This is a genomic window from Pseudoclavibacter chungangensis (assembly GCF_013410545.1).
Classification (GTDB): domain Bacteria; phylum Actinomycetota; class Actinomycetes; order Actinomycetales; family Microbacteriaceae; genus Pseudoclavibacter; species Pseudoclavibacter chungangensis.
In genome coordinates, this window is the sequence record NZ_JACCFV010000001.1 from 1546051 (window position 1) to 1602993 (window position 56943).

The 56943-nt window shown below is 69.9% G+C and carries 52 protein-coding genes and 1 pseudogene (2 of these 53 cut by a window edge); 30 read left to right on the plus strand and 23 right to left on the minus strand.

Translation table 11 applies throughout. The annotated features are described in order from the left end of the window. The 4 genes from HNR16_RS06980 to tkt form a co-directional block, all read right to left on the minus strand. Window positions 1-122 carry the 5' portion of a glucose-6-phosphate dehydrogenase assembly protein OpcA gene (locus HNR16_RS06980; RefSeq protein ID WP_158040266.1) on the minus strand. Its footprint begins 826 nt before the window's first position, so 122 of the gene's 948 nt are visible here — the first part of the coding sequence; the start codon lies at window positions 120-122; the stop codon falls past the left edge of the window. After that, a complete protein-coding gene (gene zwf / locus HNR16_RS06985) occupies window positions 119-1660 on the minus strand; it encodes a glucose-6-phosphate dehydrogenase (RefSeq protein ID WP_158040265.1) in 1542 nt (513 codons plus the stop codon). Before zwf ends, HNR16_RS06980 begins: the two co-directional genes overlap by 4 nt. A gap of 119 nt (window positions 1661-1779) precedes the next feature. Then, entirely contained in the window at window positions 1780-2898 is a 1119-nt protein-coding gene (gene tal / locus HNR16_RS06990) for a transaldolase (protein ID WP_158040264.1), read from the minus strand. A gap of 25 nt (window positions 2899-2923) precedes the next feature. Beyond that, window positions 2924-5017 carry a transketolase gene (gene tkt, locus HNR16_RS06995; RefSeq protein WP_158040263.1) on the minus strand — a complete coding sequence of 698 codons (2094 nt, stop codon included), beginning with the start codon at window positions 5015-5017 and terminating at the stop codon, window positions 2924-2926. 407 nt (window positions 5018-5424) lie between these two features. Here tkt and HNR16_RS07000 point away from each other — a divergent pair, with 407 nt between their 5' ends. Further along, the gene (locus tag HNR16_RS07000) at window positions 5425-6348 is read left to right on the plus strand and encodes a heme o synthase (RefSeq protein WP_225737832.1); all 924 of its coding nucleotides are present in this window, start codon (window positions 5425-5427) and stop codon (window positions 6346-6348) included. 405 nt (window positions 6349-6753) lie between these two features. On the opposite strand, the gene HNR16_RS07005 is transcribed toward HNR16_RS07000, so the two are convergent. Then, the gene (locus tag HNR16_RS07005; protein WP_225737826.1) at window positions 6754-7782 is read right to left on the minus strand and encodes a COX15/CtaA family protein; all 1029 of its coding nucleotides are present in this window, start codon (window positions 7780-7782) and stop codon (window positions 6754-6756) included. A gap of 238 nt (window positions 7783-8020) precedes the next feature. On the opposite strand from HNR16_RS07005, the gene sufB reads away from it, so the two are divergent. From sufB to HNR16_RS07040, 7 genes are all read left to right on the plus strand, one after another. Beyond that, complete coding sequence (gene sufB, locus HNR16_RS07010) at window positions 8021-9439, plus strand: Fe-S cluster assembly protein SufB (RefSeq protein WP_158040261.1); 1419 nt, start codon at window positions 8021-8023, stop codon at window positions 9437-9439. Between the two features lies 1 nt (window position 9440). Next, window positions 9441-10646 carry a Fe-S cluster assembly protein SufD gene (gene sufD, locus HNR16_RS07015; RefSeq protein ID WP_158040260.1) on the plus strand — a complete coding sequence of 402 codons (1206 nt, stop codon included), beginning with the start codon at window positions 9441-9443 and terminating at the stop codon, window positions 10644-10646. Beyond that, on the plus strand, window positions 10643-10975 hold the full coding sequence (locus HNR16_RS07020; protein WP_158040259.1) for a non-heme iron oxygenase ferredoxin subunit: 333 nt from the start codon (window positions 10643-10645) through the stop codon (window positions 10973-10975). The genes sufD and HNR16_RS07020 overlap by 4 nt, the downstream gene beginning before the upstream one ends. Before the next feature lie 3 nt (window positions 10976-10978). After that, window positions 10979-11746 (plus strand): Fe-S cluster assembly ATPase SufC, encoded by a 768-nt coding sequence (sufC, locus tag HNR16_RS07025; protein WP_158040258.1) that lies wholly within the window; start codon window positions 10979-10981, stop codon window positions 11744-11746. 9 nt (window positions 11747-11755) lie between these two features. Continuing rightward, window positions 11756-12088: a metal-sulfur cluster assembly factor gene (locus tag HNR16_RS07030; protein ID WP_158040257.1), complete on the plus strand. Its 333-nt coding sequence runs from the start codon at window positions 11756-11758 to the stop codon at window positions 12086-12088. 234 nt (window positions 12089-12322) lie between these two features. Next, entirely contained in the window at window positions 12323-13621 is a 1299-nt protein-coding gene (locus tag HNR16_RS07035; RefSeq protein WP_158040256.1) for a dicarboxylate/amino acid:cation symporter, read from the plus strand. Window positions 13622-13692: 71 nt separating this feature from the next. Then, complete coding sequence (locus tag HNR16_RS07040; RefSeq protein ID WP_158040255.1) at window positions 13693-14772, plus strand: NADH:flavin oxidoreductase/NADH oxidase; 1080 nt, start codon at window positions 13693-13695, stop codon at window positions 14770-14772. 7 nt (window positions 14773-14779) lie between these two features. On the opposite strand, the gene HNR16_RS18175 is transcribed toward HNR16_RS07040, so the two are convergent. From HNR16_RS18175 to HNR16_RS07050, 3 genes and pseudogenes are all read right to left on the minus strand, one after another. Further along, the gene (locus HNR16_RS18175; RefSeq protein WP_244960704.1) at window positions 14780-15223 is read right to left on the minus strand and encodes a TipAS antibiotic-recognition domain-containing protein; all 444 of its coding nucleotides are present in this window, start codon (window positions 15221-15223) and stop codon (window positions 14780-14782) included. A gap of 139 nt (window positions 15224-15362) precedes the next feature. Beyond that, a pseudogene (locus HNR16_RS18995) lies at window positions 15363-15572 on the minus strand (MerR family transcriptional regulator); the annotation flags it as partial. A gap of 23 nt (window positions 15573-15595) precedes the next feature. Next, entirely contained in the window at window positions 15596-16567 is a 972-nt protein-coding gene (locus HNR16_RS07050; protein WP_158040254.1) for a LysR family transcriptional regulator, read from the minus strand. Window positions 16568-16661: 94 nt separating this feature from the next. Here HNR16_RS07050 and HNR16_RS07055 point away from each other — a divergent pair, with 94 nt between their 5' ends. Next, complete coding sequence (locus tag HNR16_RS07055) at window positions 16662-18410, plus strand: L-aspartate oxidase (RefSeq protein ID WP_158040253.1); 1749 nt, start codon at window positions 16662-16664, stop codon at window positions 18408-18410. 115 nt (window positions 18411-18525) lie between these two features. Here HNR16_RS07055 and HNR16_RS07060 read toward each other — a convergent pair whose 3' ends face one another. The 3 genes from HNR16_RS07060 to HNR16_RS07070 are packed head-to-tail and all read right to left on the minus strand — an operon-like array spanning window position 18526 to window position 20482. Then, a complete protein-coding gene (locus tag HNR16_RS07060; RefSeq protein ID WP_158040252.1) occupies window positions 18526-19149 on the minus strand; it encodes a CbiQ family ECF transporter T component in 624 nt (207 codons plus the stop codon). Further along, a complete protein-coding gene (locus HNR16_RS07065) occupies window positions 19146-19871 on the minus strand; it encodes an energy-coupling factor ABC transporter ATP-binding protein (protein WP_225737825.1) in 726 nt (241 codons plus the stop codon). Before HNR16_RS07065 ends, HNR16_RS07060 begins: the two co-directional genes overlap by 4 nt. Then, window positions 19868-20482, minus strand: a complete 615-nt coding sequence (locus tag HNR16_RS07070; protein WP_158040251.1) for a biotin transporter BioY — start codon at window positions 20480-20482, stop codon at window positions 19868-19870. Before HNR16_RS07070 ends, HNR16_RS07065 begins: the two co-directional genes overlap by 4 nt. Window positions 20483-20583: 101 nt before the next feature. On the opposite strand from HNR16_RS07070, the gene HNR16_RS07075 reads away from it, so the two are divergent. Then, on the plus strand, window positions 20584-21201 hold the full coding sequence (locus HNR16_RS07075) for a TetR/AcrR family transcriptional regulator (protein ID WP_225737824.1): 618 nt from the start codon (window positions 20584-20586) through the stop codon (window positions 21199-21201). 128 nt (window positions 21202-21329) lie between these two features. Here HNR16_RS07075 and HNR16_RS07080 read toward each other — a convergent pair whose 3' ends face one another. The 3 genes from HNR16_RS07080 to HNR16_RS07090 form a co-directional block, all read right to left on the minus strand. After that, window positions 21330-22526, minus strand: a complete 1197-nt coding sequence (locus HNR16_RS07080) for an aminotransferase class I/II-fold pyridoxal phosphate-dependent enzyme (protein WP_158040250.1) — start codon at window positions 22524-22526, stop codon at window positions 21330-21332. 542 nt (window positions 22527-23068) lie between these two features. Further along, entirely contained in the window at window positions 23069-23347 is a 279-nt protein-coding gene (locus HNR16_RS07085) for a cupin domain-containing protein (protein ID WP_179558146.1), read from the minus strand. After that, the gene (locus HNR16_RS07090; RefSeq protein WP_158040249.1) at window positions 23344-24600 is read right to left on the minus strand and encodes a PucR family transcriptional regulator; all 1257 of its coding nucleotides are present in this window, start codon (window positions 24598-24600) and stop codon (window positions 23344-23346) included. Before HNR16_RS07090 ends, HNR16_RS07085 begins: the two co-directional genes overlap by 4 nt. Window positions 24601-24853: 253 nt before the next feature. On the opposite strand from HNR16_RS07090, the gene HNR16_RS07095 reads away from it, so the two are divergent. From HNR16_RS07095 to HNR16_RS07105, 3 genes are all read left to right on the plus strand, one after another. Continuing rightward, window positions 24854-26896 carry a hydantoinase/oxoprolinase family protein gene (locus HNR16_RS07095; RefSeq protein ID WP_158040248.1) on the plus strand — a complete coding sequence of 681 codons (2043 nt, stop codon included), beginning with the start codon at window positions 24854-24856 and terminating at the stop codon, window positions 26894-26896. Next, window positions 26893-28872 (plus strand): hydantoinase B/oxoprolinase family protein, encoded by a 1980-nt coding sequence (locus HNR16_RS07100; protein ID WP_158040247.1) that lies wholly within the window; start codon window positions 26893-26895, stop codon window positions 28870-28872. The genes HNR16_RS07095 and HNR16_RS07100 overlap by 4 nt, the downstream gene beginning before the upstream one ends. Window positions 28873-29314: 442 nt before the next feature. After that, window positions 29315-30703: a purine-cytosine permease family protein gene (locus tag HNR16_RS07105; protein ID WP_158040246.1), complete on the plus strand. Its 1389-nt coding sequence runs from the start codon at window positions 29315-29317 to the stop codon at window positions 30701-30703. A gap of 74 nt (window positions 30704-30777) precedes the next feature. Here the strand turns inward: HNR16_RS07105 and HNR16_RS07110 are convergent, their stop codons facing one another. After that, a complete protein-coding gene (locus HNR16_RS07110) occupies window positions 30778-32244 on the minus strand; it encodes a PucR family transcriptional regulator (protein WP_179558147.1) in 1467 nt (488 codons plus the stop codon). Window positions 32245-32337: 93 nt separating this feature from the next. On the opposite strand from HNR16_RS07110, the gene pxpA reads away from it, so the two are divergent. The 6 genes from pxpA (at window position 32338) to HNR16_RS07140 (ending at window position 38361) form a co-directional block, all read left to right on the plus strand. Continuing rightward, the gene (gene pxpA / locus HNR16_RS07115) at window positions 32338-33084 is read left to right on the plus strand and encodes a 5-oxoprolinase subunit PxpA (RefSeq protein WP_158040244.1); all 747 of its coding nucleotides are present in this window, start codon (window positions 32338-32340) and stop codon (window positions 33082-33084) included. Window positions 33085-33126: 42 nt separating this feature from the next. Next, window positions 33127-33369: an acetyl-CoA carboxylase gene (locus HNR16_RS07120; protein WP_158040243.1), complete on the plus strand. Its 243-nt coding sequence runs from the start codon at window positions 33127-33129 to the stop codon at window positions 33367-33369. Window positions 33370-33396: 27 nt separating this feature from the next. After that, the gene (locus tag HNR16_RS07125) at window positions 33397-34752 is read left to right on the plus strand and encodes an acetyl-CoA carboxylase biotin carboxylase subunit (protein WP_158040242.1); all 1356 of its coding nucleotides are present in this window, start codon (window positions 33397-33399) and stop codon (window positions 34750-34752) included. Beyond that, window positions 34749-35642, plus strand: a complete 894-nt coding sequence (locus tag HNR16_RS07130) for a 5-oxoprolinase subunit B family protein (protein ID WP_158040241.1) — start codon at window positions 34749-34751, stop codon at window positions 35640-35642. The genes HNR16_RS07125 and HNR16_RS07130 overlap by 4 nt, the downstream gene beginning before the upstream one ends. Next, on the plus strand, window positions 35632-36597 hold the full coding sequence (locus HNR16_RS07135) for a 5-oxoprolinase subunit C family protein (RefSeq protein WP_158040240.1): 966 nt from the start codon (window positions 35632-35634) through the stop codon (window positions 36595-36597). Before HNR16_RS07130 ends, HNR16_RS07135 begins: the two co-directional genes overlap by 11 nt. Window positions 36598-36759: 162 nt before the next feature. Beyond that, window positions 36760-38361, plus strand: a complete 1602-nt coding sequence (locus HNR16_RS07140; protein ID WP_158040239.1) for an ABC-F family ATP-binding cassette domain-containing protein — start codon at window positions 36760-36762, stop codon at window positions 38359-38361. Window positions 38362-38432: 71 nt separating this feature from the next. Here HNR16_RS07140 and HNR16_RS07145 read toward each other — a convergent pair whose 3' ends face one another. Genes HNR16_RS07145 through HNR16_RS07155 form a run of 3 tightly spaced genes read right to left on the minus strand, consistent with a single transcriptional unit; the run spans window position 38433 to window position 39843 of the window. Continuing rightward, a complete protein-coding gene (locus tag HNR16_RS07145; protein ID WP_225737823.1) occupies window positions 38433-39290 on the minus strand; it encodes an SURF1 family cytochrome oxidase biogenesis protein in 858 nt (285 codons plus the stop codon). Further along, on the minus strand, window positions 39287-39550 hold the full coding sequence (locus HNR16_RS07150; protein ID WP_218868760.1) for a hypothetical protein: 264 nt from the start codon (window positions 39548-39550) through the stop codon (window positions 39287-39289). Before HNR16_RS07150 ends, HNR16_RS07145 begins: the two co-directional genes overlap by 4 nt. Then, on the minus strand, window positions 39547-39843 hold the full coding sequence (locus HNR16_RS07155; RefSeq protein WP_179558148.1) for a DUF3099 domain-containing protein: 297 nt from the start codon (window positions 39841-39843) through the stop codon (window positions 39547-39549). Before HNR16_RS07155 ends, HNR16_RS07150 begins: the two co-directional genes overlap by 4 nt. 115 nt (window positions 39844-39958) lie before the next feature. Between HNR16_RS07155 and HNR16_RS07160 the strand changes: the two genes are divergently transcribed. Both HNR16_RS07160 and HNR16_RS07165 read left to right on the plus strand, forming a co-directional pair. Beyond that, window positions 39959-40669 carry a beta-ketoacyl-ACP reductase gene (locus HNR16_RS07160; RefSeq protein WP_158040237.1) on the plus strand — a complete coding sequence of 237 codons (711 nt, stop codon included), beginning with the start codon at window positions 39959-39961 and terminating at the stop codon, window positions 40667-40669. Window positions 40670-40741: 72 nt separating this feature from the next. Further along, window positions 40742-41578 (plus strand): polysaccharide deacetylase family protein, encoded by an 837-nt coding sequence (locus HNR16_RS07165; RefSeq protein ID WP_179558149.1) that lies wholly within the window; start codon window positions 40742-40744, stop codon window positions 41576-41578. Window positions 41579-41601: 23 nt separating this feature from the next. Here the strand turns inward: HNR16_RS07165 and serB are convergent, their stop codons facing one another. Both serB and HNR16_RS07175 read right to left on the minus strand, forming a co-directional pair. Further along, a complete protein-coding gene (gene serB / locus HNR16_RS07170; protein WP_158040236.1) occupies window positions 41602-42267 on the minus strand; it encodes a phosphoserine phosphatase SerB in 666 nt (221 codons plus the stop codon). Then, window positions 42264-43505, minus strand: coding sequence for a glucose-1-phosphate adenylyltransferase (locus HNR16_RS07175; protein ID WP_158040235.1), 1242 nt, complete (start codon window positions 43503-43505; stop codon window positions 42264-42266). Before HNR16_RS07175 ends, serB begins: the two co-directional genes overlap by 4 nt. A gap of 47 nt (window positions 43506-43552) precedes the next feature. On the opposite strand from HNR16_RS07175, the gene glgA reads away from it, so the two are divergent. Further along, entirely contained in the window at window positions 43553-44737 is a 1185-nt protein-coding gene (gene glgA, locus HNR16_RS07180) for a glycogen synthase (RefSeq protein WP_158040234.1), read from the plus strand. Between the two features lie 44 nt (window positions 44738-44781). Then, window positions 44782-45567, plus strand: a complete 786-nt coding sequence (locus tag HNR16_RS07185; RefSeq protein ID WP_158040233.1) for an ABC transporter ATP-binding protein — start codon at window positions 44782-44784, stop codon at window positions 45565-45567. Between the two features lie 47 nt (window positions 45568-45614). Here the strand turns inward: HNR16_RS07185 and HNR16_RS07190 are convergent, their stop codons facing one another. Then, window positions 45615-48020, minus strand: coding sequence for a hypothetical protein (locus HNR16_RS07190; RefSeq protein WP_179558150.1), 2406 nt, complete (start codon window positions 48018-48020; stop codon window positions 45615-45617). 271 nt (window positions 48021-48291) lie between these two features. On the opposite strand from HNR16_RS07190, the gene HNR16_RS07195 reads away from it, so the two are divergent. Continuing rightward, window positions 48292-48549, plus strand: a complete 258-nt coding sequence (locus tag HNR16_RS07195) for a type B 50S ribosomal protein L31 (RefSeq protein ID WP_158040231.1) — start codon at window positions 48292-48294, stop codon at window positions 48547-48549. Between the two features lie 113 nt (window positions 48550-48662). Next, entirely contained in the window at window positions 48663-50147 is a 1485-nt protein-coding gene (locus HNR16_RS07200) for an MFS transporter (RefSeq protein ID WP_158040230.1), read from the plus strand. Window positions 50148-50211: 64 nt separating this feature from the next. On the opposite strand, the gene HNR16_RS07205 is transcribed toward HNR16_RS07200, so the two are convergent. Next, complete coding sequence (locus HNR16_RS07205) at window positions 50212-50901, minus strand: exonuclease domain-containing protein (protein ID WP_158040229.1); 690 nt, start codon at window positions 50899-50901, stop codon at window positions 50212-50214. Between the two features lie 113 nt (window positions 50902-51014). On the opposite strand from HNR16_RS07205, the gene HNR16_RS07210 reads away from it, so the two are divergent. Then, the gene (locus HNR16_RS07210; protein WP_158040228.1) at window positions 51015-51920 is read left to right on the plus strand and encodes an alpha/beta fold hydrolase; all 906 of its coding nucleotides are present in this window, start codon (window positions 51015-51017) and stop codon (window positions 51918-51920) included. 5 nt (window positions 51921-51925) lie between these two features. After that, window positions 51926-52996: a glycosyltransferase family 4 protein gene (locus HNR16_RS07215; protein WP_218868602.1), complete on the plus strand. Its 1071-nt coding sequence runs from the start codon at window positions 51926-51928 to the stop codon at window positions 52994-52996. A 37-nt stretch (window positions 52997-53033) separates the two neighbouring features. Here HNR16_RS07215 and HNR16_RS07220 read toward each other — a convergent pair whose 3' ends face one another. Then, complete coding sequence (locus HNR16_RS07220) at window positions 53034-53882, minus strand: Sir2 family NAD-dependent protein deacetylase (protein WP_158040226.1); 849 nt, start codon at window positions 53880-53882, stop codon at window positions 53034-53036. Between the two features lie 169 nt (window positions 53883-54051). On the opposite strand from HNR16_RS07220, the gene HNR16_RS07225 reads away from it, so the two are divergent. The 3 genes from HNR16_RS07225 to HNR16_RS07235 form a co-directional block, all read left to right on the plus strand. Then, window positions 54052-54948 (plus strand): TrmH family RNA methyltransferase, encoded by an 897-nt coding sequence (locus HNR16_RS07225; RefSeq protein WP_158040225.1) that lies wholly within the window; start codon window positions 54052-54054, stop codon window positions 54946-54948. A gap of 94 nt (window positions 54949-55042) precedes the next feature. Beyond that, window positions 55043-56614, plus strand: a complete 1572-nt coding sequence (locus HNR16_RS07230; protein ID WP_158040224.1) for a type I restriction-modification system subunit M — start codon at window positions 55043-55045, stop codon at window positions 56612-56614. Next, window positions 56611-56943 carry the 5' portion of a restriction endonuclease gene (locus HNR16_RS07235; protein WP_158040223.1) on the plus strand. 594 nt of this gene lie beyond the right edge of the window, so 333 of the gene's 927 nt are visible here — the first part of the coding sequence; the start codon lies at window positions 56611-56613; its stop codon lies off the right edge, out of view. Before HNR16_RS07230 ends, HNR16_RS07235 begins: the two co-directional genes overlap by 4 nt.

The window sequence follows — 56943 nt, forward strand, 5'->3', positions numbered from 1 at the left end:
TTCGTCGTCATGATGACGAGCGTCAGCACGCGGCCGAGTGCGACGACGCCCCCCTCCTCGCGCACCGAGAGGAGTCGCTTCGCGACCGCGCTCGTCGTGGTGTCCTGCATCTCGATGATCACGGGCGCCTCCAGACGCGTCCATCACGGGCCATGAGGGCCGTCGCCGATTCGGGGCCCCACGTTCCGGGTGCGTAGGTCTCGGGTCGTCCGCCGGACGCCCAGAACTCCTCGACCGGGTCGAGGATCTTCCACGACAGCTCGACCTCTTCGTGGCGCGGGAAGAGCGGCGGGTCGCCGAGCAGCACGTCGAGGATGAGCCGTTCGTACGCCTCGGGGCTGGACTCCGTGAACGCGTGGCCGTAGCCGAAGTCCATCGTCACGTCGCGGACCTGCATGCCGGCGCCCGGAACCTTCGAGCCGAAGCGGATCGTGATGCCCTCGTCCGGCTGCACGCGGATGACGAGTGCGTTCGGGCCGAGCGACGCGCGCTGTGACGGGTCGAAGAGGTACTCGGGGCCGTTCTTGAACGTGACCGCGATCTCGGTCACGCGGCGACCGAGCCGTTTGCCGGTTCGGACGTAGAACGGCACGCCGCGCCAGCGGCGCGAATCGAGCTCGAGGCGGAGCGCCGCGTACGTCTCGGTCGTCGAGTGGGGGTTCATGCCCTCCTCCTCGAGGAAGCCGCGCACGTACTCGCCGCCCTGCCATCCGGAACCGTACTGGCCGCGGGCGGTACCGAGCGAGAGATCGGCGGGCAGGCGGACCGCGGCGAGCGCCTTCTCCTTCTCGGCGCGCAGGTCCTTCGCGTTGAACGACAGCGGCTCCTCCATCGCGGTGAGCGCGAGCAGCTGCAGGAGGTGGTTCTGGATGACGTCACGGGCCGCACCGACGCCGTCGTAGTACCCGGCCCGGCCGGACACGCCGATGTCCTCGGCCATCGTGATCTGCACGTGGTCGACGCTGTTCGCGTTCCAGAGCGGCTCGAACATCTGGTTCGCGAAGCGCACCGCGAGGATGTTCTGCACCGTCTCCTTCCCGAGGTAGTGGTCGATGCGGAAGATCGCGTCGCTCGGGAAGACGGATTCGACGATCGCGTTGAGTTCACGCGCCGACTCGAGGTCGTGCCCGAAGGGCTTCTCGATGATGACGCGACGCCAGGCGTCGTCCCGTTGCTCGGCGAGCCCGGCGCGCCGGAGCTGCGTCGTGACCTCGGAGAACGAGCGCGGGGGGATCGACAGGTAGAACGCGTGGTTGCCCCGCGTCCCGCGTTCGCGGTCGAGCTCCTCGAGGGTGCCCGAGAGTCGGTCGAACGCGTCGGCGTCGTCGAACTCACCGCGCACGAATCGGATGCCGCGCGCGAGTTCGCGCCACGCCTCCTCCGAGAACTCGGTGCGCGCGTGCTGGCGCACGTTCTCGAGGACGAACTGTCGGAACTCGTCGTCGCTCCAGTCACGTCGCGCGAAGCCGACGAGACCGAACGAGGGGGAGAGCAGACCGCGATTGGCGAGGTCGTAGATCGCCGGGAGCAGCTTCTTCCGGGAGAGGTCACCCGTGACACCGAAGATGACGATGCTCGAGGGGCCTGCGATCCGCGGGAGGCGACGGTCGTCGCTCGAACGGAGGGGGTTGTGGTCAGGGGAGATGTCGACCGGGGTCACGTATTGCCTCTTGCCTCTCGTCGATGGCCTGGCTGCGCCGCTCGGGCGCTCGCTGTGCGCGCGGCCGTGCCGCGCGTGGCCCGCCGGGACCGATCGGTCCCGGCGGGCTCGCTGGGCCCCTAGGCCGTCGCGCGCGCCTCGTCGAGGCCGGTGCGAACCGTGTCGCGGAGTTCCTCCCACGAGACGATGAACTTGTCGACACCCTCCGTCTCGAGCACGCCCACGACGTCGTCGTAGTCGATGCCGAGCTCGGCGAGGTCGTCGAGCAGCTGGTTCGCGTCGTGCGCGGTGCCCTCGATCGTGTTCCCGGTCACGACGCCGTGGTCGGCGAGCGCGTCGAGCGTCTTCTCCGGCATCGTGTTGACGGTCTCCGGCGCGACGAGCTCGGTCACGTAGAGCGTGTCGGGAAGCGCCGGGTCCTTGACACCGGTCGACGCCCACAGGGGACGCTGACGGTTCGCACCCTCGGCGACGAGGAGCGTCGCACGCTCGCTGCCGAACGCCTCCTCGAACACCTGGTAGGCGAGGCGGGCGTTCGCGAGCGCGGCCTTCGAGCGCAGCTCGGCCGCACGGGGCGTGTCGAGCGCGTCGAGACGCTTGTCGACCTCGACGTCCACGCGCGACACGAAGAACGACGCGACCGAGTGGATGTTCGCGAGCGCGTTCCCGCGCTCGCGCGCGAGCTCGAGCCCGGTCAGGTAGGCGTTGATGACCTCGCGGTAGCGGTCGAGCGAGAAGATGAGCGTCACGTTCACGCTGATGCCCGAGGCGATGACCTCGGTGATCGCCGGGAGCCCCTCGGCCGTGGCGGGGATCTTGATGAGCGCGTTCGGCCGGTCGACCGTCGCCCACAGACGCTTCGCCTCGTCGATCGTGGCCTGCGTGTCACGCGCGAGCGTGGGCGAGACCTCGATCGAGACGCGACCGTCGACGCCGTTCGTCCGCTCGAACACGGGCGCGAACACGTCGCACGCGTCACGCACGTCGTCCGTCGTGATCGTGAAGATCGCCTCGTCCACGTCCGTGCCCGCGGCGGCGAGCTCGGCGAGCTGCGCCCCGTAGGTCGTGCCCTTGGCGAGCGCGCCAGCGAAGATCGTGGGGTTGGTGGTCACGCCGACGACGTCCTTCGAGTCGATGAGCGCGGCGAGCGTGCCGGACTGGAGCCGGTCGCGGGAGAGGTCGTCCAGCCAGATGCTGACGCCCTGCTCGGAGAGTGCCTTCGTGGGTGTCTCGGTCATGCGTTCCTCACGTTGATGGGGTGGGTCATTCGGCGGCGAGCGAGGCGTGTGCCGCCTCGACCACGGCGTCGGCCGTGATGCCGTAGTGCTCGTACAGCACGTCGCCGTCGGCGGAGGCGCCGAAGGTCTCGACGCTCACGCTGCGACCGCGGAGACCGAGGAACGGTGCCCACGTGAGCGCGAGGCCCGCCTCGACGCTCACGCGCGCCGTGACGGCGGCGGGGAGCACGTGCTCGCGGTACGCGTCGTCCTGCTCGGCGAACCACTCGAAGCTCGGCACCGAGACGACGCGCGTCGGCGTGCCCTCGGCCTGCAGGCGCTCGCGCGCCTCGAGCGCGTACTGCACCTCGGAGCCGGTCGCGAGGAGCAGGAGCTCGGGTGCGCCGCCCTCGGCGTCGGCCAGGATGTAGGCGCCACGCGCGGTCAGCTCGGCGGAGCCGAGGGTCGTCGCCGTGCCCTCGCCCTCGCCGCGCTCGAGCACGGGCAGGTCCTGGCGCGAGAGTACGAGCCCGACGGGCCCGCCGTGGCGGCGGAGCGTCTCGAGCCAGGCGGCCGCGGTCTCCGGACCGTCGGCCGGACGCACGATCGCGAGGTTCGGGATCGCGCGGAGCGCCGTGAGCGTCTCGACCGGCTGGTGGGTCGGCCCGTCGCCGCCCAGCGCGATGGAGTCGTGCGTCCAGACGAAGATCGACGGGATGTTCATGAGTGCCGCGAGACGCACGGGCGGACGCATGTAGTCGCTGAAGATGAGGAACGTGCCACCGAACGCGCGCGTCGGGCCGTGCAGCGTGATGCCGTTGAGGATGGCGCCCATCGCGTGCTCGCGGATGCCGAAGTGCAGCACGCGGCCGTAGGGGTCGCCCTTCCACTTCGACGTGGAGTGCTCGGCCGGGATGAACGACGGCGCACCGGGGATCGTCGTGTTGTTCGACCCCGCGAGGTCGGCCGAGCCGCCCCACAGCTCGGGGAGCTGCTCGGCGAGGGCGGCGATCGCCTGCCCGGACGCCTTGCGGGTCGAGACCTTCGCGAGGCCGTCGAAGTCGGGGAGCACGTCGGCGAGCCCCTCCGGGAGCGCCCGTGCCTCGAGGCGGTCGAGCAGTGCCTTGCGCTCGGGGTTGGCCTCGGCCCACGCGTCGAACCCACGCTGCCATTCGGCGTGCGCCTCGGCGGCGCGGGCACCGAGCGAGCGCGTGTACTCGAGCACCTCGGGGGCGACCTGGAAGGTGGCCTCCGGGTCGGCGCCCAGGAGCTCCTTGACGGCGCGCAGTTCGTCGGCGCCGAGCGCCGAGCCGTGGATGTCGCCCGTGTTCTGCTTCGTCGGGCTCGGCCAGCCGATGATGGTCTTGAGGATGATGAGGGTCGGGCGCGAACGCTCCGCCTTGCCCTCCTCGATCGCCGCGGCGAGCGCGGGGACGTCCTCGTGGTACTCGCCACCGCCGAGCCAGTCGACCTCGAGCACCTGCCAGCCGTAGGCCCGGTACCGCTCGGCGACGTCCTCCGTGAACGCGACGTCGGTGTCGTCCTCGATCGAGATGCGGTTCGAGTCGTAGATCGCGATGAGCGAACCGAGCTCCTGGTGCCCGGCGAGCGAGGACGCCTCGCTCGTCACGCCCTCCTGCAGGTCGCCGTCGCCGGCGATGACGTACGTGTAGTGGTCGAAGGGGCTCTCGCCCGCGGGCGCCTCGGGGTCGAACAGACCGCGCTCGTAGCGCTGCGCGTACGCGAAGCCGACGGCCGACGCGAGGCCCTGACCGAGCGGGCCGGTCGTCATCTCGACGTGGTCCGTGTGGCCGTACTCGGGGTGCCCGGGCGTCTTCGAGCCCCACTGGCGGAGCTGCTCGAGGTCCTCGAGCTCGAGGCCGAAGCCGCCGAGGAACAGCTGCGTGTACTGCGTGAGCGACGAGTGGCCCGCCGACAGGATGAACCGGTCGCGACCGATCCAGTGCGGGTCCGAGGGATCGACGCGCAAGACGTGCTGATACAGGAGCGTCGCGACGGGCGCCAGGCTCATCGCCGTGCCCGGGTGGCCGCCCTTCGCCTTCTCGACGGCATCCGCCGCCAACAGGCGCGCCGTGTCCGCGGCCCGTGCATCCGACTCCGACCAGTGAATTCCAGTCACGCTGCATCCTTCGAGGTTCGACCGACATGGATCGAGGCCAAGCGTAGTGCCAGTCCCTCCACGCGCACGCAGTGGATGCGCGCGTGGGACTTCACCGACGAAACGCTTGAGTAGTCCCTCCACGCGCACGCAGTGGATGCGAAAGGGCCCGGCAGGAATGTCCTGCCGGGCCCAGTCCCTCCACGCGCACGCAGTGGATGCACCCTCGGGTCCTCCGGTGACGAGGCGCACGACGACCGTGTGCACTGTGCCGAACACGACACGGCTCACCGGAGGACCCACTCGAGCGCAGCGACGACGTCGAGCCGATCGACGGGCGGGCGAGCCCGATGCGCGGAGCGGATGGAGTAGGATCGGGGGAGCCTACGAGTACAGGACGGGACGGTTTTCGGTTGTCGGTAGATGAAGTGCTCGGGACTCACCGCGCCGTCGAACGTCCGCGTGCAGCACGCCGTCTTCGCGCGTACATCGCGCTCACGAAGCCACGCATCATCGAGCTGCTGCTCGTCACGACGGCGCCCACCATGATCCTCGCCCAGCGCGGCATCCCCGACCTGTGGCTGCTGGCCGGCGTCGTCTTCGGCGGAGCACTCGCGGCCGGCAGCGCGAACGCGTTCAACTGCTACATCGACCGCGACATCGACCGCCTCATGAAGCGCACGGAGAACCGTCCGCTCGTGACGGGCGAGCTCTCGGACCGCGAGGCGCTCGTGTTCGCCTACGTCCTCGGCGTCATCGCGACCGCGGTGCTCTGGCTCGTCGCCAATCCGCTCACGGCGGCACTCGCCGTCGGCGCGATCCTGCTCTACGTCGTGCTCTACACGCTCATCCTGAAGCGCCGGACGGAGCAGAACATCGTCTGGGGCGGCGTCGCCGGCTGCATGCCCGTGCTCATCGGCTGGGCCGGCGTGACGAACTCGCTCTCGTGGGAGCCGTTCATCCTCTTCATGGTCATCTTCCTGTGGACGCCCGCGCACTACTGGCCGCTCTCGGTCAAGTACCGCGAGGACTACGACGCCGCCGGCGTGCCGATGCTCTCGGTGACCGAGGGCGAGACGAGCGTGAGCCTCCAGACGGTGCTCTACGCGTGGGCGACGGTCATGTGCTCGCTGCTGCTCGTCCCCGTCGCGCCGATGGGCTGGGTGTACACGACCGTGGCCGTGCTCGCGGGCGGCTGGTTCGTGTGGGAGTCGCACGTGCTCTACGCACGCACGATCTCCGGCCGCGACCCCAAGCCGATGCGCGTCTTCCACCTCTCGATCACGTACCTCACGCTGCTGTTCCTCGCCGTCGGCATCGACCCGCTCGTTCCGCTCCCGATCATCGGCTGAGCACCGCGCGCCGAGCGGCTGCACTGCGGGACCTCACTCGCGCCTGCGGTACGGGCCCGCCGTGCCGGACCGGACTGCACCGCACCGTCGTCGGCGCCCACGTCGACACACGGACACGGTGGGTGCCGCGGTCCCGACCGACGGTCGGCACGGTGCGGACATCCGACGATGATCGCCGGTGTCGGCCCGTCCGCCCGAACGGTCCCTCGACATCTCGAGGCGCATCGGCGCCGGGGGACCCCGGGCCCACGCGGGGCCACGCCGTCCACGCTCGAACGTCGGCCGCGTCGAACGCGAGCGGCTCGCGGACGACCATTCCACCGACCGTCGAACGGTCACGGGCGAACCGTTCGTGACCGCCGGGAGCGGTCGTCACGCTGCGCGAGGTGCGCCGCCGCGGAGCTCCTACCCCTCGACCCGCTCGGGGTCCGACACCTCGGCCTGTCGCAGCGACGCCGTGCGCCGAACGAGGACGAGCGCGACCGTCACGGTCGCGATCGACACCATGCTGAGCGTCATGTGCACCGACACGAGCACGATCGGCAGACCAGTGCGGGACTGCCAGATGCCGACGACCGCCTGGAGGACGACGAGCGCGAGGAACCCGATCGCCGCTCGCCGCGCACTCGGCATGGCGCGCACCCCCGTCACGATCACGAGCAGGATCGCGAGGCCGAGCAGCACGTATGCCGGGATCGAGTGCGCGTGCTGCATGAACTGCGGGTCGAGGCCGTTCCGCTCGGCGGCGGCATCACCCGCGTGGGGCCCCGAACCCGTCGTGAGTGAACCGACGTAGACCGTGACCCACGTCATGGCGACCGTCGCGACGGCGATCGCGAACGCGAGCCGGTCACCGCGCGTGCCGGGCAGGAGACGGACCGGCGGGACGGGCTCGGCGCGGTACACGCGCACGAGCAACAGTGCGGCGATCGACACGATGAGCGCCGAGATGAGGAAGTGGACGCCGACCGCGTTCGGGTGGAGCTGGAGGAGCACGGTGAGACCGCCGACGATCGCCTGCAGGATCGTCAGGAGACCGACCGCGAGGGCGGGGCGAGCGAGGCGCATCGAGGGCGCGGTGCGCAGGACCGCGAGGAAGGTGAGCAGCGCGACGATGCAGACGACGCCCGTGAGTGTCCGATTGCCCCACTCGATGATGCCGTGGATCCCCATCTCGGGCGTCGGCACGAACGAGTCGGCCGTGCACATCGGCCACGTCGGGCAACCGAGCCCCGAGCCCGTGAGGCGCACGAGCCCGCCCGTCGTCACGATGCCCGATTGGGCGACGACCGAGATCCACGCCATGACCCGCGCGTAGCGTCCGACCGTCGTCGGCATGAGCAGCGCCCGGATCGCGCGGAGGCGGTCCCGGAACGTGCCGCCCCCCGAACCGGTTCGGGACGGTGTCTTGGACGGTGCCGTTGCGAGGTTCACGATCGCCTTTCGTCGGTGCCCGGCTCGCCCCGGCGCGATTCACCGGGGCGGGGGATGTGGCGTAAGCTGGAGACGTCTCCCGCTGCCCTGTGTGGGTCCGCCGATCGGGCGGTGCGCGGGAACACGAGGCCCCCATCCGTCGTTCAAGTCTACGAGACGGATCGACGCCGACGATCGCGAGAGCACGAACAGGCTCGTCGCTTCGCTGGGTGCCGAGTCGAACAGAAATGAGGTTGACATGTCAGATGTCCTGATCGATCGACCCGAGCTCGAAGGCCTCGGCCGCTACGAGTTCGGCTGGAGCGATTCCGACACCGCGGGCGCATCGGCGCGCAGAGGTATCGACGAGGCCGTGGTCACCGACATCTCCCAGCTGAAGTCCGAGCCCGAATGGATGCTCAAGACGCGGCTCAAGGGCTACAAGATGTTCGACCGCAAGCCGATGCCCTCGTGGGGTGCCGACCTGTCGGGAATCGACTTCGACAACATCAAGTACTTCGTGCGCTCCACCGAGCAGCAGGCGCAGACGTGGGACGACCTGCCGGACGACATCAAGGCGACGTACGAGAAGCTCGGCATCCCGGAGGCGGAGCGCCAGCGCCTCGTCGCGGGCGTCGCCGCGCAGTACGAGTCCGAGGTGGTCTACCACCAGATCAACGAGGAGCTCGAGCGCCAGGGTGTCATCTTCATGGACACCGACACGGCGCTCAAGGAGCACCCGGAGTTCTTCGAGGAGTACTTCGGCACGGTCATCCCCGCCGGTGACAACAAGTTCGCGGCGCTCAACACCGCCGTGTGGTCGGGCGGCTCGTTCGTGTACGTGCCGAAGGGTGTGCACGTCGAGATCCCGCTGCAGGCCTACTTCCGCATCAACACCGAGAACATGGGCCAGTTCGAGCGGACGCTCATCATCGCCGACGAGGACAGCTACGTCCACTACATCGAGGGCTGCACGGCCCCGATCTACAAGTCGGACTCGCTGCACTCGGCGGTCGTCGAGATCATCGTGAAGAAGAACGCGCGCGTTCGCTACACGACGATCCAGAACTGGTCGAACAACGTGTACAACCTCGTCACGAAGCGGGCGATCGCCGAGGCCGGCGCCACCATGGAGTGGGTCGACGGCAACATCGGCTCGAAGGTGACGATGAAGTACCCGTCGATCTACCTCATGGGCGAGCACGCGAAGGGCGAGACCATGTCGGTCGCGTTCGCGGGCCCCGGCCAGCACCAGGACGCCGGCGCGAAGATGATCCACTCGGCGCCCTACACCCAGTCCGCGATCACCTCGAAGTCGATCGCCCGCGGCGGCGGCCGTGCGGGGTACCGCGGTGAGGTCCGGGTCGACGCGAACGCGCACCACTCGTCGAACAGCGTCGTGTGCGACGCGCTCCTCGTCGACACGATCTCGCGGTCCGACACGTACCCGGCGATCGACATCCGCGTCGACGACGTGCAGCTCGGCCACGAGGCGACCGTCACGAAGGTCTCGGAGGAGCAGCTGTTCTACCTCATGAGCCGCGGTCTGCCCGAGACCGAGGCGATGGCGATGATCGTGCGCGGCTTCATCGAGCCGATCGCGCGCGAGCTGCCGATGGAGTACGCCCTGGAACTCAACAAGCTCATCGAGATGAGCATGGAAGGATCGGTCGGTTAGATTGACCACGCCCGCACCCACGGACCAGCAGGCACCCGCTCGCATCCAGCCGACCTCGGACCAGGCCGGGTTCGTGCCCGTCCAGGCACGCTCCGAGCGGTTCCGCTCGACCGATCCCGACGCCTTCGCACCCGTCACCGGTCGCGAGGTCGAGTGGCGGTACACGCCGGTCTCGAAGTTCACCGACCTCATCGACGGCGAGCTCGACGGCAGCCGCATCGACCCGTCGGCCCCCGGCGTCGACGGGGTCTCGATCTCCTGGGTCGAGCGGAGCGACGCGCGCTTCGGCTCGACGGGGGAGCCCGAGGACAAGGCGGCCGCTCGCGCGTTCTCGACCGCGTCCGGCGCGACGCTCATCGAGGTGAGCGGCGAGGACGAGAAGGTCGCCGTCGTCGACCGCACGGGCTTCGGGGCGACGCCGCGCGCCGCCCACACGATCATCGACGTGGCCCCGGGGACGCGCGCGCTCCTCATCCTCCGTCACACCGGCGCAGCCCGCCTGTCGGAGAACGTCGAACTCCTCGTCGGCGACGGCGCGAACGTGACCGTCGTCACGCTGCAGGAGTGGGACGACGACGCGGTCCACCTCGCGAACCACATCGCGAACGTCGGCCGCGACGCGTACCTCAAGCACATCGTCGTCTCCTTCGGCGGCGCGATCGTGCGCCTCAACCCGACCGCGCACCTCCGGGGCCGCGGTGCGGACGGCGAACTGTTCGGGCTCTACTTCGCGGACGCGGGGCAGCACCTCGAGCAGCAGGTCTTCATCGACCACGTCGCCCCCAACACCCGCAGCCGCGTCAACTACAAGGGCGCGCTGCAGGGCACGGGTGCACACGGCGTGTGGATCGGCGACGTCCTCATCCAGCAGACCGCCGACGGCACCGACAGCTACGAGCAGAACCGCAACCTCATCCTCTCGGACGGCGCACGCGCCGACTCGGTGCCCAATCTCGAGATCGAGACCGGCAACATCGAGGGGGCCGGGCACGCCTCGGCGACGGGGCGGTTCGACGACGAGCAACTGTTCTACCTCATGGCCCGCGGCATCTCCGAGGCCACGGCACGGCGCATGGTCGTCTTCGGCTTCCTCAACGAGATCGTCCGCGAGATCGGTCACGAGGAGCTCGAGGACCGTCTGCGCGACGTGCTCGAGGAAGAACTCAACCGCTCCACCAACGAGCTCCTGCTCGGGAGCCGTGGATGACCTTCGTCCGTGTGTGTCCCGCCGAGGACGTGCAGGTCGACACCCCGCATCGCGTCGAGATCGACGGACGGCCCATCGCCGTCGTGCGGGACTCGGCCGGGCAGGTCTTCGCGATCGGTGACACGTGCACCCACGGCGACATCTCGCTGAGCGAGGGCTTCGTCGAGGACGACACACTGGAATGCTGGGCCCACGGTTCGAAGTTCTCGCTCCGCACGGGCTGGCCCCTCACCCTGCCGGCGTACGAGCCGGTTCCCGTCTACGGCATCAAGGTCGAGGACGGCGACATCTACATCGACCCCACTCCGACGTTCGAGGAGAAGAACTAGAACATGTCCACGCTGCAGATCACCGACCTCCATGTGAACGTGGAGACCGACCAGGGCACGCGAGAGATCCTCCGCGGCGTCGATCTCACCATCAACCAGGGCGAGGTCCACGCCGTCATGGGCCCGAACGGCTCGGGCAAGTCGACGCTCGCCTACACGATCGCCGGCCACCCGAAGTACGACGTCGTCGGCGGTTCGATCACGCTCGACGGCGAGGACGTCCTCGAGATGTCGGTCGACGAGCGCGCGAAGGCCGGGCTCTTCCTCGCGATGCAGTACCCCGTCGAGATCCCGGGCGTCACGGTCTCGAACTTCCTGCGCACCTCGAAGACCGCCATCGACGGCGAGGCCCCGGCCCTCCGTCCGTGGCTGAAGGAGATGCGTGCGGCGATGGAGAAGCTCCGCATGGACCCGTCCTTCTCGGAGCGCAACGTCAACGAGGGATTCTCGGGCGGCGAGAAGAAGCGCAACGAGATCCTCCAGCTCGAGCTGCTGCGCCCGAAGTTCGCGATCCTCGACGAGACCGACTCGGGCCTCGACGTCGACGCGCTGCGCATCGTCTCGGAGGGCGTGAACCGTGTGAAGGACGAGACGGGCCTCGGCGTCCTGCTCATCACGCACTACACACGCATCCTCCGCTACATCCGCCCCGACTTCGTGCACGTGTTCGTGAACGGCAAGGTGCGCGACCAGGGTGGCCCCGAGCTCGCCGACCGGCTCGAGGACGAGGGCTACGACCGCTACCTGGCCGCCACGCAGGCGGACGCGTAGGCTGCCCCCATGGCGCTCACCTCACTCGACCCGACTCGCTACGACGAGCTCGAAGAGGCACTCAAGGACGTCGTCGACCCCGAGCTGGGGGTCAACATCGTCGACCTCGGCCTGATCTACGACCTCAACTGGGAGGACGAGCTCGACGCACTCGTCATCTCGATGACGCTCACCTCGGCCGGCTGTCCCCTCACGGACGTCATCGAGGAGGAGACGGCGAGGGCCCTCGAGGGACACGTCGACCAGTTCCAGATCAACTGGGTCTGGATGCCGCCGTGGGGCCCCGAGAAGATCACCGACGACGGTCGGGAGATGATGCGGGCCCTCGGGTTCAACATCTGACGCCGACGTGACGGGCCCGGCCGCGGGGAAGCGGCCGGGCCCGTCGTCGTCCGCGGACGCGCCCGGTACGGGCGTCGCCGCCCGCTCGTGTGACCGTCCTGTTTCGCACTCGCTGCCCGCGTAAACCCTGCGTTACGGTCACGCCGTTCCCCCTCGTCCCGAGCTCCCCACGCCCCTATGTTCGGGCAAGCCCGCTCGCGCACGTGACGCGGGAATCGCGAGCGGGGAGCCCACATGAAACTCCTGAAGAACCCGGCGGTCCAGATCGGCACCGCCGCCGTCCTCGGTATCGTCGTCGGCCTGATCGTGGGGGAGTGGGCCGGCAACCTGAAGTTCGTCGGCGATCTGTTCATCCGACTCATCCAGATGGCCATCGTGCCGCTCGTCATGAGCTCGGTCATCGTCGCGACGGGCGCGATGAGTGGCACGGGGATGGGCCGCATGGCGGGCCGCACGTTCGCGTGGATGATCGGCTTCTCGATCGTCGCGGCGCTCCTCGCGTGGGTGATCAGCGTCGTCGTCCGGCCCGGTGCCGGCATCGACTTCTCCGGCGCGACGGATCCCGCACTCGAGGAGTCGGTCGCGGAGCCGACGGGCTGGCAGGACACGATCCTCGGATTCGTCACGACGAACATCTTCGATGCGATGTCGACCGCGACGATGGTGCCGATCATCGTCTTCTCGCTGCTGTTCGGCGGCGCACTCCACGCGTACATCGCGAAGACCGGCAATCGGCTCGTGCTCGACTTCTGCGAGCAGCTCCAACAGATCGTGCTCACGATGATCCGCTTCATCATGGTCGTCGCGCCCGTCGGCGTGTTCTGTCTGCTCGCGAACCTCGCCGGCACGGTCGGATTCTCCGTCGTGACGAGCGCCCTGAAGTACCTCGGCGCGACGCTCCTCGGTGTCGTCGTCCTCTTCGCCCTGTTCGTGCTCGTGGTGTGGCTCCGGACGGGCCTCAACCCGGCCAAGCTGCCGGCGAAGCTCTGGGACCAGACGATGATCGCGATCACGACGACGAGTTCGGCGGTCACGTTCCCGACCGTGCTACGAACGGCGATCGAGCGCATCGGCGTCGGCCGCCCCGTCGCGAACTTCACACTGTCGATCGGCCTCACGATGGGCTCGTACGGGGCCGTGCTGAACTACATGATCGTCGTCATGTTCCTCGCGCAGTCCGGCGACATCGTCCTCGACCCCCGGAGCATCGTGCTCGGGATGGCGCTCGCGATCCTGCTGAACATGGGCACGATCACGGTGCCCGGCGGCTTCCCCGTCGTCGCGATGTTCCTCGCGACCTCGCTCGGTCTGCCGTTCGAGGCCGTCGGGCTCCTCATCGCGGTCGACTGGTTCGCCGGCATCTTCCGCACGTTCCTCAACGTGAACGGTGACACGTTCGTGGCGATGCTCGTCGCGACGGGCTGCGGTGACCTCGACCGCGAGGTCTACGACGGCACGAAGCGGGTCACGGTCGACACGAGCGAGGTCGAGGCCCTCGCGGAACGGATCGAGCGCGCGGACGCCACCGAGTGACGCGTCCAGATTCGCCGTCACACGGTGACGCGCGGCCGACGAGCCGGCGCGCACCGCGGCAGAATCGGTGCATGACCGCGACGCACCTGTTCACCCCGTTCGATCTTCGCGGCACGACGTTCCGTCACCGGCTCTGGGTCTCGCCGATGTGCCAGTACTCGGCCGTCGACGGGGTCCCCGGCGCCTGGCATCTCGTGCACTACGGATCGTTCGCGACCGGCGGGGCCGCGCTCGTCGTGACCGAGAAGACGGCCGTCGTCCCGGAGGGACGCATCTCGCCCGCGTGCACGGGCATCTGGTCGGACGCGCAGCGCGAGGCCTGGCGTCCGATCGTCGCGTTCGCCCACGAGCAGGGTGCACGCATCGGCATCCAACTCGGCCACGCCGGCCGGAAGGCGTCGACCGAGGTGCCGTGGCGGGGCCGCGGCAGCGTGCCGATCGACGACGGCGGCTGGCCCACGGTCGCCCCCTCGCCGCTCGCGTTCGACGGGCTCGCGGCCCCCCGCGCCCTCGGTGAGGACGAACTCCCGGCGCTCGTCGCGGCGTGGCGTGCCGCCGCCGGGCGGGCGGTCGACGCGGGGTTCGACGTCGTCGAGCTCCACTTCGCGCACGGCTACCTCGTGCACCAGTTCCTCTCACCGCTCTCGAACGTCCGCGAGGACGGCTACGGGGGCGATGCCGCGGGGCGGGCCCGGCTCGCGATCGAGATCGCCCGGGCCGTGCGCGACGAGATCGGCCCGAGCGTCCCGCTGTTCGCCAGGGTCTCGGCGACCGATTGGGTGCCGGGTGGTCTCGATGTGGACGACACCGTCAGGATCGCCTCGTGGCTGCGCGAGGCGGGCGTCGACCTCGTCGACGTCTCGGGCGGGGGACTCGACCCGCGTCAACGGATCCCCGAGCTCGCGCCCGGCTACCAGGTGCCGCTCGCGCGCGCCGTCCGGGATGGTGCCGACGTGCCCGTCACCGCCGTCGGCCTGCTCACCACGGGTGCGCAGATGGAGGAGGTGCTCGCGTCGGGCGCCGCGGACGCCGTGTTCGTCGGCCGGGAGCACCTCCGCGACCCGCATCTGCCGCAGCGTGTCGCCCACGAGCTCGGCGACAGCGTCCCGTGGGTGCCGCAGTACGAGCGAGCCGCGTACCGGCAGGGCTGAGCGAGACTCAGGCCGTGGCGGAATCGCTCGCGGACCGGTCGGCGTTCGCGTGGATCGCGTCACGCACGTACGCCGCGAGCCCGCCGGCGACCTCCTCGTAGCCCGCCGCGAAGCGCGGATCCGCGACGTAGAGGTCACCGAGGCGACGGTGGAACTCGTGGTCGCACGCGTAGTAGGTCTCGTCGATGTGGCGTCGGGCTCGCTCCGCGTCCGCGGTCGCCTCGTCCGAGTCGGCGGGGCGCCCGTCGTGCATGGCCGTCGCGAACGCGAGCCGGATCGCGGACTCCTCGGCCGTGATGCGCGTCCAGTCGTCGGCCGTGTAGCGTGCGACCCGCCCGCGCGAGCTGCGCCAGGCGGGGGAGTCCCCCCCACCGCGATCGCGCCTCGTCGACGTGTTCGTCGGGATCGAACTCGCCGAACACCGCCAGTTTCTCCGCGGGGGTGAGCCCAGTCGTTCCTGTCATCGCCGCCTCCAGTGTCGTGTCGATGGCCGCGATGATGCGTGAGAGTCGCACCACTCGGCCCTGCAGGAGCTCGCGCTGCTCCTCGAGTTGCGCGATCTCGTCGGTCGCGGGATGGTCGAGGACCGCGCGGATGCGTTCGAGGGGGAGCCCGAGCTCCCGGTACCCGAGCACCCGCGCGAGCCGGTCGACGTCGGTCGCCGCGTACCGGCGGTGCCCCGAGGCCGTTCGACCGCTCGGGCGGACGAGTCCGATCGCGTCGTAGTGGTGCAGCGTCCGCACCGACACACCGGCCGATGCGGCGACGTCGCCGATCGCGAATCCCTCTTCCTCGTTCATGTCGGCGACGATACGACCTGACGTCACGTGAGGTGCAAGTCCTCGGGCGACCGACGCGGCACGGCCGCGACGAGTCGCGCGAGCTCGGTGCCGGGTGCCGTGAGCACTCCGACGGCGTCGACGACGGCACGCACCATCGCCTCGACCGCGGCCGACGCACGGACGTCGGTCCGTCTCGCGAGACTCACGGTCCGCGTCAGCGTCGGGGCCACGAGCCGATCGGCACGGAGCGAGGGTCTGTCGAGCAACACCATGGCGGGCACGACCGCGACGCCGACACCGCGCTCGACGAACCGCAGCACGGCATCCATCTCCGCCCCCTCGACCGCGACCTCGGGCGTCAGTCCCGCCTCGCGGTAGGCCGCATCCGTCGCGGCGCGCAGGTCGTAGCCCGGGCCGAACACGATCTGCGGCTCGCGCGCGAGCTCCGCGAGCGTGTAGCCGCGCGGATCGGCAGCGCCCGCGCGCGTCGCGGCGCGGACGACGACGAGCTCCTCCGTGAGCAGCGGCGTCCGCTCCGTCGAGGCGGGCAGCTGCGCCCCGGCACGCCCCGTGACGACGAGCGCGAGATCGAGTTCCCCCTCGTCGAGCTGTTCCACGAGCCGACGGGATCCCGCCTCGGACAGGTGCAGCTCGATCCCCGGATGCGCGTCGTGGAACGCGCGCAGCACCTCGGCGACGAGGCTCACGCAGAGCGTCGGCGTCGCGCCGAGCCGCACGCGACCGCGATCGAGCCCCGCGAACGCGGCGATCTCACGCCTCGCCGTCTCCTCGTCGGCGAGCATGCGCCGGGCGAGGGGGAGGAGCGCCTCCCCGGCAGGCGAGAGGGTCGCCCCGCCACGCGAGCGATGGAAGAGCTCCGCGCCGAGCTCGGCCTCCAGCGTGGCGATCTGTCTGCTGAGCGACGGCTGGGCGAGGAAGAGCTCGTCGGCCGCTCGCGTGAAACTGCCGAGCCTCGCCACCGTCGTGAATCCGCGCAACTGTTCGAATCGCATCGTCGCCCTTCCGTCCTTGCATAGCCTACGGCTATGGATCGGACAGGAATCATGCATTGGCCATTCGACATGAGGTCTGCCTAACCTCGTGCGCATGAGCACAACGCACACCTCAGAACGACGGATCGCGACGTCCGTCCTCGTCATCGGAACGGGTGGCGCAGGGTTGCGCGCCGCCATCGAGCTCGCGGAACGCGGCGTCGAGGTCCTCGCGGTCGGCAAGCGCCGCAAGCACGACGCGCACACGACCCTCGCGGCGGGCGGCATCAACGCCGCCCTCGGCACGATGGACCCCGAGGACAGCTGGCAGCAGCACGCCGCCGACACCCTCCGCGAGTCCTACTTCCTCGCCGACCCGGCGATCGTCGAGACGGTCACCAAGAACGCGGCCCGCGGCATCGAGGACCTCGAGCGCTGGGGCATGCCCTTCGCGCGCGAGGCGGACGGCCGCATCAGCCAGCGCTTCTTCGGCGCCCACAAGTACCGCCGCACCGCCTACGCGGGCGACTACACGGGCCTCCAGATGCAGCGCACCCTCGTCCGTCGTGCGACGGAGCTCGACGTGCCCGTCATCGACACCGTCTACATCACGCGCATCCTCGTCGCCGACGGTCGCGTCTTCGGTGCCTGCGGCTTCGACATCGTCGACGGCTCGCCCGTCGTCATCCACGCCGACGCCGTCATCCTCGCCGCGGGCGGTCACACGCGCATCTGGCGTCACACCTCGTCGCGACGCGACGAGAACACGGGCGACTCGTTCCGCCTCGCGGCCCTCGCGGGCGGCCGCATCCGCGACGCGGAGCTCGTGCAGTTCCACCCCTCGGGGCTCCTCGAGCCCGACGACGCGGCCGGAACCCTCGTGTCCGAGGCCGCTCGCGGCGAGGGCGGCATCCTCCGCAACGCCCTGGGCGAGCGCTACATGGAGCGCTACGACGCCGAGCGCATGGAGCTCTCGACGCGCGACCGCGTCGCGCTCGCCGGCTACACGGAGATCGCGGAGGGGCGCGGCACGCCGAAGGGCGGCGTCTACCTCGACGTGTCCCACCTGCCGCGCGAGACGATCTTCGAGAAGCTCCCGCGCGTCTACCGTTCGCTCATCGAGTTGCAGATGCTCGACATCACCGAGCAGGCGATCGAGATCGCGCCCACGGCGCACTACTCGATGGGTGGCGTGTGGGTGCGCGCCGACGACCACGGCACAGGTGTCGACGGGCTCTACGCGATCGGCGAGGCATCGAGCGGCCTGCACGGCGCGAACCGACTCGGCGGCAACTCGCTCATCGAGCTCATGGTCTACGGCCGCATCACGGGCGAGATCGCTGCCGAGTACGCGACGAACCTCGAGCACGTCCGGCGCGATCCGGCCGCGGTGGACGAGGCTCGCGCCGAGATGCAGGGCTTCCTCGCGGGTGACGGGCTCGAGAGCCCGCGTCGCCTGCAGCGCGAGCTGCGCAACGTCATGTCGAAGCACGCGGGCGTCGTGCGCTCCGGTGACGGCCTCGAGGCCGGCCTGCGTGAGCTCGACGCGCTCGAGGAGCGCGCCCGCCACGTCACGGCGCACCCCGACATCGCCGGCTTCGACGATCTCGCGCACACCTTCGATCTGCAGGGCTCGCTCCTCGCCGCCCGCGCGACGCTCGAGTCGGCGATCGCACGCACGGAGACGCGCGGTTGCCACAACCGCTCGGACTTCCCCGAGATCGACGAGTCGCTGCGCGGCAACATGGTCTGGACGCGCGAGGAGGGCGTGACGTTCGAGCCGCTCCCCGAGGCGCCCGAGTCGTTCCGGGACCTCGCGAGCGAGGCGGCCGACGACTCACCCGTCGGCAAGCTCGTCGAGTAGTCGGCGAAACGGTGGGCGGCGGGTCCCGGGGTTCCGCCGCCCACCGGCGGCAGCGGGTTGCCGCTGCCGGCCCGTCGGAGGCCGGTTCGTGCGCGTCGGCGCGCACGAACCGGCCTCATGCCGTCTCGTCCGTGGAGTCCGGATCCCCGAGTCCGCGCGCCGCGAGTGCGTCGCCGACGTCGTCGGCGTGCTTGAGCGAGAGCACGAGCAGCGGGACGACGAGTCGGACGGGCGGGACGCGCACGCCGCGGGCGCGCTGCGCCTCCCTGATCTGGGCCGCGAAGCCCTGGAGGACGGGGATCGTCGCGATCGTGAGCGCGAGGACGAGGCCGACCCGCACCGGGTCGACGCCGAATCGTCGGAAGGGCCCGAGCACGCGGTCCACGACCTCGAGCATCTCGCCCGTGGAGGTCGTGCAGGTGACGAGCGCCGCGAGGAGCAGCACGACGAGCACGCGCGCGGTCCCCGTCAGGGCGGTCGCGAGGGGGAGGAAGAGCATCTGCGTGCCGACGAGGAGCACGATGACCCACCTCGCCGCGAGCACCTGTTCGACGAGCCCCCCGATGCCGAGGCCCGCCACGAGGTAGCCGACGATCGCGACGACGCCCGCGACGACCGTCGGCCACGGGGCCCACGGCAGCACCGAGGAGCCGACCGCGAGGACGGCGAGTGCGGCGAGCTTGACCCCCGCGGGGGCACGGTGCAGGGCGCTCGTCCCGGGACGGTGGAGCGGGATCACGGCAGGGCGGCCAGGTAGTCGGCGACGACGCGCCCGGGCTCTCCCTCGTCGACGAGCCGACCGCCGTCGAAGCGGATCGCGACGTCGCAGCGGCGCGCGAGTGCCGGATCGTGCGTCACGATCACGACGGCGCGCTCGTCCTGCTCGAGCAGGCGATCGGCGATGCGGCGCGCGTTCGCGGCGTCGAGGAACGCGGTCGGTTCGTCGGCCACGACGAGCCCCGGTCGCCTGATGAGGACGCCCGCGAGGGCGAGCAATTGCTTCTGCCCGCCCGAGAGCGCGTAGGCCGACTCGTCCCGACGGCCGGCGAGCCCGATGTCCTCGAGCGCCCGTTCGACGCGCTCGGCGATCTCGGCCTTCGACAGCCCCTGGCCGCGCAGCGAGAGCGCCAGGTCCTCGCCGACGGTCGGGAGGATGAGCTGCACGTCCGGGTTGCTGAACACGAAGCCGACGTGGCGACGAACGGCCGCACCGTCCGCGACCGGATCGAGACCGAGGACGCGGGCGCGCCCCGCGCTCGGCCGCACGAGTCCGTTGAGCGTCCGGACGAACGTCGACTTGCCCGAGCCGTTCGCACCGACGACGGCGATGCGCCGGGCGTCGCTGCGGAACCCGACGTCCCGCAGGACGGGGACGCCGTCGAGGTCGACGTCGACGCCCTCGTAGTCGATGACGGGCGCGCCCTCGACGGGCCCGGCGAGGGCGCCCCGACGCGGACTCACGAACCGGATGCGGACCCGGTCGTGACCGGATCCGGGGTGCGGCCGGAGGAGGCCGTCGTGTTCCAGCGGAAGGCGCGCGGATACGCCTTCCAGAGTGCGAGCACGATGACGGTCGTGAGGACGACCTTGATGAGGTCGCCGGGCAGGAACACGAGCGAGCCGACCGCGGCCTCGCCGAGCGAGAGGCCCATGACCAGTGCCTGCACGGGGACGCCGAACGCGTAGATCACGAGGATGCCGCCGACGATGCTGCCGAGGAGCGTGCGCCACCAATTCGGCCGGGCCGCTCCCGCGCGGACGATGTAACCGATCACGACGACGCCGACGAGCCAGCCGGCGAGGTAGCCGGCCGAGGGGCCCACGAACACGCCGAGCCCACCGCGACCGCCGGCGAGGAGCGGGAGGCCGACCGCGACGAGGGTGAGGAGCGTCGCGACCGATGCCAGGCCACGCCAGGGGCCGAGCACGGCTCCCGCGAGCATGACGCCGAGCGTCTGTCCCGTGATGGGCACGCCGCCGCCGATGCTGACGAGCCCGAGAACGGCGATGAGCGCGGCGAAGATCGCGATACGCGCGAGATCGCCGAGCTCGAGACGGGAGGGAGTGGCCATGTCGACGCCTTCCGATGGAACGGGGTGAACACTCCTGAACGGTGTTCACCAGAACGGTGTTCAGGTTATACGATCGGAGGCGACATGATGGCAGCCGAAGCGTGAGCGTCGATCCCGACGAGCGACGCACCCCACGACGGTCGAGGAACGACCTCGTCCGGGCGACGCTCGAGATCCTCGACGAGCGCGGACTCTCCGAACTGTCGATGCGCAACATCGCCGCCTCACTCGGTGTCCAGGCCTCGGCGCTCTACTGGCACTTCCCGAACAAGCAGTCCCTGCTCGCCGCGGTCGCGGACGTGATCGTGGCCGACGACGACGATCGCCTCGAGGACGATTGGCGAGTCGCCGCGCTCACCGAGGCACGCGCCCTTCGCACACGACTCCTCGCCGTGACCGATGGCGCCGAGCTCGTCGCCTCGGCGCTCGCGCTCGGCCTCGGCGGGGGAGCGGCGGCACTGCGACTGCGCACCGTGTTCGCCCGCCGCGGTTTCGAGCCGGACGCCGCGAGACGGGCGGGTGCGGCGCTCGTGCACTTCGTGCTCGGCCACACCGCGGTCGAACAGCAGCGCGCACAGGCACGAGCGCTCGGTGTCGACATGGCGGACGCGGACGCGGCGGACGCCGTCGCCCCGGCCGACGAGGCGGCGTTCGAGCTGGGGCTGCGGGCCCTCGTCCGAGGCCTCGGGGCGGACGAGCACGACGTCGGAACGGACTGACGTTCGCCGATCGGCCGTGCCGGTGGTCGGGATACCGCCCGTCCGCCCGTTCGTCCGCTCCGGCCAACCGCCCGTGCGCCGGGCGACGGAACGAGGTTCCGATCGTTCGCCGGTGCGGCCGCGCGGGGTCAGGTCAGGAGCGCGAGCCGCTCCACGGCCTCGTGCAGCACCTCGTCCCGCTTGCAGAAGGCGAATCTGACGAGTCCCACGACCATCGCGTGTCGCTCGGGCGCGACGAACGCGGTCACCGGGATCGCGGCGACGCCGACGCGTTCGGGCAGTTCCCGACAGAACGCCTCGGTATCGGTGACCCCGAGGGGCCGGGCGTCCGCGATCGCGAAGTACCCCGCGGCGGGCCTCGACACCACGAAACCGACCCGGTCGAGTCCGTCGCACAGCGGATCGCGTTTCCGTGCGAGCGTGCCGGCGATCTCCGCGAACCGGGCGTCGGGCAGCGCGAGTCCGATGGCCGTCGCGGGCTGGAACGGCGCGCCGCCGACGTAGCTGAGGAACTGCTTGACGCTCTGGATCGCGGTCACGAGGGGTGCCGGTGCCGTCAGCCATCCGATCTTCCAGCCCGTCGTGCTGAACGTCTTGCCGCCCGAGGAGATCGTGACGGTGCGTTCCGCTGCGCCGGGCAGTGTCGCGATCGGGACGTGCGGACCGTCGAACACGAGGTGCTCGTACACCTCGTCGGTCACGATGAGCGCGTCGTGCCGCGTCGCGAGGTCGACGACGAGCTCGCGGTCCCGAGGCGTGAGGCGTGCGCCCGTCGGATTGTGCGGATCGTTCACGAGCAGGATGCGTGTACGGTCCGTGACGGCCGCGCGCAGTGCGTCGTGGTCGAGCGCGAACGTCGGTGCCCGCAGCGGAACGGGGACGAGGGTGGCACCCGCGAGCGCGACGAGTGCACCGTAGGCGTCGTAGGCGGGCTCGAGGACGACGACCTCGTCGCCGGGACCGCACAGCGCGAGGATCGTCGCCGCGAGGGCCTCGGTCGCGCCGACCGTGACGAGCACCTCGGTGTCGGGGTCGACGTCGAGCCCGTACCAGTGCGCCTGATGGTCGGCGATCGCGGTGCGCAGTGGCGCGGTGCCGCGTCCCGGTGGGTACTGGTTGTCGCCCGCGAGGATCGCGGCGGCCGCGGCGTCGAGGACTTCTCGCGGCCCGGGCTCGTCGGGGAAGCCCTGGCCGAGGTTGAGCGCACCAGTCGAGGTCGCGAGTGCACTCATGGTGGCGAACACGGTGGCCTGGACGGCCCCGTCGTCGCCGAGAAGACCCGCTCCCTGCGCCGTCCGGCGCCACGGCCCGTCGATACTCGTCATGCCCCGAGGCTAGAACACCCCACCGCCCTACCCCGCCCCGCCCCACGAAATAAAGCCGGGTTGTTGCTACCGGGCCCGCGGCCCGGTAGCAACAACCCGGCTTTCTGTGAGCGACATCGGGCTCCACTCCCTGACCGACGGCGTGCCAGGGCGAAAGACGTGCTCAGCCGAACCGGCGGCAGGACCCGCCGGCCGAGCGAGACCGCACTGGACCCGCCAACCGAACGATCCCGCGCCGACCCGGCACTCGAGCGAGAGCGAACCGGACCCGCCAGCTGAGCGACGTCGCGCAGGTACTCACGATCTGGCGGAGCGGATGCAGCTCCGGAATCGGGCGGCCAGCCGACTCCGACGACGGCAAAAAGCCGGGTTGTTGCTACCCGGCCCCGGGCCCGGTAGCAACAACCCGGCTTGATTCGGGAGTGTGAGTGCGGGAGGCAGGCGCGGCCGCTCGGGAGGCGCGGCCACTCGGGGGGGGGGGGGGGGGGGGACGCGGCGGCTCGGGACGGAGGCACGGCCGCTCGGGAGGGGCGGCGGGGGCGTCAGGGGAGGAGTTCCACCTCGGTGAACGCGACCGTCTCGGTCGTGCGGTTCTCGACGCGGTGGCGGGCACCCGCTGGACGGTCGTAGGGGACACCCACCCGGAGCGCCGTCTCGAGCACCGTCCCGTCCGACTGCACGACCGTCATCGCCCCGTCGACGAGCGGGACGACGACGTAGTCGTACTCGTGGAGGTGCTCGGGGATCGCACCGCCCGGCTCGATCGTCCACGTCGTCACCCGTGTGCGATCCGACTCGATGTGGACACGTCCGTCGCTCATCGGCGACCTCCCTCGGTGTTCGGGTCGGCGCTCCGCCGCGCGAGGCGCCGACCGATGATCTCGTGTTCGAGCGCGAGGTACGCATCGGCGACGAACCCCGCCGACTCCACGGGCCGACCCGTCACCTCCGCCAGTTTCGCGAGACGATAGCGCACCGTGTTCGCGTGCACGAAGAGCGCGGCCGCCGTCTCGCCGACGTGCTGGTCGCACGCCAGGTAGGTCACGAGCGTCTCGTGCAGATCGGCCTCGTCGATCGGATCGAGGAGCTTGCGGCGCAGCCCACGCGCGCCCGTGCCGTCCGCGTGCGCGAGGAGCCACGTGGCGAACGTCATCCGGTCGAAGCGGATCGTCACGGGCGCCACCTCGGCATCGATGCCCCGGGCGGCACGGCCGCGTGTCGCGGCGATCTCGAGCGCCGTCTCGGCGTCACGGAACGCGCGGGGAGCGTCGCCGAGGCGTCCGAACGGTGCCGAGACACCGACGTCGAGCTGCTTGCCGATCTGGCGCAGCCACCGCTCCGAGATCTGCGCGGCCGGGACGAGCGCGACGACCGTGGGGGAGTCGTAGCCCATGCGGCGCCGGGCGACGAGGCGCGGGATGCCCTGCCCGTGCGACGCGTCGATGATGCGCGACAGGCGCGCCTCGCCACCGATCGTTCCCGTCGAGTCGACGGGCACCGACGCGACGACCGCCATGACGGGCGTGAACGCGTCGAAGCCGTGCAGCACGAGCCGCTGCCACGAGCGGTGCTCGCGTGACGCGGGGACGCCGTCCTCGATCGTCGACAGCAGCCGTTCCGTCTCGCGACGGTGCTGCTCCTCGAGGCTGCGGCTCACCCCGCCGAGTGCCGCGAGCACCCGTTCCGCCGCGTCGACGACCGTGTCCGACGACCAGGCGAGATCGACGTCCTTCGAGGCGAGCGCGAGCCACCAGCCGTCGTCGATCGCCCGCACGCGCTTGACCCGCACGAACCACCGACCCACCTGCAGCTCGGCATCGTCCGCCCCCGTGCGGACGATCTCGTCCCAGATGAGGTGCGCGGCGGCAGGGCCCGAGGACGCCGTCGACTCGCCGTCACCGTCGTAGAGGATCGCGGACCCCTCGACGAGTGTCGCGAGTTCGGCGACGATCCGACCGAGCGGTTCAGGAGCCGTCATGGCGTCGAGCAGACGCCTCGTGACGTCGAGCGCGGCGGGAGCTGCGTCGCGTCCTGTCGCGTCCCGCCCGCTCGTGCGCCCGTGTTCGACGGTCATGCGTCACCGGATCGGGCGGGGGAGGAACATTCCTGGAGACTACCCTGCCCGATCACGCGACTCCCGTCCCGCCCGTCCGTCCGGCGCCGCCTCGCCCGCCGTTCCGGGGGGATGTGGGATTCTCCAAGCGAACGCCGACGATGTTTGACGTGCTCCAGTGACCGTCGGCATCGACGACCCGCACCATGGTGCACACCTGCGGTCCGGCAACGACGCCCGACAACTGGTCCGACGATGAACCGAAAGGATCTCGATGTCTCAACTCCGAGTCGCCGTCGATGTGGGCGGCACTTTCACCGATGTCTGTATTTTCGACGACGACACCAAGGACATGCGTGTCACCAAGGTGCCGTCGACACCGAGCGACCCCATGGTCGCGGTCATGAACGGCGTCGAGCGCGGGGAGATCGACCTGCGCGACGTCACCCTGTTCTCGCACGGGACGACCGTCGCGACGAACGCGCTCATCACCCGACAGTTCCCGGCCGCCGCGCTCGTCACGACGGAGGGATTCCGCGACGTGATCGAGATCCGTGACGGCACGAAGGACGATCTCTGGGACGCGTACAACGACGTGTCCGGCCCGTACATCCGCCGACGCGACCGTTTCGAGGTGCCCGAGCGCATCGACTACGCCGGGCGCATCGTGACGCCGCTCGACGAGGACGCCGCGCGGCGTCTCGCGGCGCTCATCCGCAAGCGCGGCACCCGCACGATCGCGGTGTGCTTCATCAACTCGTTCGCGAATCCGGCGCACGAGCTGCGCATGCGCGAGATCCTCGAGGAGGAGATCCCGGACGCGTCCATCACGACCTCGACCGAGATCCTGCCCGAGATCTTCGAGTACGAGCGCTTCAACACGGCCGTGTCGAACGCGGTGCTCGCCCCGCTCGTGTCGGGGTACGTGAGCAGGCTGGGGGAGCGGCTGCACGAGGGCGGTTACGACGGCGACCTGCTGCTGCTCCACTCCGGTGGCGGATCGATGACCCCCCGGACGGTGGAGAAGTACCCCGTGCGCCTCGCCGCGTCGGGCATCGCCGCGGGAGCCATCTCGGCGAAGCACATCGCGCAACAGTGCGGCTACCCGAACGCCGTGAGCCTCGACATGGGCGGCACCTCGACGGACATCGCGCTCGTCGCGGACGGCGAACTGCGCGTCACGAAGGAGTGGCAGGTCGAGTACGGCCACCCGATCATCTTCCCGTCGATCGAGGTGCTCACGATCGGGGCGGGCGGCGGCTCGCTCGCTCACATCGACATCGCGGGCTCCCTCCGCAACGGTCCGCAATCGGCGGGCGCCGACCCCGGGCCCGCGTGTTACGACACGGGCGGCACGCAGCCGACGAACACCGACGCGAACGTCGTGCTCGGTCGACTCGGCACCTCGCTCGCGGGCGGCGCGAAGCAGCTCGACGCCGCGCGCGCGGCGGCGGCCGTCACCGAGGTCATCGCGAAGCCGCTCGGCCTCGAACTCGCGGAGGCGGCGCACGCGATCGTGCAGGTCGCGAACGCGAACATGGCGGACGCGGTGCGGCTCGTGTCGATCCGCCGCGGATACGACCCGCGCGACTTCGCCCTGCTCGCGTTCGGTGGCGCCGGCGCGCTGCACGGCGCGGACGTCGCGCGCGAACTCGGGATCCCGACCGTCGTCGTGCCGCCGAACCCCGGCGTCACCTCGGCCATGGGGTGTCTGCTCGTCGACATCCGGCATGACCTCTCGCAGATGTTCACGGGGCTCGCCTCGCAGACCGACCCCGACGAGCTCGAGGAGGCGTTCACGGCCCTCGAGACCGAGGCGTCCGCGCGGCTCCGGCACGAGGGTGTCGCGGAGGAGAACGCCGTGCTGCAGCGACAGGTGTCGATGCGCTACCGCGGCCAGTGGCGCTCGCTGTCGGTACCGATCGGATCCGGGCCGGGCTCGCTCGAGCAGGCCGTCGAGTCGTTCCACTCCCAGCACGAGCGGGAGTTCGCGTACCGCAACGACGCGACGCCCGTCGAGATCTACCAGCTCCAGCTCACGGCGGTCGGGACGACACCGAAGCCCGTCTTCACGCCGAAGCAGCGCACGGCTCGTCGGGCACCGGATCCCGTCGAGACGCGCGACGTCTACTTCGGCGACACCGGCTGGGTGGCGACCCCCGTGTACGACCGCGACCTGCTGCCCGCCGGCACGCGCCTCGACGGCCCGGCCATCATCAACCAGCTCGACTCCACCACCGTCGTCCCGCCCGGCACGCTCGCCGAGATCGACGAGTGGCTCAACATCCGCATCCACCTCGGGGAGGACCAGCGATGACCATCACAGAATCCGACGCCACACGCACCGACAGGCTCGATCCCGTCACGTTCGAGGTGCTGAAGAACGCCTTCGCGACGAGCGTCGACCTCATGAGCGAGCAGATCCTGCGCACCTGCTACTCGTTCGTCATCTACTCGCGCGACTTCTCGTCGGCCCTGTGCGACGCCGAGGGCAACACGGTCATGCAGGGCTCGGGAGACATCGCGGTCCACGTCGGCACGCTGCACTTCCAGTGCAAGGCCGTCATCGAGCAGTTCGGCGACGACATCCACCCGGGCGACGTCTTCGCGATCAACGACCCGTACCGCGGTGGGACGCACTTCAACGACGTGTCGTTCATCCGCCCGATCTTCGCGGACGGACGCATCATCGCGTTCTCCCAGAACAAGGGTCACTGGGCGGACATCGGCGGTGTCGTGCCGGGCTCGTTCTACGTCAACGCGGTCGACCACTTCGGTGAGGGGCTGCGCATCACACCCGTCCGCATCTGGTCGAAGGGCGTGTTCTTGCACGACGTCGCGCAGTTGCTCGTGTCGAACACCCGCGCCCCCGAGCAGGCGATGGGTGATCTGCACGCCCAGTCGGAGGCGACCGCGGTCTGCGAGCGGGAGGTGCTGCGACTCGTCCACCGGTACGGGACGGACACCGTCACGGCCGCGATGACCGAGACGCAGGACTACGTCGAACGAACCGTGCTCCGCCGCCTCGAGGGCCTTCCGAAGGGCACGTGGGAGACGGCCGACTACATCGACCTCGACCCCGGCAAGGGGGAGGGGCTCGTGCCGATCCGCATCAAGCTGACGCTCGACGGCTCGGGCATCCACTACGACCTCAACGGCTCGGCCGAGGCCGTCGAGACCTTCCTCAACTCGGGCTACGGCACGACGTTCTCGGCGATCTACGCGGGGACGAAGACCTTCTTCCCCGAGGTGCCGTTGAACTCGGGCTTCTACGCCGCCGTCACGGCGGACATCGGCCCCGAGGGGACGGTCGTGAACGCGGGGTGGCCCCACGCGGTGACCGGATTCTGCTCCGGCCCATACGAGAAGATCATGAACGCGATCTTCGAGATCTGGTCGCAGATCATGCCCGAGCGCGCCATGGCCTGTGCGTTCAACCTCGAGTACCTGCTCGTCGGCGGGCGGGATGCCCGGGACGACGGCAAGCCGTACTTCATGTGGTACGACTGGATGGCCGGCGGCTGGGGTGGGCGCGCGACGAAGGACGGCTCCGGCGCGACCGCGCCCGTTTTCGGTCCGGGCCTCGCCGTGCAGCCCCTCGAGGGACAGGAGCGCCTGTCGCCCGTTCTGACCTCGGTGCACCAGATCGCGGTCGACTCGGGTGGCCCCGGCCGGTTCCGCGGCGGCTGCGGCATCGAGAAGGGCGGCATGCTCACGGACGCCGAGGCCACCGTCATGAGCTACTGCTGCGACCGTGCCCGGTCGATCACGTGGGGCATCGAGGGCGGTCTCCCCTCGATCCCGCACGGGGTATGGCTCAATCGCGGCACGCCCGAGGAGCGGTTCCTCGGGTCGAACTTCTCGTCCGTCCCGATCGAGCCCGGCGACAGCTTCGTCCGCCCGTCGGCGGGCGGCGGCGGATTCGGTGACCCGCTCGAACGCGACCCGGACGCCGTGCTCGAGGACGTCATCGACGGCTACGTCTCCGTCGAGCGCGCCGAGGCCGACTACGGGGTCGTCGTGATCGTGCGCGATCGTGAGCTCGACGACATCGTGCTCGACGAGGACGCGACCGCGAGCGCACGCGACCACATCCGCGCGGCACGACGCGGGTGGCTCGACGAGTCGCCCGAGGCGATCGCGGAGCGGTACCGCTCGGGGGAGCTCGGCATGCTCGACGTCATCCGGCGGCACGGCGTGATCCTCGACTGGGGATCGGGCGAGCTGTTCCCCAACTCCACCGCGCAGTACCGGGAGCTCCTCGAACGGCGCTCGGCGCGGCACTGGCACTGATCGCGCTCCGGTCCGTCCCGAGGGACGGACCGGAGCCGGCGGCCGTCGGGACACCCGCGGCCGCCGGCGGGAGGTGCGATCTCCGTGACGTCGCGGCGGCGTGCCGCATCGGCGTCACGGCCGAACGGTGACACGGCACCGACGGCCACCCCATCGCGAATCGATCGTGCCGACCTCAACGGCGAGGACGGCCCGATTGTGCAAGCGACAGAACTCCGCCCGGAATGTTCCAGCCGATGCACAGTATGACCCCGCGATTCGACACACAACAATGAAATCCGATGACGGACGTCCTCTTCGTCCGTCGCACCCCTTCCTGACGCCGCGACGGTCCTGGCCGATCGCGGACTTCCCCCGCTGACGCCCCTTCTCCGGATGTGCACCGTCGTACGTCCTGAGTCCTCGGCGCCGGCTTCCACGCACACCCACGGAGGTAACCATCGTGAGCTTGAATCTCACAGGGAGCAACGACGACGTCGAGGCGACCGATGCCATGGCCCGGGAGGGCAACGACGACGACCAGATGGGTCGCGGATCGCTCTCCATGGCGTGGTACGGCGTCGCGAGCGCGTTCTTCTTCGTCTACATCGGCGCGGCCATGGCCGTCGCGTACGGCACGGTCGACGCACTCATCGGCCTCGTCCTCGCGATCGTCTCGTACTGGCTCATCAACGCCGTGCTCTCGAAGTACGCGATCAACAACCGCACGACCGTCGCGCAGTTCTCCCGGACCATCCTCGGGACGACGGGATCCACGATCGCGACGATCATCTTCGCCCTCGTCGCGATCTACTACGCGGTCTTCGAGGGCTCCATCATCGCCTACGCGTTCATGGCCATGTTCGGCGGTGAGATGTGGATGTGGAGTCTCGTCGTCGTCCTCTACTCCACGCCGCTCGTGTTCGGCGGCGCGCGCCGCTTCATCGACAAGCTCAACGGCTGGCTCATGCCGATCTACTTCTTCGGCCTCGTCGCCGCCGTCGTGTGGGCGGGTGTCGTGTACGGCTTCAGCGACACGTGGATCACCCACGACGTCGGTCCCGTGCCGTTCGCGATGGGCGGCCCCGGCTGGCTCGCGACGTTCGCCGGCTACATGGGCATCTGGATCATGATGATGTACACGATGGACTACGCCGCACTCGGCAAGCGCAAGGACATCACATTCCACCAGAACATCACCTTCGGGTGGCTCTTCTACGCCCTCGCGTACGGCTTCGCGGCCTTCGTGGGCATCTTCCTCACGTTCACGATCCCGGGCGTCGAGGTCTCCGAGACGGGGCTCGCCGGCGGCATGGTCTCGATGATGGGCGTCCTCGGACTCCTCGTCATCTGGGTGTCCCAGACCCGCATCAACACGGCCAACTACTACCTCGGGGCGGCGAACCTGCAGGCGTTCGGTGAGCGGCTGCGGATCAAGCTGCCGAGCGTCGTGTGGCTCATCATCACCGCGGTCATCGTCTACCTGCTCATGCTGCTGCCGATCGTGCAGTACCTCCTCATCGCGCTCGCCTACCAGGGTGTGCTCGTGACCGCGTGGGTGTCGATCGCCGTGACGCACATCGTCCTCTCCAAGCGGCGTCGCGAGGAGCACGCCGCGATCGGCGACCACCACTACCGGGCGTTCAACTCGAACGGCCTCATCGCGTGGATCGTGGGCACCGTGGTGGGCCTCGTGTTCCTCCAGTTCGGCACGATCAACCCCGACCTCGCGGGCGTCGGCGCGACGTGGGGACCGATCCTGACCGTCGTGCTCTCCGCGGCCGTCTACGCGATCCTCTGGCGGACGAACCCGTCGAGCCGCACGGGCCTCATCCGGGTGGTCAACGAGTAGGGCCGCCACCCACGACGGGCGCGGCACCACCGATCCGATCGGTTGTGCCGCGCCCGTCGCGTCGTCGGCGACGGCTAGTACGGTTCGAGCTCCACGAGTCGCAGCGCCATGAGACAGGTCGCCTTGCCGTCGAGCGTGTCGAGCGAGAGCCCGAGGATCTCCTCGATCCGCCGAAGCCGGTAGCTCAGCGAGTTCCGGTGGATGAACAGCTCCTCGCACGTCCGCGACGGTGCCGTGTCGTTCCGCAACCAGGTGCGGAGCGTCGGCATGAGCTCCGTCGCCCTCGTCTCGTCGTGCTCGACGAGCGGCGCGAGGAACGCCTCGGCGGACTCGCGGGCCCCGCGGCCCGCCGCGGCGGCGACGACCGCACCAAGGCCGAGCGGCGGCGCGATGATCGGCCCCTCCGCATGGCGCACGAGATCCAGGGCGTGCACCATCGAGATCCGCAGCTCGTCGATCGTTCGCGTCGGACCCCGGTACACGAGCGGAAGCTGCGGATCGAGCTGGAGCAATTGACGGGCGGCCGCCTCGAAGCTCTCACGCGGCAATTGTGCGAGCGCGATGAAGTCGTCGTCGAGCTCGGCGACCCGGACGTCGTGGAACGCCTCGTGCAGCGCGACGCGCAGTTTCCACGCGTTGGCCGCGTGCTCACCACCCATGCTCGCCACCGTGAGGGAGGTCTCGGTGCGGCGACTGAGCCCGAGTTCCTGGAACGCGTGCGCGACGTCGCTGCGCGTGAAGTCCGACCAGCCGACGCAGTGGTTCACGAAGCGCAGCATGTCCTGCCGGCTGCTCGCATCGACCGTGACCGACCTGTTCAGCTGCAGCGCGAGGATCGACGAGACGGGGGCCAGCATGCGCTCGATCTCCCGCGTCGAGTGCAACAGACGCACTGCGAGCTGGCACGGGTTGCGGAGTCCCATCGGGAGCGGCACGTTGAGGACCTCGGGCGAGGCCGTGCGTGCCGAGCCGGTCCGCCACGTCACCGTCTCCGGGTACTGCGAGATGAGGGAGTCGAAGGCATCGTAGACCGCGACGGGTTGCTTGATCGTCTCGTAGATCGTCGCGAGGAGCGTCGTGATCTCGGCCCCCTGACTCGCGAGCCGGGCGCACTCGTCGGCGAGCTTCCAGCCCACGTCGAACTGTTCGAGCTGCTCGGCCTGCAGGCAGTCCTCGACGAACTTGTCGATCTTGTGCAGCGGAACCGTCGTCGGCACCTCGAGCAGCGGCACGTCGTTCGCGGCACACGCCCGCACGAGCCCGGCGGGCAGCACGCGATGCGCGGGACCGAGCGCGAACGCGACCGCCGAGACGGGCACGCGCGCGAGGCGCTCCACGTAGCCGTCCCAGATCGTCTGCTCGGTGAAGTTCATGCCGATGCCCGACGTGAGGAGCAGCACGTCGGGGTCGAGGTACGGCGTCGGGTCGAGGTGTTCCACGGGAGCGCAGCGAACCACCGGCTGCTCGAGGCGTCGCTGACCAGAGGGCGTCTCGAGGCGGAGCTCGAGCGAGGGGTCCGTCAGCAGGTCGACGACACGCACATCGAACCTCCCTTGCGGTTGCACAATCAGTGCAGAAATATTCTTGCGATTGCATGATAACGCTCGCCGACACGCCCGCGTACCTTTGACGCCATGAACGCACAACGTCGTGACGGCGTCACCGTCAACTCCGATACCGGCGAGGCGCTCGGCCTGCACACGTTCGGCAACGACCCGGCCCTCATGGCCCTGATCGATGTCGCGAACGTCGCCTGCGGATTCCACTCGGGCGATCCCGACACCATCGAGGCCACCGTCGTCCTCGCGAAGGAGAACGGGGTGCGCGTCGGCGCCCACCCGGGTCTGCCGGACCTCGTCGGTTTCGGCCGCCGGGAGATGAAGCTCACGCCCGCCGAGGTCGAGAACCTCGTCCGCTACCAGGTCGGCGCGCTCGTCGGATTCCTGCACAAGTACGACCTGCCGCTCAACCACATCAAGCCACACGGTTCGCTCTACGGCATGCTGGCCCGCGACGAGGAGCTCATGCTCGGCGCGGCCCGTGTCGCGAAGGACTACGGCGTCCCCGTCTTCGGCCTGGCGGGCACGGCACACCAGCGCGTCGCGGAGCGTGAGGGCGTCGAGTTCGTCGGCGAACTGTACGTCGACCTCGATTACGACGCCGACGGCAAGCTCATCATCCTGCGCCAACCGCACGCCACCGATCCCGCCGCGGCCGCCGAGCGCACGCGTCGGGCACTGACCGAGGGGACGATCGCCGCCGTCGACGGCACCCCCCTCACGATCGAATTCGACAGCATCTGCGTCCACTCGGACGCCGCGAACGCCGTGGACGTCACCGACGCCGTCCGCGCGGTCGTCGTCGAACACCGGACCCACTGACCCAATGTCTCCGATTACTCCCGAAGAGAGCGAAGAACAACTATGAGTGCACAGATCATCGCGCCGATCCCCGGCATCTTCTACCGGCGTCCCGCGCCCGACAAGGACCCGTTCGTCGAGGTCGGTGACACGGTCGAGGCAGGACAGACGATCGGCGTGATCGAGATCATGAAGCAGTTCACGGAGGTCCGCTCCGACACCGCCGGCGTCGTGTCGTCGTTCGAGGTCGAGGACAACGGCATGGTCGGGCCCGGCGACGTCATCGCCGTCATCGCCGAGGCGTAGCCCGATCCGCATCGAAGGAGCGCAGACGTGAAGAAACTGTTGATCGCCAATCGTGGCGAGATCGCGGTCCGGATCATCCGCACCGCGAAGGAGATGGGCATCGCGACCGTCGCGGTCGTGAGCGAAGCAGATCGTGGCTCGAACGCGGAGCGTCTCGCCGATGAGACGGTCGTGATCGGCCCGGCGCCCGCGGGGCGCAGCTACCTCAACCAGGACGCCGTCATCGACGCCGCGCGGACGAGCGGCGCCGATGCCGTGCACCCGGGCTACGGCTTCCTGTCCGAGAACGCCGAGTTCGCCGAGCGCGTGCAGCGTGAGGGACTCATCTGGGTGGGCCCGAACCCCGAGTCCATCGAACTCATGGGCAACAAGTCGCGTGCCCGCCAGGCGGCCATCGCCGCGGGTGTGCCCGTACTGGCCGGCACGGAGGGTGCGCTCGACACCTCGGCCGACATCGAGGCCATCGCCGACGAGATCGGCTACCCGCTCGTCGTCAAGGCCTCCGCCGGTGGCGGCGGCCGGGGCATCCGGCGCATCGAATCCCGCGAGGACGTGCGCGGCACCGTGGAGGTCGCGCAGGCCGAGGCGCTCGCCGCGTTCGGTTCGAACGCCGTCTACTTCGAGCGGTTCGTCACGCGCGCGAGGCACGTCGAGGTGCAGGTGCTCAGTGACGGCGAGACGTGCGTCCACCTGGGCGATCGCGACTGCTCGATGCAGCGGCGACAGCAGAAGGTCGTCGAGGAGGCACCGGCCCCCGGGCTCCCGGACGACGTGCGTCGGGCCATGCGGGAGACGTCGGTCGAGCTCGCGCGGCAGTCGAACTACGTCGGCGCCGGGACGGTCGAGTTCCTCTACGACCCGTCCCGCGGCGAGGTCGCGTTCATCGAGATGAACACGCGCCTCCAGGTCGAGCACCCCATCAGCGAGGCGATCACGGGCATCGACCTCGTGCGCGAGCAGCTGCGCATCGCGGCGGGGGAGAAGCTAGGGTACACGCAGGACGACGTCACCTTCGAGGGTCACGCGTTCGAGTTCCGCATCAACGCGGAGGATCCCGACAACCGCTTCATGCCGAGCCCCGGCAAGATCGAGTCCCTCGAGCTGTCGGGCGGCCCCGGGGTGCGTGCCGACTTCGGGTTCTCGGTCGGCCAGGTCGTTGTTCCGTACTACGACTCGCTGCTCGGCAAGGTCATCGTGTGGGCCGCGGACCGCGACCAGGCGCGCGCCCGCGCGTCCCGCGTCCTCGGCGAGACGAAGATCACGGGGATCAAGACGACCGTCCCACTCGCCCGGCGCCTCGTCGACCTCGAGGACTTCGCGAACGCCGAGCACTACACGACCTACATCGAGTCCGTTCCGGGCTTGCTCGGGGAGGAATCATGACGCTACCGGATCACGCACGCTACAGCTGGGGTGGGGACGAGTTCCTGCTCGTCGAGATCGCCCCCGACATGTCGCTCGAGGCGAACTTCATCTCGAACGCGATGGCCCTCGGGCTCGAGGAGCGCGGGCTGCCGGGCATCATCGACATCTGCCCGGCGAACGCCTCGCTGCTCATCCGGTTCGACCCGGACGAACTCGGGCACGAGACGCTCGAGTCGGCCGCACGCGAGATCGAGGCCGAGGCCCGCCGGGCCACGGTCAAGGGGCTCGAGACGCGCATCATCGAGGTGCCCGTCTGGTACGACGACCCGTACACGAACGAGACCGCACAGCGGTTCCGCGAAGGATTCCACCAGCGTCCGGAAGGCTCGGACCTCGACTACGCGGCCGAGGTCAACGGGCTGTCGTCGGCGGACGAGTTCATCCGCCGCCACCACGAGACGCCGTGGCTCGTCTCGATGGTCGGGTTCGTCGCGGGCCTGCCGTTCCTGTTCCAGCTGACACCCCGCGAGCGGCAGCTCGAGGTACCGAAGTACCTGAGCCCGCGCACGGACACGCCGCCGCTGACCCTCGGCTACGGCGGTTGCTTCACGGCGCACTACTCGGTGCGCGGTGCCGGCGGGTACCAGATGCTCGGCATCACGCCGAGCCCGATCTTCGATCCGGAGCAGAAGCTCGCCGACTTCGACGACTTCATGGTGCTGTTCCGGACGGGCGACATCGTGAAGTACCGACCGATCGACGAGGCCGAGTACCGGGAGATCCAGGCGCAGGTCGAGGCCGGCACCTACCGGTACAAGCAGACGCCCGTCACGTTCTCGCTCGACGAGGCGCTCGCCGACCCCGACGAATACAACCGCACACTCCTGGAGGCCCTCGATGTCGCTTGAGATTCTCTCGCCCGGGCTCGCGACCACGGTGCAGGACCGCGGACGATTCGGCTACTACCGGTTCGGCATCCCCCAGGGGGGCGCCATGGACCAGTACGCCGCCGCACTCGGCAACCGGCTCGTCGGGAACAGCATCGAGGACGCCGTGCTCGAGTGCACGTACCTCGGGCCGAAGATCCGCACGGACGCCGACGCCGTCGTCGCCGTGACGGGTTCGCCCGTGGACGTGCTCGTGAACGGTGAGCCGCGAGCCGCGAACGCCCGCATCGAGCTGTCCGCGGGTGACGAACTCTCGTTCGGCGTCATCCGGGCCGGCGCGAAGTTCTACATCGCCGTGCAGGGCGGCATCGACGTGCCGGAGGTCCTCGGCTCGCGCACGACCTACCCGATCGGCAAGCTCGGTGGCTTCCAGGGCCGCGCGCTCCAGGAGGGCGACGTCGTCCCCGTCGGCACCGGTGGGCCCAGCACGCCGGAGCGCCTGGACGAGATCCCGGAGTCGTGGCTCCCCGAGTACTCGCGCGAGGTCGACGTGCGCATCATGCTGGGCCTCTACGACCACAAGGTGACCGAGGAGGGGCTCGCCAACCTCGTGGGTGCCCAGTGGACGCTCACGCCGATCGCGGACCGCATGGGCCTGCGGTTCGACGGCCCGGGCGTGAAGTGGAAGGAGGAGGAGCAGCCGTTCGGTGCGGGACAGGACCCCTCCAACATCACCGATGCGGGCTACGCCGTGGGGTCGATCCAGATCCCCGGCGGCACGCAGCCGATCGTGTTGCACTGCGACGCCGTGTCGGGCGGCGGCTACGGCCAGGCCGGCACCGTCATCAGCGCCGACATGGACCTGTTCGCCCGTATGTCGCCGGGGACGAAGGTCCGCTTCGTCCCGGTCGACATGGCCGAGACGCTCGAGGCACGCGCCGAGAACCGCGCGCGATTCGCCCGCCTCTGGGCATAGCGTCCCGCCCGGACCGCGCGTCTGATCCAACGACGGAGCCCTCGTCACCTGCTGCTGGGTGGCGAGGGCCCCGTCGTCCCGTTTTCGGGCCCCGACTGCCCTGACCGACGGTGATAGGCTCGGGAGGTTGTCCGCCGCCCCCTCACGCAACTGGAGTGCACCGTGCTCGCCGTCCACGACCTCGAGATCACCGTGGGCGCACGAACCCTCATGTCGGGCGTCAACTTCCGTGTCGCCGCGGGCGACAAGGTCGGTCTCGTCGGCCGCAACGGGGCCGGCAAGACGACGATGACGAAGATCCTCGCGGGGGAGGGGCTGCCCTCCGGCGGTTCGATCGAACGGTCCGGCGAGATCGGCTACCTGCCGCAGGACCCGCGCTCGGGAGATCCCGAGATGCTCGCCCGGACCCGCATCCTCGATGCGCGCGGCCTCGGCCGCGTGCGCGCCCAGCTCGACGCGGCGACGGAGGCGATGGGGGCGGCGACGACGGACCGGGAGCGGGACGCGTCGATGAACGCCTACGCGCGCGCCGAGGACCGTTTCCTCGCGCTCGGCGGGTATGCCGCCGAGGCCGAGGCAGCCTCGATCGCGAGCAACCTGTCGCTGCCCGATCGCATTCTCGACCAGCCGCTCTCGACGCTCTCGGGTGGTCAGCGGCGACGCATCGAGCTCGCCCGAATCCTCTACTCGGGCGCCGACACGATGCTGCTCGACGAGCCCACGAACCACCTCGACGCCGACTCCGTCGTCTGGCTGCGCGAGTTCCTCAAGGGGTACTCGGGTGGCCTCGTCGTCATCTCCCACGACGTCGAACTCGTCGGCGAGACCGTGAACCGCGTGTTCTACCTCGACGCGAACCGTCAGGTTATCGACATCTACAACATGGGCTGGAAGCACTACCTGCGCCAGCGCGAGGCCGATGAGGAGCGCCGCAAGAAGGAGCGCGCGAACGTCGAGAAGAAGGCGACCGTCCTGCAGCAGCAGGCCGCCCGATTCGGCGCGAAGGCGACGAAGGCCGCGGCCGCGCACCAGATGCAGCGCCGCGCCGAGAAGATGCTCGGATCGCTCGAGGAGGTCCGCCAGTCGGACCGGGTGGCCAAGCTCCGCTTCCCGACGCCCGCCGCGTGCGGTCGCACACCGTTGCGCGCGAGCAACCTTTCCAAGTCGTACGGCTCGCTCGAGATCTTCACCTCGGTGGATCTCGCGATCGACCGCGGTTCGAAGGTCGTCGTGCTCGGCCTCAACGGTGCCGGCAAGACGACCCTGCTGCGCATGCTCGCGGGCGTCGACGAGCCCGACACGGGCGAGATCGAGCCCGGGCACGGGCTCAAGATCGGCTACTACGCGCAGGAGCACGAGACGCTCGACGTGGCGCGCACTGTGCTGCAGAACATGGTCTCCGCCTCACCGCACCTCACGGAGACGGAGGCGCGCAAGGTGCTCGGCTCGTTCCTCTTCACGGGGGACGACGCGCACAAGCCGGCCGGCGTGCTCTCGGGCGGCGAGAAGACGAGGCTCGCCCTCGCGATGCTCGTCGTGTCGAGCGCGAACGTCCTGCTGCTCGACGAGCCGACGAACAACCTCGACCCGGCGAGCCGTGAGCAGATCCTCGACGCGCTCGCGCACTACGAGGGCGCGACCGTGCTCGTGAGCCATGACGAGGGCGCCGTCAAGGCACTCAGTCCACAGCGCGTGCTCATCATGCCCGACGGCGTCGAGGACCACTGGAACCCGGACTACGCCGAGCTCATCTCGATGAACTGAGCCGGGACGGCCGCCGAGGCGGCCGTCCCGGTGCCGCTCGCGCGGACCCCGTGACGCCGCGGTATCGACGCTCAGCGCTCGTGGGGGACGCTGTCGAGCAGCTCGTCCTCGATGTCACTGTCGGTGGGGCGGCGCCGCTTGCGGCGCTCCGCCTCTCGGCGGCGGGCTTCACGGACCTTCGGATCGTCGGCGTTGCGGTGGCGGTACTCGTTGCGGATGCCGAGCACGAGCCCCGTCGCGGCGATGATCGCGAAGATGATCCACTGGAACGCGTACGAGAGGTGATTGCCCTCGGTGAGTTCCGGTCGCGGCGTGAGCGAGCCCGTCTCGGCCGGGACGGACTCCGCGGCGAGGAGTCCGTACGCGCCCGTGTAGACGCGGTCGGCGCCCAGTCGCTCGGCGAACGTCGGCAGGTGGATCGTCGCGATCTGTCCCTCGGGCGCCGAACGGCCCGGGATCTGCGCCTCGCTCGGCTTCAGGCGCGCGACGACGACGACGGGCCCCTCGGGCGGGGCGGGCACGGCATCGGGGTAGTCCTGCGTCGAGCCGGTCGGGATCCACCCGCGATCGACGATGAACACGCGCCCGTCGTCGGTCCGGAACGGTGTCAGGATCTCGAATCCCGGATACCCCCCGAAGGGCCGGGCCCGTGCGAGCACCTGTTCGTCGACGAGGTACTCGCCGCGCAACTGCACGGGCGTCCACTCCTGCGAGGCGTCGTAGGAGGCGAGGGTGGGAAGGGCGTCGTCGATGGGGACGGGCTCACGGTCGTAGTTCGCGGTGATCCGTGCGTTCTCGACGACCTTCTCCTCGCGTCGCTCGAACTGCCAGTGACTCAGGAATCCGCACGCCACGGCGAACACGACGAGGACGGCGAAGTACCCCACCCAGCGCCTCGTGAACGCGAACCCCCAGCGTCCCGCGCTCACGTGATGGGCAATTCGTCGAGATCGTCGGACATCTCGTGCACGCGCACGAGGATCTCCCGCGACTCGAGGAACCCGCGAAGATAGTCGAGGTGCTCGCCGCACGCGAGCCAGATCTTGATCCGGCCCGGCTCGTGGATGCGTGGGTTGTTCCACTCGATGCGGTACTCGGCGGGGTTCTCGCACCCGGCTCGCGAGCAGATCGGCTCGTCGAAGTCACGCTTGCCGGCACCGAGCCTGGCGAAGAGGTCGAACTCGCTCACGCGGCCTCCGATCCACCGTCGCGCTGTCGGGGCTGTCCGACGACGAGCTCACCGGGCCGTTCGACCGCATCGACGCGGCGGGAACGGATGGCGTTCGCGACGACGACCGCGAAGTAGGGAAGGAAGATCGCGCCCGCCGCGAAGACGAACATCCACGGCCCGCGCACCCAGATGAGGGCGATGAAGCAGGCCATGCGGATGCTCATCATGATGACGTACTTGCGCATGCGGGCACGGCGCTCCTCCTCGACCGTCTCGGGCATCGAGGTGATGTTGGTGCCGTGCTGCTTCATGCGATGCGCTCGTGCTCCTTCGTTCGGCGTCAAGCCTACCGCCGTCGGGGCCCCGAGTGGCCCGCTCGTCGCCCGGCGCGCCCATAGGATGGAGGTTCCGATCAGGAGGAGCACCATGACCGTACGCACCGTTCTCGTGACCGGCGGGAACCGCGGCATCGGCCGCGCAATCGCCGAACAGTTCGTCGCCGACGGGCACCGGGTCGCGGTGACGTCGCGCTCGGGCGAGGGCGGCCCCGAGGGTGCGCTCACGGTGCAGGGCGATGTGACCGACGCCGCCTCGATCGACGCGGCCTTCTCACGCGTCGAGGCCGAGCTCGGGCCCGTCGAGGTGGTCGTCGCGAACGCGGGGATCACGCGCGACACGCTCCTCCTGCGCATGTCGGAGGACGACTTCACGGACGTCGTCGACACGAACCTCACGGGCGTCTTCCGCGTCATCAAGCGCGCCTCGAAGGGCATGCTCAAGGCACGCTTCGGCCGCGTCGTGCTCATCTCGTCGGTCGTGGGCCTCTACGGCTCGCCGGGACAGATCAACTACGCGGCGGCGAAGGCCGGGCTCGTCGGCATCGCACGCTCGCTCACCCGCGAACTCGGTGCGCGCGGCATCACGGCCAACGTGGTCGCGCCCGGTTTCATCGAGACCGACATGACCGCAGCGCTCCCGGAGGCGACGCAGGCCGAGTACCTGAAGTCGATCCCCGCGGGACGCTTCGGTCGCGTCGACGAGGTCGCGAAGGCCGTGCGCTGGATCGCGAGCGACGAGGCCGCCTACATCTCGGGCGCCGTGATCCCCGTCGACGGCGGCCTCGGCATGGGGCACTGACCGCCGGGCGGACCACGAGGTTCCTCCTCCCGACAGAGGCGAACGGCGCCGCGGGCGAACTACCGTCGCACCATGTCAGGTGAACGGGGTCCATTGCGGCCCGGGGCGGGACTCTCGCGACGCGGCCTGCTGGGCGCCGCGTCGATCGCTGCGACGATGCTCCTGAGCGCGTGCGCGCCCGGAACGGACGATGCCGCGAAGGCCGCTCGCACGCCGCCCGCGAGTCCGGCGGCGGTTCCGGCCACGACGACGCCACCGGCGTCGCCCACCCCGCCACCGGTCGAGCGCATCGCACTCCCGCCCGGGACGCTCACGGAGCTCCCCGGCGAGGGGAACCTGCTCGCCTGGACGGCGGACGACGGATCGAGCGCCGACGTGATCGCGAAGTACACGGAGTTCGCGCGCACGACCGGGACCCGCCTCACCTTCTTCCCGAACGCGTGCTACGGGGGATGGGCGCAGAACGCCGACGCCCTGCGTCCGCTCGTCGCCTCGGGACAGATCCAGCTCGGCAACCACACCTTCGACCACGTCGACCTCACGACGCTCGACGAGCGCGGCGTGGTCGATCAACTGCAGCGCAACCACGACGCGATGCACGACCTCTTCGGCGTCGACATGCGCCCCTACTACCGACCCCCGTACGGTTTCCACGACGAACGGACCGACGCCGCCGCGGCATCGATCGGCTACACGTGTCCCGTGCTCTGGTACGGCTCCCTGTCGGACTCCGGCGAGATCACGTCCGAGCAATTGCTCGAGTTCGCGCGCCAGTGGTTCCTGCCCCAGCACATCGTCATCGGCCACCTGAACTTCCCCGCCGTGACGGAGGTGTTCTCGGAGCTCACCGCCCTCATCGCCGAGCGCGGGCTGCGCACGGTGACGCTGGACGACGTGTTCCTGCGCTGACCGGCGGGGCGCGGCGGCGCGCCTCAGCCTCGCAGGCCGAGCAGCGGGAGCACCTGGGAGAGATCGCGCTCCGGCATCGAGACCGAGGCGTGCTCGCGCACGACGGGCTTCGCGTCGAACGCGACCGAGAGCGCGGCGGCCGCCATCATGCCGAGATCGTTCGCGCCGTCACCGATCGCGATCGTGCGCGTCATCGGGACGCCGAGCTCACCCGCCCATGCGACGAGCGTCTCGCGCTTCGTCTCGCGGCCGACGATCGTGCCGGCGACGCCGCCCGTGAGCACACCGTCGGCGACCTCGAAGCGGTTCGCGCGCCACTGATCGAGCTCGAGATCGGTCGCGAGCGGGTCGAGCACCTCGTGGAAGCCACCCGAGACGACGGCGATCGCACCGCCCGCTGCATGGACGCCCGCGACGAGCTCGGGCACCCCGCGCGTCACGGTGACCCGTTCGCGCACCCGGTCGACGTCGGCCAGCGCGATGCCGCGCAGGAGGGCGACGCGGGAGCGCAGCGAGCCCTCGAAGTCCAGCTCGCCGCGCATCGCGCGCTCGGTGATCCGTGCGACCTCGTCGGTCACGCCCGCGTAGTCGGCGACGAGTTCGATGACCTCGTCCTCGATGAGCGTCGAGTCGACATCGAGCACGACGAGGAAACGCGCCGAGACCGGCGCGTCACCCGCGGAACTCACGGTTCGACGATCCCGAACTTCTGGACCACGGTGAGCCCGGAGTCGGTGACCGTGAACCCGCGTCGCAGGTCGTGCTCCCGGTCGATTCCGACCGAGGCGCCCTCCTGCACGACGACGCCCTTGTCGAGGATCGCGCGTCGCACGACCGCCCCGGGACGCACGTTCACGCCGTCGAACAGGATCGAGTCGACGACCGTGGAGCCCGATTCGACCTTGTTCCACGGACCGAGCACGGAGCGCTCGATGTGCGCACCCGAGATGACCGAGCCGAGCGAGATGATCGAGTCGATCATCGTGCCGGTCGAACCGCGGCTGTCGCGCACGAACTTCGCGGGAGGCGAGTTCAACTGCTGCGAGAAGATCGGCCACGACTCGTTGTAGAGGTTGAAGATCGGCAGCGTCGAGATGAGGTCCATATGGGCGTCGTAGAACGAGTCGATCGTTCCCACGTCGCGCCAGTAGAAGCGGTCGCGCGGTGTCGCACCGGGCACGAGGTTGCGGTTGAGGTCGTACACGCCGCAATCGCCGTTCGCGACGAAGCCGGGGATGATGTCGCCGCCCATGTCGTTGCTCGAGGTCTCGTCCTCGGCGTCGCGGACGACGGCCTCGACGAGCTTGTCGGCGTCGAAGACGTAGTTGCCCATCGAGGCGAGGATCTCACCGGGGGAGTCGGGCAGCCCGGTCGCGTTGCTCGGCTTCTCGAGGAACTCGCGGATACGGCCCGGGTCCTCGGGGTCCACGTCGATGACGCCGAACTGGTTCGAGAGCTCGAGCGGCTGACGGATCGCCGCGACCGTCGCGCCGAGTCCCGACTCGAGGTGCGACTCGATCATCTGACCGAAGTCCATGCGGTAGACGTGGTCGGCACCGACGACGACCACGACGTCGGGCTTCTCGTCGTGGATCAGGTTGAGGCTCTGGTGGATCGCGTCGGCCGAGCCGGAGAACCACCGCTTGCCGAGCCGCTGCTGCGCGGGCACGGAGGCGACGTACGAGTTGAGCATCGCCGGGAGTCGCCACGTGTTCGAGATGTGGCGGTCGAGCGAGTGCGACTTGTACTGCGTGAGCACGACGATCTTCGTGATGCCCGAGTTCACGAGATTCGACAGCGCGAAGTCGATGAGCCGGTACTGGCCCCCGAACGGCACGGCCGGCTTCGCCCGGTCCATCGTCAAGGGCATCAGGCGTTTGCCTTCGCCACCGGCCAACACGATTCCGAAGATCTTCTTCTGCCCCATGGCCACAGCCTAGGGGTTGCACGTGAACGTCGACTAGCGTGAGTCTCGTGCGCATCGACATCGTGACTCGCGAATACCCGCCGGCCGTCTACGGGGGAGCGGGGGTGCACGTCACCGAGCTCGTCAAGGCCATGCGACGCGACATCGACGTCGTCGTCCGCTGCTTCGGCGAGGACCGCGACGAACCGGACACCTACGCCTACGACACGCCCGTCGAGCTCGCCGACGCGAATCCCGCACTCGGCTTCCTCGGCGCCGACCTCGAGATCGCCCGCGACGTCGCGGGCGCCGACGTCGTCCACTCGCACACCTGGTACGCGAACGCGGCCGGACACGTCGCGAAGCTGCTGCACGGCGTGCCGCACGTCATCACCGCCCACTCGCTCGAGCCGCTGCGCCCGTGGAAGGCCGAGCAGCTCGGTGGTGGCTATCGCCTGTCGAGCTGGATGGAGCAGGTCAGCTACGAGCACGCGGATCGCATCATCGCCGTGAGCAACGGCATGCGGGCCGACATCCTGCGCGCGTACCCGAACCTCGACCCCGACAAGGTCGTGACGGTCTACAACGGCATCGACACGGAGCGCTGGCACCGGGTGGACGACCCCGAGGCCGCACGCGCGCTCGGGATCGACCCGGATCGCCCCGCCGTCGTGTTCGTCGGGCGCATCACGCGTCAGAAGGGCCTGCCGTACCTCCTCCGAGCGGCGGCCCTGTTGCCGCCCGAGGTGCAGCTCGTCCTCATCGCGGGCGCGCCCGACACACCCGAGATCGAGGCCGAGGTCACCGAGCTCGTGACGGAGCTGCAGTCGACCCGCGACGGTGTCGTGTGGCACTCGGGACACCTCGGGCAGTACGAGATCATGGCGGCACTCAGCGCCTCGACCGTGTTCGTGTGCCCGTCGATCTACGAACCGCTCGGCATCGTGAACCTCGAGGCGATGGCGTGCGGTGTCGCCGTCGTCGGCTCGCGCACCGGCGGGATCCCGGAAGTCGTCGTCGACGGCGAGACGGGCCGCCTCGTGACGTTCGAGCAGCTGCAGGACGGCACGGGCACCCCACTCGACCCCGACGCCTTCGTCCGGGACCTCGCCGCCGCACTCACCGAGGTCGCGACGGACCCGGAGACGGCCGCGCGCTACGGCCGCGCGGGGCGGGAACGGGTCGAGCGCGAGTTCACGTGGGACCGGATCAGCCGCGAGACGCAGGCGATCTACCGCGAGCTCGCCGGGTGAGCCGCCGCGCCGCCCGTAGCCGACCGACAGATAGCCTGGAGCACATGCCCGCCGTTCTGAAGTTCACCGATGTCGTCGTCGTCAGGGACCAGCGCACCATCCTCGATGTGCCGGACTGGTCCGTCGAGGAGTCCGAGCGCTGGGTCGTCCTCGGTCCGAACGGTGCCGGGAAGTCGACGCTGCTCGACCTCGCGTCCGCGCAGGCGCACCCCACGAGCGGCACCATCGAGGTGCTGGGGGAGCAGCTCGGACGCACCGACCTGTTCGAGCTCCGACCCCGTGTCGGGTTCGCGTCGACGGCGATGTCGCGACGCATCCCCGGAAACGAGCGCGTCCTCGACGTCGTCATGACGGCCTCCTACGCCGTCACCGGCCGATGGAACGAGCAGTACGACGAGATCGATCGCCGCCGCGCCCTGCGCGTCCTCGCCGAATGGCAGCTCGAGCACCTCGCCGACCGCACGTACGGCACGCTCTCCGACGGTGAGCAGAAGCGCACGCAGATCGCGCGCGCCGTGATGACCGACCCCGAGCTGCTGCTGCTCGACGAGCCGAGCGCCTCGCTCGACCTCGGCGCGCGCGAGAACCTCCTGCGCTCGCTGTCGAGCTACGCCGCGAACCCGGACGCGCCCGCCATCGTCATGGTGACGCACCACGTCGAGGAGATCCCGACGGGCGTCACGCACGCACTCCTGCTCCGCGACGGCGCGGTGCAGGCGGCGGGCACCATCGACGAGACCCTCACCGACGAGCACCTGAGTGCGACGTTCGGGCTGCCGCTCCACGTCACCGTCGCGGACGGCCGCTACTCGGCACGCGCGACCGCGTAGCTCGGCGGCAGCGGCCGGCCGACGATGCACGTCGGCCGGCCGACGCGTCAGCCGGCGTGCGCGACGCGCCCGAAGCGTTGGACGACGACGTCCTCCGCGATCTCCTCGAGCGCATCGCTCGTGGCGTCCCGCACGGACGCGACGAGGGCATCGCCACCGGCGGCGTGCCCGACGACACGGTCGTCGTCCGACGAGACCTCGGTGACAGCGGGGCCGTGCGGCCGAGCGATGCACTCGTCGAACGCCCGAACGAAGTCGCGCGCCCGGCCGACGTGCAGACCGTCGACATCCCCTCGCACCGACGCGACCGCATGGCGAGCGAACTCGTCCTGCGCCTGTCGCTGGGCGACGGGCCCGCGCCTCCCGACGAGGTCGTCGTGGTGCTCGACGCCGAGCGTCTGTGCCGCGTACTGGACGGCCCCGACGAGTGCGGGGACGAGCAGGCGGGCGACGGGATCGAACTGGAGCGGGGTGAAGCGGTTCGAGAGGCTGAGGCCGGATGCCCCCGAGCCCGCGTGCGGTTCGACCTCGACGCGCACGTCGGATGCCACATCACCCGTCAGGGCGACCGGGCCCGTGTCGACGCTCGCTGCACTGAACGGCGCATCCTCAGGCGGCATCTCGACCGCACGGAGCGCGCGCACGGGCGCCCCCTCACCGGGGCCGCCGACGAGGCGGTCGGCGATCGGCCCGCCCTGGGCATCGTCCGCCGTGCGATCGCTCGCGTCCCGCGCGACGCCGTCGGCCGACGGCATCGGCTCGCCCGCCCCGGTGTGGGGCGCCGGTGGGACGGTCGCCATCGCGCCCGTCTGCGCGAGGGCCGCCTCGGCGTAGCGGGACAGCTCGATCCGTGGCCCGGAGCCCGTGGTGGTGGTGAAGCGATGCGGCTCGGCGCCGTAGCGGGAGGCCTTGCGCCGCGCCTCGGCGCGGGTCCGCGGTTGGCCGGCCTCGACCGGGAACGCGCGGTCGCCGCGCTCGCCGTCGACCGGCGACACGCGCGCGGACGCGCGCGGCTCCCCGGGCGGCGTCGATCGCGATGCGGGGGCCGAATCCGGCTCGCCCCTCGCACCCGAACCGTCCCCGGACGACGGGCACGGTGCCGCGACGATCTCGTCGTCCGAGCCCTCGGTCGAATCCGCCGATGACGTCGGATCCGCCTGCCCGACGGCCTGCGCCTCCGCGATCGACGGCGTCGCCGACGCGACGGGCGACGTCTCCGCACCCGGCGGCCGGCCCGACGACGCGATCCGACCGGCGGGGCCGTCCCCGCTCGTCCCGCCCGGCACGCCGTCGTACCCGATGTGCGGATTCTCCACCGGAGGCGCCTCGCCCGGTGACGGATGGGACGGAGCCGCTCCCTGCCCCCAGGCCGGCCCGCCGGGTGCGGCCTGCGGGCCACCCGTCGCGGGGGTCGTCTGGAAGGGGACCCACTGCGGCGGCCCACCCCACGGTGGCTGCATCCACTGCCCGGGACCGTTCGGCCCCCACTGCTGCGACGGCTGCCCGGGATCGTTGCCCGGACCGCTCCATCCCGATTGACCGACGGGCTGCTGTGCCTGCCCGTTCCAGCCGCCCGGAGCCGCATTCGGCTGCGGCGTCCACTGGCCGGTCGCCCCGGGCGGTCCCCACTGGCCCTGGGCCTGTGCCTGTGCCTGCTCCGGCCAGCCGCCCTGGGGGGCGGCCCCCCAGGGCACCTGTCCCCACGGGCCCGCGGCCGGCATCGTTCCGTGCGACGGATCCTCACCGGCGCCCCATTGGGCCTGCCACGGCTGCCCCTGGCCGGATGGCGTCTGACCGGCATATCCGTGACCCGGTTGTCCCTGCCAGGGCTGCCCCTGCCAGGGCTGCCCCTGCCAGGGCTGCCCCTGCCACGGCTGCTGCCCCTGCCACGGCTGCTGCCCCTGCCATGCCGCGGAGCTCTGCACGGGCCCCTGCTCCGGTGTGGCGGCCGGCGGCGCGGACGCGAGGGTGCGTTGCGCCTCGATCAGGAGCGCGCGCCACCAGAACGGTACGTTCGCATCGCTGCGCGGGTGTTCCGCGAGTTCGCGGCTCCAGTGCTCGGGCTTCGGCCACACGCGGTCCGCGGGGAGCTCCGAGCCGTCGGCACCGCTCTCGTCGACGAGCACGCGCTCGTCCCAGTTCGTCTTGACGTCGACCACTTCGCGGTCGCTCGAGATCAGCAGCGTGATGGAGACCGGGCGCCCCGTTCCCGGATCGCCGAGGGCACCGAACGCGTCGCGGACACCACGCGCCGAGTCGTTGACGGAACGCGGCAACGAGACACGACGTCCCGCGTCGCCGCCCTTGACCTCGACGTGTGCCGGCAACTCCCAGCCACCGATCTCCGACCACACGACACTCGCGGAGCGCCACCCGCTCGGCAGAACCGGCAACAACTCCCGACGGAATCGGGACAGGTGGAGCACCAATTGCGTCCCCGTCGTGCCACCCATCGTCCGCCTCCCTGCGGTCGTCCGACTCGATCCACGGCGGGTACGCCTCCCCGAGTCGACCCCCCGACCCCGACCATGTTAGATGGATGTGGTCGCCGGTATCGAGTCCGGCTGTCACGGGACGCGTCGAACCGCACGGATCCGCACCGACACGCCCACACCGACCCGCACACGAAGCCGCGTGACGTGATAGAGTCGGCCCTTGGCTTGCGGAGACGCCACCTTGTTCGTGCGCTCCGAACCCACCGACCACCCACACCGAAGGAATCTGATGAAGGCAAACACTCACCCCGATTACACCGTCGTGGTGTTCAACGACCTCGCTTCGGGTGAGAAGTTCCTCACGCGTTCCACCCGCACGAGCGACAAGACGATCGAGTGGGAGGACGGCAACGTCTACCCCGTCGTCGACGTCGAGATCTCGAGCGCCTCGCACCCGTTCTACACGGGCAAGCAGCGCATCATGGACTCGGCCGGTCGCGTCGAGAAGTTCAAGAACCGCTACGCGAAGTTCGGCGGCGCCAAGTAGCGGCAGCCGAACCACCTGGCGGTGGCGTCCCCTCGGGGGCGCCACCGCTTTCGTTTTCCCACACGCACGGCCGCGCACCGACGCGCGTCCGCACGCACGCCCGGAAGCCACTCATGCACCTGCCCCGAGCTCTCCGCCCGTTCCGCCACCACGACTACCGCGTCCTCGCCGTCGCCATGGTCGCCTCGCTCTTCGCCGCCGGCATGTGGGCCGTCGCGATGGTCTACGAGGTCATCGAGCTCGGCGGTGACCCCGTCGACCTGTCGATCGTGGGGGCCGCGACGAGCGTCGGCCTCATCGTGACCGCTCTCATCGGTGGCGCGGTCGCCGACCGCCTGCCCAAGCGACTCATCCTCCGCGGCGTGGAAGCCGTCAACGTGCTCGCCGTCGGGATGTCGGCGACCGCGAGCGCCCTGGGCGTCATCGAGATCTGGCACCTCGCCGTCACCGGTGCGCTCCTCGGGGCCGCGATGGGCTTCTTCTTCCCTGCCTACTCGGCACTCCTACCGCAGATCCTCGCACCGGACGAACTGCTCGCCGCGAACGGCCTGGAGGGCATGGGGCGCCCCGTGCTCCAGCAGGCCGCGGGCCCCGCGGCTGCGGGCATGCTCGTCGCCGCGATCTCGCCCGGAACCGCCATCGCGGGCATCGCGGTGTGCCATCTGCTCGCGTTCGTGACGCTCTGGTGGCTTCAGCCCGAGCGAGCGGCGAGCGGTGCGTCATCCGTCGACGAGCGGCACCCCGACGCCGGTCGGTCGGTGCTCCGGAGCATCGGCGACGGGATCTTGTACACGGCGCGGACCCCCTGGCTGCGCTGGACCCTCGTCTGGGCCGTCCTCATCGTCTTCCTCTACGTCGGTCCGTTCGAGGTCCTCACGCCGTTCGTGCTGCGCGACCGTCTCGACCTCGGGGCGGAGGCGTTCGGCTGGCTGCTCGCGGTGAACGGTGCCGGCGGTGCCATCGGCTCCATCACGATGGCCTCGCTGCGCCTCCCGCGCCGCTACCTCACGTGGATGCTCATGCTGTGGGGCTGGTCGATGCTGCCGATCGCGGTGTTCGGCTTCGCGAGCTCGTTCTGGGTGCTCGCGATCGCGGCGTTCGTCGTCGGCCTCGGCGGCGGCGCGGGCAACGTCATCTGGGGGACGCTCCTGCAGCGTCGCGTACCGCACCACATGCTCGGGCGCGTCTCGAGTCTCGACTTCTTCGTGTCGCTCGCGCTCATGCCCGTCTCGATGGCCCTCGCGGGGCCGCTCGCGGCCGTGGTGCCCGTCGAGACGATCTTCCTCGTCGTCGGCGTCGGATCCGTCGTCGTCACGATGCTCGTCTGGTCCGTCGGCCGTCTCGCGCGGGACGAACTCACCGTGGCACTGGACGTCCCGGCCGACGACCTCCCCGCCGACGACGTGGCGGCGACGGCGGCAGCTCCGTCGTCGAGTGCGCCGACGGACACGGGCGTCGGGACGGCGGACGGGCGCGCGGTGCGCGCGTCCGGTCCGGGAACCGGGGCGATCACGATCCCGGGTGCCGATCACGGCGTGTCCGGACTCGTCCGCGGAACCGAGTCACCGGACGACGAGCCCGACGCCGAGCGATCGTGACGTCGCGGACGGGCGCGTCCGGGTCACACGCGCGTGTGACCCGGACGAGCCCGTCACCGACCGGTCACGGCCGTTGCGGCCACCCGCGGTCGGCCGTGAAATCGGGGTCGCGCTGCCGGCGCATGTAGTCCTCGAAGTCCGCCGCCTGCGCCTCGTGCCATTCGACCTGCCTGCGATGCAATTCCTCGAGGGGCAACGCGCCGACCTCGTCCGGGTGCGCGGCGGCGATCGCCTGCGTGACGCGCCCCGCGGCGACCGCGTCGTCGCCCGCCGTGTGCGCGTCGAGCAGTTCGACACCGTAGACGGCCGCCATGTCGACGAGCGTTCGCTTGCCCTTGCGATACCGGTCGACGGCGCGGTCGATGACGAGCGGGTCGACGACCTGCTCGCCGACCACGACGGGTGCGAGGTCGTAGCGGCGGCATTCGGCGGCGAGCAGGCTCAGGTCGTACGGCGCGTTGAAGACGACGAGCGGCACCCCGTGGGTCGCGATCCACTCGATACCCGCCCGGACGGCCGCGACGACCTCGGCCGCCGGCCGCCCCTCCGCCCGCGCGATCTCGGTCGTCACACCGTGGACGGCCGAGGCCTGTTCGGGGATCTCCACACCGGGGTCGGCGAGCCAATCCGTTCCGCGCTCGAGTTCGCCGTCCGCATCGATGAGGCCGATGAACGCCGTCACGATGCGGCTCGTGGCCGGATCGATCCCCGTCGTCTCCAGGTCGAACACGGCCACCCGATCGGTCCAGCTCATGCGCGTCGTCTCCCTCGTGCTGCTCGATGCGTTCGTGCGCCCGCCGTGGAGCGCGTCGTTCCCGGCCGGGTGCCGTGCGGCCGCCCATGGCGTCGTCAGTACACTCTGTCACGATGCACATCCACACCCCGATCGACGCAGCGCTCGCTGCGATCCCCGTCGTGGAACACGTCGCGCCGATCGGCGGGTCCGAGACGGTCTGGTGGGAGTACGGCCCCACCGACGCCGCCCACACGATCGTGCTCGTCCACGGCTTCCGCGGAACGCACCACGGGCTGCTGTCCGTCGTCGCACAGCTCCCCGACATCAGGTTCCTCGCACCGGATCTGCCGGGCTTCGGACGAAGCGGTCCGATGCCGACGGGGCACGGGCTCGACGACTACGCGGGTTGGCTGCGGGAGTTCCTCGGGTACGTCGACCCGACGTGCGAGGCGGTCGCGCTCGGCCACTCGTTCGGCTCGCTCGTCGTGGCCCGCGACGTCCGCGCACTCGCGCCGCGACGGATCGTGCTCGTCAATCCGATCGCCGCGCCCGCCCTCGAGGGGCCGGACCGCGTGGGCACGTGGCTCGCGGTCCTGTACTACCGACTCGGTGCGCTCCTGCCGCGCCGTCTCGGGACGGCACTCGTCACGAACCGCCTCATCACCCGCATCATGAGCGAGATCATGGCGGTCACGCGCCGCCCCGCGCTGCGCGCGTGGATCCATCGTGAACACGATCTGCACTTCTCGGAGTTCGCCGATCGGGACACCCTCGCCGAAGCGTTCCGCGCGTCGGTGAGCGACGCCGTGCTCGCCCATGCGGCCGAGTTCCCCACGGGGACGACGCTCGTCGCGGGGGAGCGGGACGTCATCGCACCGCTCGCGGCACAGCGATCCCTGCACCGCGCGATGCCGGGTTCCACGCTCCACGTCATCGGGGGCGTGGGGCATCTCATCCACTACGAGACCCCGGCCGCCGTCGCACGCATCCTCCGGGGCGTGCTGGACGGTCCGTCCGACAGCTCGGAGGCGCCGTGAAGATCATGTTCGACTGCCGCTACGTGCGCACGGACCGACACGACGGCATCTCGCGCTACTCGCTCGAACTCGTGACCGCTCTCGCGAAACTGCATCCGGTGACGATGCTCATCCACGACGCGCACCAGCTCGAGGTGCTGCCCTCGTTGCCGTTCGAACAGATCTCGAGCCCGACGAGCGTGCGCGAGCCGTTCGTCGCGCGACAGGTGCGTCGCTTCCACCCCGACGTCGTCGTGAGCCCCATGCAGACGATGGGTTCGATCGGTCGCAGCTACGGGCTCGTGCTCACGATCCACGACCTCATCTACTACGTCAACCGGACGCCGCCCCGACAGTTCGCGTGGCCGCTGCGATTGCTCTGGCGGCTCTACCACCTCTCCTATGCGCCGCAGCGCCTCCTGTTGCGGGGTGCCGACCAGGTGGCGACGATCTCGCGCACGACGCGCGAGCTCATGCGCCGCAACCGGCTCACGCGACGTCCGATACCGATCGTCACGAACGCGCCCGACGAACGGTTCCGCCGTGCCGTTCCAGGCCAGCCGCCCGAGCGTCGGAGCCTCGTCTACATGGGGTCGTTCATGCCCTACAAGAACGTCGAGACGATCGCCCGTGCCCTGCACGAACTCGACGGCTGGGTGCTGCACCTGTGTTCGCGGGCGGACGAGGCGACGCTCGAACGACTGCGTGCCCTCGCACCCGACGGATCGATCGTCGCGCACCAGGGGGTGAGCGACACGGAGTATCTCTCGCTGCTCGCCGAGACGACGGCGCTCGTGACGGTCTCGCGCAACGAGGGGTTCGGTCTTCCCGTCATCGAGGGCATGGCGGCCGGCGTCCCCGTCATCTGCAGCGACATTCCCGTGTTCCGTGAGATCGGTGCGGATGCGGCCGTCTTCGTCGATCCGGACTCGCCGTCGGCGCTCGCGCGGGCCGCGCACGAGTTGGAGGACGACGCGGTGTGGGAGGCTCGCGCGCGGGCCGGCATCGCCCGCGCCGCCGACTTCACGTGGGAGGCGTCCGCGCAGAGCCTGCTCGAGGCGTGCCGCTCGGTGCACGAGGTCCGCTCGCGACCCTGAATCGCGCCCGCTCGCACGAGGGCCGGGCGGTGGTCGCTCACCCCACCGCGTTGTCGGTGCGGGCCGCGAGCGCGTCCGCGAGCGCACGCAGGACCTCGCTCGTGCCGTCCTCGATCCGCACGTCCGCGAGTGCATCGGTCTCGGTCGGCCCGCGATTCACGATCCCGACCGGGATGCCGCGTCGCTTCGCGCGGTGCACGAGCCGCACCCCCGTGTTGACGACGAGACTCGAACCGGCGACGAGGAGCGCATCGGCCTCGTCGACGAGCGCCTCGGCGGCCGTCGTCGTCTCGGGTCGGACGAACTCGCCGAAGAAGACGACGTCCGGTTTCAGGATGCCCCCGCAGACGGGACACGGCGGGACGACGAACCGGTCGATCTCGGCGAACTCCGCATCGCCGTCGGGGTTGAGCGGTACGAGGTCGGGATCGGTCGGGAGCCACGGATTGACCTCCCGCAACCGCACGTCGACCTCGGCGCGTGGGAAGCGCGTTCCGCAGTCGAGGCAACTCACGGTGTCGAGGCTCCCGTGCAGTTCGAGGACCCGCTGTGAACCCGCCCGCCGGTGGAGGCCGTCGACGTTCTGCGTCGCGATGCCAGTGACGACGCCCGCACGTTCGAGGTCGGCCAGGGCGACGTGTCCGTCGTTCGGGCGAGACCGGGCGAACCGCAGCCACCCCATCGAGGAGCCCGCCCAGTATCGCCTGCGCGCGTCCTCGCTCGCGACGAAGCGCTGGAACGTCATGGGGGAGCGTCGCGGCTTCGAGCCGTCACCGCGGTAGTCGGGGATCCCGGAGTCGGTCGAGAGCCCCGCGCCCGTGAGCACCGCGGTCGGTCGGTCACGCAGGAGCTCGACGAGTGCGGACGGGGTCGGGACGGGGGCCATGTCCCCATCCTCTCTCGCCGAGCAGGCCCCGGGCCGCGCGGCTGCGACGCCCTCAGCGAACCGCGCCCGGTGCGATCGCTCCACGCCGCCCCGACGCGGTGATGTCCCGAGAGGACGGTGAGCGCGGACGGTGCGCGGATGCGTTGCGCGGATGCGGGAGGATGATTGCATGCGCGTCATCCCCATCGACTCGACCGATCGCGACGACCTGGCCGACTTCGGGAGACTCACGGACGTCGCGCTCCGTCGCGTCCTCGAGCCCGAGGGCGGCCTGTACCTCGCCGAGTCACCGAAGGTCATCGAGCGCGCGATCAGGGCCGGGCACCGACCGCGCGCGGTGCTCCTGCAGGAGTCGTGGCTCGACGACGTCGCGCCGCTGCTCGCCGCGTTCCCCGACGTACCGGTGTACGTCGGGACGAGCGAGGTGCTCGAATCGCTCACGGGATTCCGCATGCACCGGGGGGCGCTCGCGTCGATGCACCGCCCCGAGCTGCCCGCACCGGGGGAGCTGCTCCGCGACGCGCACACCGTGCTCGTGCTCGAGGACGTCGTCGACCACACGAACGTGTGTGGTCCCAAACTAGCCCATCCGGAACCCGCCGCCGCGCCTCGCAGACGCAGTCGGATCGCGGTGCTGGAGGGGCTCGTTGACCATACCAACGTCGGCAGCGCCTTCCGTAATGCAGCCGCCTTGGGCCTCGATGCGGTGCTGGTGTCTCCGACCTGCGCTGACCCGCTGTACCGGCGCTCGGTACGGGTCTCGATGGGCACGGTCTTCCAAGTGCCGTGGACACGGATCCCCGATTGGACAAAGGGCATTGCGGAGCTCAAGGCGGCTGGCTATGTCCTGGCCGGCATGACGTTGGGGGAAGGCGCGATCACCCTCGACGAGCTGGTGGCCGAAGATCACGAGAAGCTCGCTCTCGTGTTCGGCACCGAAGGCCACGGCATCACCGCGGAGACTGATGCACTGCTCGACCGCCGGGTCACGATCCCGATGATGGGCGGAGTCGACTCGTTGAACGTGACGGCAGCCGCCGCCGTGGCGTTCTACGCGACGCGGTGATGATGCGAGAAGCCCGAGTGTCAGTGGCACCCGATATCGTAAGAGCAAACAACCCAACACCGTGATTGCGCAGTGGCGCGGAGGAGCACGACCCATGGCACCGACGACCAAAGAGGCGCAGCGAGCAGAGTTGCACAAGACGATCTGGCGCATCGCCAATGACCTGCGCGGCAGCGTCGATGGGTGGGACTTCAAGTCCTACGTGCTGGGAATGCTCTTCTACCGGTTCATTTCTGAGAACCTCACGGCGTACCTCAACAAGAACGAGCACGATGCGGGCGAGGTGTCGTTCGACTACCGGCTGGCGGCGGATTCTGACGCGGAGTTCGCTCGCGACGAGGTTGTCGCGGAGAAGGGGTTCTATATCCTGCCGTCCGACTTGTTCGCCAATGTGCGCGATCGTGCCGCGGGCGACGAGAATCTCAACGAGACGCTCGAGCGGGTCTTCAAGAACATCGAGGCGTCGGCGCTGGGTACGGACAGTGAGGGCGACATCAAGGGGCTGTTCGATGATCTGGATGTCAACAGCAACAAGTTGGGCTCGACGGTCGCCAAGCGCAATCAGAAGCTGGTGAAGCTGCTCGACGCGATCGGCGACCTGCCGCTGGGGCGGTGGGAGAACAACTCGATCGACCTGTTCGGTGACGCCTACGAGTACCTGATGCAGATGTACGCCGCCAACGCCGGCAAGTCTGGTGGGGAGTACTACACGCCGCAGGAGGTCTCCGAGCTGCTGGCGCGCATCACGGTGGTCGGCAAGACACAGGTCAACAAGGTCTATGACCCGGCGGTGGGCTCCGGGTCGCTGCTGCTGAAGTTCGACAAGGTGCTCGGCAAGAACAACGTCCGTCAGGGGTTCTACGGTCAGGAGATCAACCTGACCACGTACAACATCGCACGGATCAACATGTTCCTGCACGACGTCAACTACGCCGACTTCAACCTCGCCCACGGCGACACCCTCATCGATCCACAGCATTGGGACGACGAGCCGTTCGAGGCGATCGTCTCCAACCCGCCCTACTCGATCAAGTGGGAGGGCGATGCCAACCCACTGCTCATCAACGATGAACGGTTCGCACCGGCAGGAGTCCTCGCGCCGAAGTCGAAGGCCGACCTCGCGTTCACGATGCACATGCTCAGCTGGCTGGCCGTCAACGGCACCGCGGCGATCGTTGAGTTTCCTGGCGTGCTGTATCGCGGCGGGGCGGAGAGGAAGATTCGGCAGTACCTCGTTGACAACAACTACATCGATACCGTGATCCAGTTGCCGCCCGACCTGTTCTTCGGCACGACGATCGCGACCTGCATCCTCGTGCTGAAGAAGTCGAAGAAGACCGGCGACGTGCTGTTCATCGATGCTTCGGCGGAGTTCAAGCGGGTCGGCAACAAGAACAAGCTGCTCGAGGAGCACCAGGCGAGGATCCTCGAGGCGTTCACGACGCGCGAGCCCGAGGACTACTTCACCACCGTCGTGAGCAACGAGGACATTGCCGCCAACGACTACAACATCGCGGTGTCGTCGTATGTAGAGGCCGAGGACACTCGCGAGGAAGTCGACATCGCGGAGTTGAACGCCGAGATCGCGCGCATCGTCGCGCGCCAGGCCGAGCTCCGCACCGCAATCGACGAGATCGTGGCGGATCTGGAAGGTGCGCGGTCATGACGGACATGCCCAATTGGGAAGGCTTCATGATCCCGACGCTCAAGGTAATGAGCGATGGCATCATCCGCCACTGGCGCGAGTTTCAGCCTCTCGTAGCTGATCAGGCGCAGCTCAGCGATGAGCAGAAGAAGGAGATGCTTCCGTCCGGGGGCGCGCTCAAGTATGAGAACCGCATCGGCTGGGGCGTCTCGTTCTTGACGAACGTCGGCGCGCTCAGGCGTCCGAAGCGTGGTCACTACCAGATCACTGATGCCGGCAAGCAGCTCATCGAGCTGTTTCCGAATGGTGCCAAGGAACGTGACATCAAGGCGCTCGGTGCGGATCCCAGC

Excerpts from the sequence above, each read along its gene's own strand:
- HNR16_RS07020 (WP_158040259.1), top strand. The coding sequence starts at position 10,643 with ATGACCTTCGTCCGTGTGTGTCCCGCCGAGGACGTGCAGGTCGACACC.
- HNR16_RS07215 (WP_218868602.1), top strand. The coding sequence starts at position 51,926 with ATGTTCGACTGCCGCTACGTGCGCACGGACCGACACGACGGCATCTCG.
- HNR16_RS07155 (WP_179558148.1), bottom strand. The coding sequence starts at position 39,843 with ATGAAGCAGCACGGCACCAACATCACCTCGATGCCCGAGACGGTCGAG.
- HNR16_RS07200 (WP_158040230.1), top strand. The coding sequence starts at position 48,663 with ATGCACCTGCCCCGAGCTCTCCGCCCGTTCCGCCACCACGACTACCGC.
- HNR16_RS07035 (WP_158040256.1), top strand. The coding sequence starts at position 12,323 with ATGAAACTCCTGAAGAACCCGGCGGTCCAGATCGGCACCGCCGCCGTC.
- HNR16_RS07100 (WP_158040247.1), top strand. The coding sequence starts at position 26,893 with ATGACCATCACAGAATCCGACGCCACACGCACCGACAGGCTCGATCCC.
- HNR16_RS07175 (WP_158040235.1), bottom strand. The coding sequence starts at position 43,505 with ATGGGGCAGAAGAAGATCTTCGGAATCGTGTTGGCCGGTGGCGAAGGC.
- HNR16_RS07080 (WP_158040250.1), bottom strand. The coding sequence starts at position 22,526 with ATGACGAGTATCGACGGGCCGTGGCGCCGGACGGCGCAGGGAGCGGGT.
- HNR16_RS07210 (WP_158040228.1), top strand. The coding sequence starts at position 51,015 with ATGCACATCCACACCCCGATCGACGCAGCGCTCGCTGCGATCCCCGTC.
- HNR16_RS07135 (WP_158040240.1), top strand. The coding sequence starts at position 35,632 with ATGTCGCTTGAGATTCTCTCGCCCGGGCTCGCGACCACGGTGCAGGAC.
- HNR16_RS07095 (WP_158040248.1), top strand. The coding sequence starts at position 24,854 with ATGTCTCAACTCCGAGTCGCCGTCGATGTGGGCGGCACTTTCACCGAT.
- HNR16_RS07205 (WP_158040229.1), bottom strand. The coding sequence starts at position 50,901 with ATGAGCTGGACCGATCGGGTGGCCGTGTTCGACCTGGAGACGACGGGG.
- HNR16_RS07040 (WP_158040255.1), top strand. The coding sequence starts at position 13,693 with ATGACCGCGACGCACCTGTTCACCCCGTTCGATCTTCGCGGCACGACG.
- HNR16_RS07070 (WP_158040251.1), bottom strand. The coding sequence starts at position 20,482 with ATGGCCACTCCCTCCCGTCTCGAGCTCGGCGATCTCGCGCGTATCGCG.
- HNR16_RS07030 (WP_158040257.1), top strand. The coding sequence starts at position 11,756 with ATGGCGCTCACCTCACTCGACCCGACTCGCTACGACGAGCTCGAAGAG.
- HNR16_RS07055 (WP_158040253.1), top strand. The coding sequence starts at position 16,662 with ATGAGCACAACGCACACCTCAGAACGACGGATCGCGACGTCCGTCCTC.
- HNR16_RS07050 (WP_158040254.1), bottom strand. The coding sequence starts at position 16,567 with ATGCGATTCGAACAGTTGCGCGGATTCACGACGGTGGCGAGGCTCGGC.
- HNR16_RS07130 (WP_158040241.1), top strand. The coding sequence starts at position 34,749 with ATGACGCTACCGGATCACGCACGCTACAGCTGGGGTGGGGACGAGTTC.
- HNR16_RS07190 (WP_179558150.1), bottom strand. The coding sequence starts at position 48,020 with ATGGGTGGCACGACGGGGACGCAATTGGTGCTCCACCTGTCCCGATTC.
- HNR16_RS07090 (WP_158040249.1), bottom strand. The coding sequence starts at position 24,600 with ATGACCGTCGAACACGGGCGCACGAGCGGGCGGGACGCGACAGGACGC.
- sufB (WP_158040261.1), top strand. The coding sequence starts at position 8,021 with ATGTCAGATGTCCTGATCGATCGACCCGAGCTCGAAGGCCTCGGCCGC.
- HNR16_RS07120 (WP_158040243.1), top strand. The coding sequence starts at position 33,127 with ATGAGTGCACAGATCATCGCGCCGATCCCCGGCATCTTCTACCGGCGT.
- sufC (WP_158040258.1), top strand. The coding sequence starts at position 10,979 with ATGTCCACGCTGCAGATCACCGACCTCCATGTGAACGTGGAGACCGAC.
- tal (WP_158040264.1), bottom strand. The coding sequence starts at position 2,898 with ATGACCGAGACACCCACGAAGGCACTCTCCGAGCAGGGCGTCAGCATC.
- HNR16_RS07225 (WP_158040225.1), top strand. The coding sequence starts at position 54,052 with ATGCGCGTCATCCCCATCGACTCGACCGATCGCGACGACCTGGCCGAC.
- HNR16_RS07185 (WP_158040233.1), top strand. The coding sequence starts at position 44,782 with ATGCCCGCCGTTCTGAAGTTCACCGATGTCGTCGTCGTCAGGGACCAG.
- HNR16_RS07195 (WP_158040231.1), top strand. The coding sequence starts at position 48,292 with ATGAAGGCAAACACTCACCCCGATTACACCGTCGTGGTGTTCAACGAC.
- pxpA (WP_158040244.1), top strand. The coding sequence starts at position 32,338 with ATGAACGCACAACGTCGTGACGGCGTCACCGTCAACTCCGATACCGGC.
- HNR16_RS07220 (WP_158040226.1), bottom strand. The coding sequence starts at position 53,882 with ATGGCCCCCGTCCCGACCCCGTCCGCACTCGTCGAGCTCCTGCGTGAC.
- HNR16_RS07160 (WP_158040237.1), top strand. The coding sequence starts at position 39,959 with ATGACCGTACGCACCGTTCTCGTGACCGGCGGGAACCGCGGCATCGGC.
- HNR16_RS07230 (WP_158040224.1), top strand. The coding sequence starts at position 55,043 with ATGGCACCGACGACCAAAGAGGCGCAGCGAGCAGAGTTGCACAAGACG.
- HNR16_RS07085 (WP_179558146.1), bottom strand. The coding sequence starts at position 23,347 with ATGAGCGACGGACGTGTCCACATCGAGTCGGATCGCACACGGGTGACG.
- HNR16_RS07165 (WP_179558149.1), top strand. The coding sequence starts at position 40,742 with ATGTCAGGTGAACGGGGTCCATTGCGGCCCGGGGCGGGACTCTCGCGA.